Origin of the sequence: Bradyrhizobium sp. BRP56, assembly GCF_020194035.1 — a bacterium.
Lineage (GTDB): Bacteria > Pseudomonadota > Alphaproteobacteria > Rhizobiales > Xanthobacteraceae > Bradyrhizobium > Bradyrhizobium australafricanum.
Genome location: NZ_JADYVV010000002.1, coordinates 111,360 through 166,003 on the forward strand (window position 1 = coordinate 111,360; position 54,644 = coordinate 166,003).

General features: G+C 64.4%; 58 protein-coding genes and 1 tRNA gene (2 of these 59 cut by a window edge). 33 read left to right on the forward strand and 26 right to left on the reverse strand.

From position 1 onward, the window contains the following. Positions 1–340 carry the end of a DMT family transporter gene (locus I6F38_RS02225; RefSeq protein ID WP_225159048.1) on the forward strand. The gene continues 539 nt to the left of window position 1, outside the view, so the window shows 340 of its 879 coding nt (coding positions 540–879); its start codon lies off the left edge, out of view; the stop codon is at positions 338–340. On the opposite strand, the gene I6F38_RS02230 is transcribed toward I6F38_RS02225, so the two are convergent. Next, on the reverse strand, positions 341–532 hold the full coding sequence (locus I6F38_RS02230; RefSeq protein ID WP_225158909.1) for a hypothetical protein: 192 nt from the start codon (positions 530–532) through the stop codon (positions 341–343). A 174-nt stretch (positions 533–706) separates the two neighbouring features. Here I6F38_RS02230 and I6F38_RS02235 point away from each other — a divergent pair, with 174 nt between their 5' ends. After that, complete coding sequence (locus I6F38_RS02235; protein ID WP_225158910.1) at positions 707–1,963, forward strand: adenylate/guanylate cyclase domain-containing protein; 1,257 nt, start codon at positions 707–709, stop codon at positions 1,961–1,963. Positions 1,964–2,101: 138 nt separating this feature from the next. On the opposite strand, the gene I6F38_RS02240 is transcribed toward I6F38_RS02235, so the two are convergent. From I6F38_RS02240 to I6F38_RS02255, 4 genes are all read right to left on the reverse strand, one after another. After that, positions 2,102–3,343 (reverse strand): MFS transporter, encoded by a 1,242-nt coding sequence (locus tag I6F38_RS02240; protein WP_225158911.1) that lies wholly within the window; start codon positions 3,341–3,343, stop codon positions 2,102–2,104. A 142-nt stretch (positions 3,344–3,485) separates the two neighbouring features. After that, positions 3,486–5,240 (reverse strand): flotillin domain-containing protein, encoded by a 1,755-nt coding sequence (locus I6F38_RS02245; protein WP_168855951.1) that lies wholly within the window; start codon positions 5,238–5,240, stop codon positions 3,486–3,488. 27 nt (positions 5,241–5,267) lie between these two features. After that, the gene (locus I6F38_RS02250) at positions 5,268–5,906 is read right to left on the reverse strand and encodes an OB-fold-containig protein (RefSeq protein ID WP_225158912.1); all 639 of its coding nucleotides are present in this window, start codon (positions 5,904–5,906) and stop codon (positions 5,268–5,270) included. Continuing rightward, the gene (locus I6F38_RS02255; RefSeq protein ID WP_225158913.1) at positions 5,903–7,033 is read right to left on the reverse strand and encodes a PspA/IM30 family protein; all 1,131 of its coding nucleotides are present in this window, start codon (positions 7,031–7,033) and stop codon (positions 5,903–5,905) included. The genes I6F38_RS02250 and I6F38_RS02255 overlap by 4 nt, the downstream gene beginning before the upstream one ends. A gap of 121 nt (positions 7,034–7,154) precedes the next feature. Here I6F38_RS02255 and I6F38_RS02260 point away from each other — a divergent pair, with 121 nt between their 5' ends. After that, entirely contained in the window at positions 7,155–8,528 is a 1,374-nt protein-coding gene (locus tag I6F38_RS02260) for an Nramp family divalent metal transporter (protein ID WP_225158914.1), read from the forward strand. 269 nt (positions 8,529–8,797) lie between these two features. On the opposite strand, the gene I6F38_RS02265 is transcribed toward I6F38_RS02260, so the two are convergent. From I6F38_RS02265 to hemB, 3 genes are all read right to left on the reverse strand, one after another. Continuing rightward, positions 8,798–9,574: an arginyltransferase gene (locus I6F38_RS02265; RefSeq protein WP_026192842.1), complete on the reverse strand. Its 777-nt coding sequence runs from the start codon at positions 9,572–9,574 to the stop codon at positions 8,798–8,800. An 86-nt stretch (positions 9,575–9,660) separates the two neighbouring features. Then, positions 9,661–10,215: an RDD family protein gene (locus tag I6F38_RS02270; protein WP_225158915.1), complete on the reverse strand. Its 555-nt coding sequence runs from the start codon at positions 10,213–10,215 to the stop codon at positions 9,661–9,663. Between the two features lie 186 nt (positions 10,216–10,401). Then, positions 10,402–11,466 (reverse strand): porphobilinogen synthase, encoded by a 1,065-nt coding sequence (hemB, locus tag I6F38_RS02275; protein ID WP_225158916.1) that lies wholly within the window; start codon positions 11,464–11,466, stop codon positions 10,402–10,404. Between the two features lie 213 nt (positions 11,467–11,679). Here hemB and I6F38_RS02280 point away from each other — a divergent pair, with 213 nt between their 5' ends. The 4 genes from I6F38_RS02280 (at position 11,680) to I6F38_RS02295 (ending at position 14,016) form a co-directional block, all read left to right on the forward strand. Beyond that, positions 11,680–12,141 (forward strand): DUF6163 family protein, encoded by a 462-nt coding sequence (locus I6F38_RS02280; protein ID WP_016845013.1) that lies wholly within the window; start codon positions 11,680–11,682, stop codon positions 12,139–12,141. Between the two features lie 664 nt (positions 12,142–12,805). Further along, positions 12,806–13,324: a MarR family winged helix-turn-helix transcriptional regulator gene (locus tag I6F38_RS02285; protein WP_018271925.1), complete on the forward strand. Its 519-nt coding sequence runs from the start codon at positions 12,806–12,808 to the stop codon at positions 13,322–13,324. A 219-nt stretch (positions 13,325–13,543) separates the two neighbouring features. Next, on the forward strand, positions 13,544–13,774 hold the full coding sequence (locus tag I6F38_RS02290; protein ID WP_016845011.1) for a hypothetical protein: 231 nt from the start codon (positions 13,544–13,546) through the stop codon (positions 13,772–13,774). Positions 13,775–13,794: 20 nt separating this feature from the next. Further along, complete coding sequence (locus I6F38_RS02295) at positions 13,795–14,016, forward strand: hypothetical protein (RefSeq protein WP_050384934.1); 222 nt, start codon at positions 13,795–13,797, stop codon at positions 14,014–14,016. Between the two features lie 244 nt (positions 14,017–14,260). Here I6F38_RS02295 and I6F38_RS02300 read toward each other — a convergent pair whose 3' ends face one another. Beyond that, entirely contained in the window at positions 14,261–14,641 is a 381-nt protein-coding gene (locus I6F38_RS02300; protein WP_225158917.1) for a hypothetical protein, read from the reverse strand. A gap of 185 nt (positions 14,642–14,826) precedes the next feature. Here I6F38_RS02300 and I6F38_RS02305 point away from each other — a divergent pair, with 185 nt between their 5' ends. Beyond that, positions 14,827–15,084 (forward strand): DUF3551 domain-containing protein, encoded by a 258-nt coding sequence (locus I6F38_RS02305; protein WP_092078420.1) that lies wholly within the window; start codon positions 14,827–14,829, stop codon positions 15,082–15,084. A 311-nt stretch (positions 15,085–15,395) separates the two neighbouring features. On the opposite strand, the gene I6F38_RS02310 is transcribed toward I6F38_RS02305, so the two are convergent. The 7 genes from I6F38_RS02310 to I6F38_RS02345 form a co-directional block, all read right to left on the reverse strand. Next, positions 15,396–15,569, reverse strand: coding sequence for a hypothetical protein (locus I6F38_RS02310; protein WP_225158918.1), 174 nt, complete (start codon positions 15,567–15,569; stop codon positions 15,396–15,398). 767 nt (positions 15,570–16,336) lie between these two features. Continuing rightward, entirely contained in the window at positions 16,337–16,519 is a 183-nt protein-coding gene (locus I6F38_RS02320) for a hypothetical protein (protein ID WP_057020734.1), read from the reverse strand. Further along, positions 16,516–16,821, reverse strand: coding sequence for a hypothetical protein (locus tag I6F38_RS02325; RefSeq protein ID WP_225158920.1), 306 nt, complete (start codon positions 16,819–16,821; stop codon positions 16,516–16,518). The genes I6F38_RS02320 and I6F38_RS02325 overlap by 4 nt, the downstream gene beginning before the upstream one ends. A 9-nt stretch (positions 16,822–16,830) precedes the next feature. Then, on the reverse strand, positions 16,831–17,154 hold the full coding sequence (locus I6F38_RS02330) for a hypothetical protein (RefSeq protein WP_092078022.1): 324 nt from the start codon (positions 17,152–17,154) through the stop codon (positions 16,831–16,833). An 88-nt stretch (positions 17,155–17,242) separates the two neighbouring features. Beyond that, on the reverse strand, positions 17,243–17,698 hold the full coding sequence (locus tag I6F38_RS02335) for an Hsp20 family protein (protein WP_057020733.1): 456 nt from the start codon (positions 17,696–17,698) through the stop codon (positions 17,243–17,245). A gap of 532 nt (positions 17,699–18,230) precedes the next feature. Beyond that, positions 18,231–18,620: a PRC-barrel domain-containing protein gene (locus tag I6F38_RS02340; protein WP_028340955.1), complete on the reverse strand. Its 390-nt coding sequence runs from the start codon at positions 18,618–18,620 to the stop codon at positions 18,231–18,233. 108 nt (positions 18,621–18,728) lie between these two features. Further along, entirely contained in the window at positions 18,729–18,962 is a 234-nt protein-coding gene (locus I6F38_RS02345) for a hypothetical protein (RefSeq protein ID WP_092078020.1), read from the reverse strand. Between the two features lie 329 nt (positions 18,963–19,291). On the opposite strand from I6F38_RS02345, the gene I6F38_RS02350 reads away from it, so the two are divergent. The 3 genes from I6F38_RS02350 to I6F38_RS02360 are packed head-to-tail and all read left to right on the forward strand — an operon-like array spanning position 19,292 to position 22,256. Then, positions 19,292–20,260, forward strand: a complete 969-nt coding sequence (locus tag I6F38_RS02350; protein WP_225158921.1) for a tripartite tricarboxylate transporter substrate binding protein — start codon at positions 19,292–19,294, stop codon at positions 20,258–20,260. Further along, positions 20,257–20,757: a tripartite tricarboxylate transporter TctB family protein gene (locus I6F38_RS02355; protein ID WP_225158922.1), complete on the forward strand. Its 501-nt coding sequence runs from the start codon at positions 20,257–20,259 to the stop codon at positions 20,755–20,757. The genes I6F38_RS02350 and I6F38_RS02355 overlap by 4 nt, the downstream gene beginning before the upstream one ends. Then, a complete protein-coding gene (locus tag I6F38_RS02360; protein WP_225158923.1) occupies positions 20,757–22,256 on the forward strand; it encodes a tripartite tricarboxylate transporter permease in 1,500 nt (499 codons plus the stop codon). Before I6F38_RS02355 ends, I6F38_RS02360 begins: the two co-directional genes overlap by 1 nt. A gap of 191 nt (positions 22,257–22,447) precedes the next feature. Here I6F38_RS02360 and I6F38_RS02365 read toward each other — a convergent pair whose 3' ends face one another. Further along, positions 22,448–24,724 (reverse strand): TonB-dependent siderophore receptor, encoded by a 2,277-nt coding sequence (locus I6F38_RS02365; RefSeq protein WP_225158924.1) that lies wholly within the window; start codon positions 24,722–24,724, stop codon positions 22,448–22,450. Between the two features lie 607 nt (positions 24,725–25,331). On the opposite strand from I6F38_RS02365, the gene glyA reads away from it, so the two are divergent. From glyA to I6F38_RS02410, 9 genes are all read left to right on the forward strand, one after another. Continuing rightward, positions 25,332–26,633, forward strand: coding sequence for a serine hydroxymethyltransferase (glyA, locus tag I6F38_RS02370; RefSeq protein WP_157341026.1), 1,302 nt, complete (start codon positions 25,332–25,334; stop codon positions 26,631–26,633). A gap of 26 nt (positions 26,634–26,659) precedes the next feature. Then, positions 26,660–27,142, forward strand: coding sequence for a transcriptional regulator NrdR (nrdR, locus tag I6F38_RS02375; RefSeq protein ID WP_016844999.1), 483 nt, complete (start codon positions 26,660–26,662; stop codon positions 27,140–27,142). Continuing rightward, positions 27,139–28,299, forward strand: a complete 1,161-nt coding sequence (gene ribD / locus I6F38_RS02380) for a bifunctional diaminohydroxyphosphoribosylaminopyrimidine deaminase/5-amino-6-(5-phosphoribosylamino)uracil reductase RibD (RefSeq protein WP_225158925.1) — start codon at positions 27,139–27,141, stop codon at positions 28,297–28,299. Before nrdR ends, ribD begins: the two co-directional genes overlap by 4 nt. Before the next feature lie 110 nt (positions 28,300–28,409). Further along, a complete protein-coding gene (locus tag I6F38_RS02385) occupies positions 28,410–29,018 on the forward strand; it encodes a riboflavin synthase (protein WP_225159049.1) in 609 nt (202 codons plus the stop codon). A 234-nt stretch (positions 29,019–29,252) separates the two neighbouring features. After that, positions 29,253–29,744, forward strand: a complete 492-nt coding sequence (gene ribH, locus I6F38_RS02390; RefSeq protein ID WP_076834363.1) for a 6,7-dimethyl-8-ribityllumazine synthase — start codon at positions 29,253–29,255, stop codon at positions 29,742–29,744. 2 nt (positions 29,745–29,746) lie between these two features. Continuing rightward, on the forward strand, positions 29,747–30,241 hold the full coding sequence (nusB, locus tag I6F38_RS02395; protein ID WP_038385411.1) for a transcription antitermination factor NusB: 495 nt from the start codon (positions 29,747–29,749) through the stop codon (positions 30,239–30,241). A gap of 150 nt (positions 30,242–30,391) precedes the next feature. Then, positions 30,392–31,393: a thiamine-phosphate kinase gene (gene thiL / locus I6F38_RS02400; RefSeq protein WP_225158926.1), complete on the forward strand. Its 1,002-nt coding sequence runs from the start codon at positions 30,392–30,394 to the stop codon at positions 31,391–31,393. Positions 31,394–31,678: 285 nt separating this feature from the next. After that, entirely contained in the window at positions 31,679–33,799 is a 2,121-nt protein-coding gene (locus tag I6F38_RS02405; RefSeq protein ID WP_225158927.1) for a sodium-translocating pyrophosphatase, read from the forward strand. Between the two features lie 88 nt (positions 33,800–33,887). After that, on the forward strand, positions 33,888–34,043 hold the full coding sequence (locus I6F38_RS02410; RefSeq protein ID WP_167350400.1) for a hypothetical protein: 156 nt from the start codon (positions 33,888–33,890) through the stop codon (positions 34,041–34,043). A 361-nt stretch (positions 34,044–34,404) separates the two neighbouring features. On the opposite strand, the gene I6F38_RS02415 is transcribed toward I6F38_RS02410, so the two are convergent. Continuing rightward, a complete protein-coding gene (locus tag I6F38_RS02415) occupies positions 34,405–35,412 on the reverse strand; it encodes a tripartite tricarboxylate transporter substrate binding protein (protein WP_225158928.1) in 1,008 nt (335 codons plus the stop codon). Positions 35,413–35,556: 144 nt separating this feature from the next. Further along, a complete protein-coding gene (gene bamE / locus I6F38_RS02420; protein WP_225158929.1) occupies positions 35,557–36,033 on the reverse strand; it encodes an outer membrane protein assembly factor BamE in 477 nt (158 codons plus the stop codon). Positions 36,034–36,170: 137 nt separating this feature from the next. On the opposite strand from bamE, the gene I6F38_RS02425 reads away from it, so the two are divergent. The 7 genes from I6F38_RS02425 (at position 36,171) to I6F38_RS02455 (ending at position 41,000) form a co-directional block, all read left to right on the forward strand. Beyond that, on the forward strand, positions 36,171–36,722 hold the full coding sequence (locus I6F38_RS02425) for a ubiquinol-cytochrome C chaperone family protein (protein ID WP_225158930.1): 552 nt from the start codon (positions 36,171–36,173) through the stop codon (positions 36,720–36,722). After that, positions 36,719–37,312: a DUF177 domain-containing protein gene (locus I6F38_RS02430; RefSeq protein WP_225158931.1), complete on the forward strand. Its 594-nt coding sequence runs from the start codon at positions 36,719–36,721 to the stop codon at positions 37,310–37,312. The genes I6F38_RS02425 and I6F38_RS02430 overlap by 4 nt, the downstream gene beginning before the upstream one ends. A gap of 310 nt (positions 37,313–37,622) precedes the next feature. After that, a complete protein-coding gene (gene plsX, locus I6F38_RS02435) occupies positions 37,623–38,678 on the forward strand; it encodes a phosphate acyltransferase PlsX (RefSeq protein WP_225158932.1) in 1,056 nt (351 codons plus the stop codon). Further along, a complete protein-coding gene (locus I6F38_RS02440; protein ID WP_092077980.1) occupies positions 38,675–39,652 on the forward strand; it encodes a beta-ketoacyl-ACP synthase III in 978 nt (325 codons plus the stop codon). The genes plsX and I6F38_RS02440 overlap by 4 nt, the downstream gene beginning before the upstream one ends. A 130-nt stretch (positions 39,653–39,782) precedes the next feature. Continuing rightward, positions 39,783–40,118: an integration host factor subunit alpha gene (locus tag I6F38_RS02445; RefSeq protein WP_035631661.1), complete on the forward strand. Its 336-nt coding sequence runs from the start codon at positions 39,783–39,785 to the stop codon at positions 40,116–40,118. A 127-nt stretch (positions 40,119–40,245) separates the two neighbouring features. Further along, positions 40,246–40,839, forward strand: coding sequence for a MerR family transcriptional regulator (locus tag I6F38_RS02450; RefSeq protein WP_018271909.1), 594 nt, complete (start codon positions 40,246–40,248; stop codon positions 40,837–40,839). An 83-nt stretch (positions 40,840–40,922) separates the two neighbouring features. After that, a tRNA-Pro gene (locus I6F38_RS02455) sits at positions 40,923–41,000 on the forward strand. A gap of 842 nt (positions 41,001–41,842) precedes the next feature. On the opposite strand, the gene I6F38_RS02460 is transcribed toward I6F38_RS02455, so the two are convergent. After that, positions 41,843–42,355 carry a MarR family transcriptional regulator gene (locus tag I6F38_RS02460; RefSeq protein ID WP_076834347.1) on the reverse strand — a complete coding sequence of 171 codons (513 nt, stop codon included), beginning with the start codon at positions 42,353–42,355 and terminating at the stop codon, positions 41,843–41,845. A 454-nt stretch (positions 42,356–42,809) separates the two neighbouring features. Here I6F38_RS02460 and I6F38_RS02465 point away from each other — a divergent pair, with 454 nt between their 5' ends. Both I6F38_RS02465 and I6F38_RS02470 read left to right on the forward strand, forming a co-directional pair. After that, the gene (locus I6F38_RS02465; protein WP_225158933.1) at positions 42,810–44,342 is read left to right on the forward strand and encodes a porin; all 1,533 of its coding nucleotides are present in this window, start codon (positions 42,810–42,812) and stop codon (positions 44,340–44,342) included. A gap of 437 nt (positions 44,343–44,779) precedes the next feature. Beyond that, on the forward strand, positions 44,780–44,959 hold the full coding sequence (locus I6F38_RS02470) for a hypothetical protein (RefSeq protein ID WP_050999539.1): 180 nt from the start codon (positions 44,780–44,782) through the stop codon (positions 44,957–44,959). Positions 44,960–45,140: 181 nt separating this feature from the next. Here the strand turns inward: I6F38_RS02470 and I6F38_RS02475 are convergent, their stop codons facing one another. Next, the gene (locus I6F38_RS02475) at positions 45,141–45,278 is read right to left on the reverse strand and encodes a hypothetical protein (RefSeq protein ID WP_225158934.1); all 138 of its coding nucleotides are present in this window, start codon (positions 45,276–45,278) and stop codon (positions 45,141–45,143) included. A 229-nt stretch (positions 45,279–45,507) separates the two neighbouring features. Here I6F38_RS02475 and I6F38_RS02480 point away from each other — a divergent pair, with 229 nt between their 5' ends. After that, positions 45,508–46,470, forward strand: coding sequence for an SDR family NAD(P)-dependent oxidoreductase (locus tag I6F38_RS02480; RefSeq protein ID WP_225158935.1), 963 nt, complete (start codon positions 45,508–45,510; stop codon positions 46,468–46,470). Positions 46,471–46,512: 42 nt separating this feature from the next. Here the strand turns inward: I6F38_RS02480 and I6F38_RS02485 are convergent, their stop codons facing one another. The 4 genes from I6F38_RS02485 to I6F38_RS02500 all read right to left on the reverse strand — a co-directional run bounded on the left by I6F38_RS02485 (position 46,513) and on the right by I6F38_RS02500 (position 50,316). Further along, entirely contained in the window at positions 46,513–46,980 is a 468-nt protein-coding gene (locus tag I6F38_RS02485) for a GcrA family cell cycle regulator (protein ID WP_225159050.1), read from the reverse strand. A gap of 107 nt (positions 46,981–47,087) precedes the next feature. Further along, complete coding sequence (locus I6F38_RS02490) at positions 47,088–47,288, reverse strand: hypothetical protein (protein WP_016844973.1); 201 nt, start codon at positions 47,286–47,288, stop codon at positions 47,088–47,090. Between the two features lie 172 nt (positions 47,289–47,460). Then, positions 47,461–49,287 (reverse strand): AMP-binding protein, encoded by a 1,827-nt coding sequence (locus I6F38_RS02495; protein ID WP_225158936.1) that lies wholly within the window; start codon positions 49,285–49,287, stop codon positions 47,461–47,463. Between the two features lie 87 nt (positions 49,288–49,374). Further along, positions 49,375–50,316, reverse strand: coding sequence for an acetamidase/formamidase family protein (locus I6F38_RS02500; RefSeq protein WP_225158937.1), 942 nt, complete (start codon positions 50,314–50,316; stop codon positions 49,375–49,377). 66 nt (positions 50,317–50,382) lie between these two features. Between I6F38_RS02500 and I6F38_RS02505 the strand changes: the two genes are divergently transcribed. The 3 genes from I6F38_RS02505 to I6F38_RS02515 all read left to right on the forward strand — a co-directional run bounded on the left by I6F38_RS02505 (position 50,383) and on the right by I6F38_RS02515 (position 53,288). After that, entirely contained in the window at positions 50,383–51,177 is a 795-nt protein-coding gene (locus I6F38_RS02505) for a YdcF family protein (RefSeq protein WP_225158938.1), read from the forward strand. 86 nt (positions 51,178–51,263) lie between these two features. Continuing rightward, a complete protein-coding gene (locus I6F38_RS02510; protein WP_092077950.1) occupies positions 51,264–52,046 on the forward strand; it encodes a DUF169 domain-containing protein in 783 nt (260 codons plus the stop codon). Positions 52,047–52,112: 66 nt separating this feature from the next. After that, positions 52,113–53,288 (forward strand): saccharopine dehydrogenase NADP-binding domain-containing protein, encoded by a 1,176-nt coding sequence (locus I6F38_RS02515; protein WP_225158939.1) that lies wholly within the window; start codon positions 52,113–52,115, stop codon positions 53,286–53,288. Between the two features lie 179 nt (positions 53,289–53,467). Here the strand turns inward: I6F38_RS02515 and I6F38_RS02520 are convergent, their stop codons facing one another. Then, positions 53,468–54,644: the 3' portion of an FAD-dependent monooxygenase gene (locus I6F38_RS02520; RefSeq protein ID WP_225158940.1), read on the reverse strand. It continues 23 nt past the right edge of the window; the window shows 1,177 of its 1,200 coding nt (coding positions 24–1,200); its start codon lies off the right edge, out of view; its stop codon occupies positions 53,468–53,470.

The window sequence follows — 54,644 nt, forward strand, 5'->3', positions numbered from 1 at the left end:
TTTCCTTGCCGTCGGCATGGGCGCCGGCGCGGCGGCGCTGGTGGTGGTGGGCTCCTTCACCGGCAGCCTGGCGACGCTGCGCGAGTTCGGCCCGTCGCAATGGATCGCGGGGTTTTATCTCGGCATAGCCGGCGGTGCGCTGGCCTTCATCCTGTGGGTGCTGGCGCTCGAGCGGGCCTCGCCGACCCGCGTTGCCAACACCATGACGGTCAATCCGATCGCCGCCGGGCTGCTTGCGAAGCAATTGGTCGGCGAGCCGATCACGGCCAATCTGGTCGTCGGCCTGATCGCGGTCTTCGCAGGGATCTGGATCGCAACGTCGGAAACCAAATCGGTCTGATCAGCCGCGCGGGGCGGCAGGCGCGGTCGCTGGCGGGGCAGGCGAGTGCTTCGGCTTCAGCGTGCCGGCATAGAACGACAGGACGAACACCAGGATAAGGCCGACAAGATAGACCCCATAGGATTGCGGCGGGGTGATCGCCCATTGCATGAGGCGTCGGATCGGGTTTGGCGGGCCAGCGTCGTTGTCCATGCGCTGTTGTGCGCGAGCGGCCGGACAAAAGGAAGCGGAATCGGCGCTCTTCGGCGGCCGTGTTCCGCGCGAAATGGTGAGGCGGGCGGCCTTGCAATGCCGCATTGGCGTTCGCATCTGTCACGCGACGACCAACCCTTCCTCCCGCACCAATTGCCCGGCATAATCCAGCTTATGGAACTGACGCCCCGTTTGCGCCTCATGAATTGGTTGGTCCGCCAGGGTCTGACGGGCCTGCCGGAAAACGACCTGCTGCGCGGTTTCTGCGAGCGCTGCCGGGCCGCCGGCATGCCGCTGTCGCGGGCGATCGTCTTCATCGATACGCTGCATCCGATCTTCGAGGGACGCGGTTTCCGCTGGAACGACGGCGAGAGCAACGAGGCCGACATCTTCGAATACGGCTCGACCAGCACCGGCGAGGCCAGCCAGACCTGGCGGCGGTCGGCCTTCTATCACATGCTCGAAAACGGCCATGACGAGATAGTGATCGATCTCGCCGACACCTCGCACGATTTCTCGATGATCGGCGAGCTGGCCGAAAAGGGCCACAAGCATTTCGCCGCCTTCGTGCATCGCTTCGGCGAGGCCGGCACGATCGGCGAGATGGACTGCTTCTACTCCTACTACACCACCCGCCGTTCGGACGGGTTCGACGAGAACCACATGGCGGCGCTGCGCGACCTGGTGCCGGTGCTCGGGCTCGCGATCAAGTCGGCCGCCCAGGTCGAGATCGCTCGCACGCTCGGACGGGTCTATCTCGGCCGTGACACCGCGGAGCAGGTGCTGCGCGGACGCATGCAGCGCGGCATCACCGAGAAGATCAAGGCCGTGCTGTGGTACTCCGACGTGCGCGGCTCCACCGCGATCAGCGAACGCATCGGCCCGGACGAGATCATTCCGTTCCTCAACGACTATGCGCAGGCCTCGATCGACGCGATCCATGACGCCGGCGGCGAGGTGCTGAAGCTGATCGGCGACGGCGTGCTGGCGATGTTCACCGGCGAGAACGTGGCAGGCGCCAAGCGGGCCGCGCTGCGGGCCGAGCACAGATTCCGGCATAACATCCGCGTGCTGAACGATCGCCGTGAGAACGAGGGCCGGCCGACCACCACGGCCTATGTCGGGCTCCATGTCGGCCAGGTCTTCTACGGCAATATCGGCAGCGAGGACCGGCTGGATTTCACGGTGGTCGGACCGGCCGTCAACGAGGTCAGCCGGATCGCATCGATGTGCGCCTCGGTCGATCGGGAATTGCTGACCTCGACCGATTTCCGCACCGGGCTCGACGCCGCCGGCCGCAACTATCTGGTCTCCACCGGCCGCTTCGTGCTGCGCGGCATCGGCCATGCACAGGATCTCTATACGCTGGATCCGGCTGTCGCCGCCGACGAGGTGGTCGGCGGCAAATACGAGCGGTATCTAGCGAGCTAGACCTTCCCGTCATTGCGAGGAGCTCGCGACAAAATTGCAGAGCAATTTTGCGCTGAAGCGACGAAGCAATCCATCCCTCCGCAAGTGGAGACATGGATTGCTTCGCTTCGCTCGCAATGACGTGGGTGGAGAGTCCGTTCAGCACCGCGCGGGTTCGCCGACCATGTCGGGCTGGCGCGTCAGCGCCACCGCGGGCGACATCAGGATCACTAGCGCCTGGGCGGCGAAGATCGCGGCCGCGAGATAGAGGCAGGCTTCGGCGCCGTAGAGGCCGCCGACGATGGCGCCGAGCGCGGAGCCGAGCGGGCGCGCGCCGTAACTCATGATGTTGATCGCCGAGACGCGCCCGAGCAGCGAGGGCGGCGTCACCGACTGCCGCAGCGTGGTGGTCGAGATCACCCACAGGATCGGGCCGACGCCGAGCAGGAAGAAGCTGAGGCCGGCGAGCAGCGGCGTCGCAAACCAGGTCGTCAGCGCCATCACGGCCGCGGCGACGAAGCCGGTAACCGGGCCGAGCCCGATCACGGTGCCGAACGCCAGCCGCTTCATCACGCGGGTCGCGAACAGCGCGCCGACCACCATGCCGACGCCGTACATCGCAAGCGTGGTGCCGACGCCGGTGGCGCTGAGCCCGAGATGGCGCACCGCATAGGGCACGAACACGGCGAGCAGCAGGAACGACGCGGTGTTGAAGATGAACTGGGTGATGAACACCGGCCGCAGCAAGGCGTGGTGCATCACGAAGGCGGCGCCTTCCTTGATGTCCTGCAACGGATGGCGGCGCGGGGCAGGCTGCCGCGCCGGCTCGTAGATGCCGGCGAGCAGCACGACCGCGATGGCCGACAATGCCGCGGCGAAGCCGAATGCGGGCGCGGCACCGACCCAGCCGACCAGCACGCCGCCGAGCGCGGGGCCGCTGGCGAACGCGACGGTACGCGCGAGCTCGATGCGGGCGTTCGCCGCCGGCAATTGCTGTGACGTCACCAGCGAAGGGACCAGCGCCGGCGCAGCGACGCTATAGGCGACCGTGCCGCAGACCGCGATGAAGCCGAGCAGCGCGAGCAGCGGCAGCGTCATCAGGCCAAGCCACAATAGCAGCAGGATCGCGGCAAGCGCGGCCGCGCGCAGCGCTTCGGAGCCCGCCATCACCCAGCGCCGGGACACGCGGTCGGCGAGCAGGCCGGCGGGGATCGCAAACAGGATGAAGGGCAGCGTCAGCGCGGTCTGCAACAGGCCGGTCTGGCCTTCGCCGACGCCGAGCAGCAGCACGGCGACGATCGGCGCAGCCGCAAGCGCAATCTGTTCGGCCGATTGCGCGGCAAGGTTGGACCAGGCCAGGCGGTTGAAGGTGGCCGGCAGGCGAGGCGTATCGGCGGACATGACGGAATCCTTGATCATTCGACTGCCCATAGTGTGTGGTTGGAAGAGGCCCGATCCCACCCGTTTCCCGATAACGCCAAAAGCAGAAGCCCGCCGAAGGGGATCGGCGGGCTCTTCCAGAGTCAGACTTGGCTGAAAGCCGTCACTGCGGTTTGGGAGCAGGCGCCAGTTGGCCCGTAATGGTGCCGACCAGCGCGGTTGGCGCGCTTTCGATGCCCACCGTCGGTGTTTCGGCGACCTCGGCCTTGCGCTGCGCCAGCGCGCTGGTCAGGCTGGTGAGTGCGTCGGAGCCGGCGGGGAAGCCGGCCTCCGAGAGGATCTTGTCGATCATCGGCTTGAATGCGGAGACCGACAGCAGCTGCGCGGCGAGGCCGTCGCCGAGCCCGAGGCCGCCATTGCCGTTGGCGTGGCCGTTGGCGCCGCCACGGCCGAGCATGCTGCCGGTGTCGAAGATCCGGATGTCGGAAATCTTCTCGATCGGCTTCACCGCCTCGGCGAGCGCGCTCGGGATCACGTTGATCCGCGCGAGGTTGAGATCGTAGGCGATCATGTCGGCGCTCAGTCTGTTGCGCGCCTCCGCCTTCATCGTCGCGACCTCGGCTTCGGCCTGGCCGAGCGCCTTGACGCCGGCAGCGCGGGTGGTGGCAGCCGCCGCATCGGCCTTGGCGAGCACGTTGGTGGCTTCCGCCTTGTTGGCGGCGGCCTGGCGTTCCGCCTCGGCCATCACCGTGATCGGCATCGCGTCGGTCTCGGCCGCCTTGCGCGCCGCGATCACGTTGATGATCTTGTCGCGCTCGGCGATCTCGGTGGCGCGGGCGGTGGTGACCTTTTCCTCGGCGGCGATCGCGACCGCACGCGCGGTCTCGGCGATGGTCTGGGCCTCCGACTGCTCCTTGCTCTTGGCCGCGACCGCGATCGCGCTTTCCTGCGCGACGATCTGAAGGTCGCGCTCCATCTCGGTGTTGCGGCGCTTGACCGCGAGATCGGCCTCGATCTTGCGCGTGTCGCGGGCCTGGTTGGCCTCGGTCTGCTTGTTGGCGACCGCGAGCTCCTGCTGGATGCGGTATTCGGCCTCGTTCTGCAGCGCGGTCTGTTCGACCTGCGCCGTCTGCGCGCGCATCGCGGCGGTCTTGTTGGCGATGTCGCGCTGCTGGGCGAGCTCGGCCTCGCGCTTGGTGCTTTCGATCGTCAGCGTGGTCTGCCGCGCCACCAGATCCTGCTGGGCGATGTTGACCTCGGTGGTGCGGACGATCTGGTTGCGCTCCTGCTCACGCTCCTTGGTGATCTTGGTCAGCGTGGTGAGACCATGCGCATCGAAGAAATTGCTCGGGTTGAAGTGCTTGATGTCGCTCTGGTCGAGCTTCGTCAGCGACACCGATTCAAGCTCGAGACCGTTGTTCTGGATGTCGGCGCCGACCGCGTCCTGCACCGCCTTGACGAAGGTGGCGCGCTGCTCCTGCAATTCCTCGAGGTTCATGGTCGCGGCGACCGAGCGCAGGCCGTCGACGAACTTGGCCTCGACCAGCTCGCGCAGCTCGGCCGCGTCATTGGTGCGGTTGCCGAGCGTCTGCGCCGCGAGCGCGATCGACGACGCGTCGGGTTTGACGCGCAGATAGAACTCGGCGCCGATGTCGACGCGCATGCGGTCCTTGGTGATCAGCGAGTCCGGGCCGCCGCGCGCGACCTCGAGCCGTAGCGTTTTCAGGTTCACCGCCGCGGTGGAGTGGAAGATCGGCAGCACGAGCGAGCCGCCGTCGAGCACCACCTTCTGGCCGCCGAGGCCGGTGCGGACATAGGCCTCATCGCGCGTCGAGCGCTTGTAGAGCTTTGCGAACAGGAGACCGATAACGAGGATGACGATGACGCCAATAACGACGGGTACAGCAAGTTCCCACATGTGTTATGCCCTGTTGGAAGATCGTTGTTATTCGACGAGGTCGGCTGGAGCGGCAATCGCGATGAAGCCCTTGGCGTCGTGATCGACCAGCAGCACGCTGGCGCCGACCGGCAATGCCTCGGACTCCGCGCTGGCACGCGCCGACACGGTGTGCCAGTTGCCGAAGACATCCTTGAGACGGACCCGGCCGGGCAGGCCCTGATCGAGCGGGCCGACCGACACGGTTGCGACCTTGCCGACAAAGTCGCTGTCGTTGACCGCATAGCTCTCGTCGCGCGGAATGATGCGGGCGAGGCCGCGGCTGGTATTTCTGATCACGGGGATGCTGCCTGCGGCAGCAACCACCGCGGCAAGCGAGACCGGGATGGCGGTGCCTGTGGCGTGCGCCAGTCCCTGAAGCAGGAAGCCTCCGATCGAGAAGATGCCGAGGATCAGGATGATCAGGATCAGGAGGGGAAGCCGTCCGGCGTTGATCCAGAGAAACAGGCCACTGAGAGCATTGTGGCTCTCGGCCTCGACCGCGAAATCCTCGCCGATGAGTTCGCTGATCGAAAGTCCGACCATGGTGCTGAGCAGTTCGATACCGCCAAGTGCCACCATGATCGCAGCCGCGACCGCGAAGGGCCGCACGTCGGGGGCGAGCAGAATGTCGCCAACTGCACTCATTTTTCTGACTTGATCCTTTCAAGCCGCGCCGCGATTTCCTTTTCGCGATGCAGGCGATCGAGTTCGTCAAGCTCCTTGTCGCCGAGCACGCTGGAGGCGGGAACGCCGGTGACCCGGGCGATCGCCGCCATGGCGCGCTCAGCACTCAATGTATTGGTCGTCGATGGACCCCGGCTGGTTTCGTCCTGGGCCTCGCGGATCAGGCTTTGTTCGAGATCGGCCAAGCGCGTCTCCGCCTCGCGGCGCGCGCCGAGCATGGCCTGCAGCGCCTTGGTCTGCTCGTCGATTTCGAGCTCGATGAAATCCATCGCGCGTTCCAGCGCGATCACCTGCGACTCCAGATCAATTTGCCGTGCGACGCCGGCACGCGCGAGATCCTCGCGATTTTCCGCAAGTGCGAGACGAATCTTCTCGTTCAGATTGGTCGTTTCGGTATCCAGTTCTTCGCGCCGCTTCTTCAGGCGGAATTCTTCGGCGCGTGACTTGCCGAGGGCGTAGCGCGCCTCGTCGGCGCCGGCGTCGATCTCGCGGATCGCCTGTTTGACCAGCGCGACCTTGTTGTTGTTCTCGACATTGTCGATGGTCTGGCTCGCGATGGCGGCAAGAAGCCGGCCCATGCGCGCAAGGATACCTTCGTGAAGCATGGTCTTCTCCTCCGGTTGTGCTGATGTCGATTTGACGGCGATGTGGATTTCGTAGCCGCGTCCATCCGAGATCAAATGCGCCGGGAAGGGGCTTTCCCAGCCCGAGACATATCCCGGCACATCGAACGGCACCAAGACGCGTCCGCTGACAGTGCTAATGGTCAGTGAAGTTGGGCCCTTGATCGCAAACAACTTGTCGTCGAGCGGTATCCGGCGGACGGCGGCGCCTGCAATGTAATTGGCGCGGTCGCGCAGGCCGAGCGTCACCAGCCGTGCGGGCAGGCCGGTCTCCTTGCGGATCTTCTCGTAGGCCTGGGCGTGCAGCGAGACGAGGTTGGCGCCGACGGGGGCGACCTCGGCGAGGATCGCCATCATCCGGTCATAGGCCGCAAAGGTCGCCTCGATTGCCTCGATGCCTGAAGGGTCAGGGGCGAGGGCGTAGCGCAGCGTTGCGGTCGGCGTCTCGACGGGCAGTTTGATCATGCATCTAACGTAAAGCACTTCCTCAGTACTTTACAAGCAGGGCGGCTGGTATCATTTTCGTGAGCCTAGATGCAGTTGCAAATGAGTTGCAATAACGGGAGAGATCAGCCATCTTCGTCGGATGGATGCTCGGACCCCTGAACTGTCTTCCGTTTCCGTTCCCAATGCCGTGCCAGGCGGCTGGCGGGGCGATGCCGGACATGTGCGCAGCCTGCCGGAGGTGAACGCGACCGTCGCGGTGCCGTCAGGCGGCCTTTGGTGGCGGCGGCTGCTGGCCTTCGCCGGGCCGGGCTATCTGGTTTCGGTCGGCTATATGGACCCCGGCAACTGGGCCACCGACCTCGCGGGCGGATCGAAGTTTGGCTACACGCTGCTGTCGGTCATCCTGCTCTCCAACCTGATGGCGATCCTGCTGCAGGCGCTCGCCGCACGGCTCGGCATCGCCACCGACCGCGATCTCGCCCAGGCCTGCCGCGCGACCTATTCGAGCCCGGTGAACCTGCTGCTGTGGCTCGCCTGCGAGGCCGCGATCATCGCCTGCGACCTCGCCGAGGTGATCGGCACCGCGATCGCGCTCAAGCTGCTGTTCGGCATTCCGCTGATCGGCGGCGCGCTGCTGGCGGCGCTCGATGCGTTCCTGCTGCTGCTCCTGATGAACCGCGGCTTCCGCTTCCTCGAGGCCTTCGTGATCGCGCTCTTGATCGTCATCGCGGTCTGCTTCGTCGTCCAGATCGCGGCCGCCGCGCCGCCGGTTGCCGCCGTGATCCGCGGCTTTGTGCCGTCGCGCGAGATCGTCACCAATCCGGAGATGCTGTACATCGCGATCGGCATCATCGGCGCGACCGTGATGCCGCATAACCTCTATCTGCACTCCTCGATCGTGCAGACCCGCGCCTATCCGCGCACCGAGGAGGGGCGGCGCGACGCGATCAAATGGGCGACCACCGATTCCACCATTGCGCTGATGCTGGCGCTGTTCGTCAATGCCGCGATCCTGGTGCTGGCGGCCGCGACTTTCCACAAGAGCGGCCATTCCGACGTCGCCGAGATCGACCAGGCGTTCGAGCTGCTGTCGCCGCTGCTCGGCCTCGGCATCGCCTCGACGCTGTTTGCCGTGGCGCTGCTCGCCTCCGGCCTCAACTCGACGGTAACGGCGACGCTGGCGGGCCAGATCGTGATGCAGGGCTTTCTCGATCTGCGGCTCCCCGACTGGCTGCAGCGGCTGGTGACCCGCGGCATCGCGATCGTCCCGGTCATCGTGGTCGCCGCGCTCTATGGCGAGAGCGGCACGGCGCAGCTGCTGGTGTTCAGCCAGGTCGTGCTGTCGATGCAGCTGCCGTTCGCGGTGATCCCGCTGGTGCGCTTCGTGTCCGACAAGCGCAAGATGGGCGCGTTCGCGATTTCGCGCCCCGTCGCGGTGGCCGCGTGGATCGTCGCAGGGTTGATCGTGATCCTGAACGTGAAGCTGCTGATCGATACGTTCTTCGGCAGCTAGCATGATCCGGAAAAGTGCGAAGAGGTTTTCCGAAAAGATCATGCTTAAACAAGAATCTAAAGCGCGATGATGATTCAACCTCATCTCATCGCGCTTTAGCAGAATCGACCGTCGCTCAAGGTCGGTGCGCTCGGGATCGTGGGTCTCGTAGGCGCCGCGGCCTCTCCACGTCATTGCGAGCGAAGCGAAGCAATCCATCGCGCCACATGCGGAGATATGGATTGCTTCGTCGCTATGCTCCTCGCAATGACGCGGATGGGTTCGGGGCCTTAGTCCTGCGGCTCGGCGAGCACCTCGCCTGACGCGTCGACGCGCAGCCAGCCCGACGGCGCGAGCCGCTGCTGCGGCAGGAAGCGGCCCTTGTAGTCCATCTTCTTGGAGCCCTCGATCCAGTACCCGAGATAGACGTAGGGCAGGCCCTGCCGGCGGGCGCGGGCGATGTGATCGAGGATCATGAAGGTACCGAGCGAGCGGGCCTCCAGCCCGGGCTCGAAGAACGAATAAACCATCGACAGCCCGTCGCTGAGCACGTCGGTCAGCGCCACTGCCATCAGCTCGTCGCCGCGGCCGGTGATGGCGCTGTCGGCGTTGCGCTTGCGATACTCGATGATCCGGGTCTCGACATGGCTGTCCTCGACCATCATCGCGTAGTCCAGCACGGTCATGTCGGCCATGCCGCCGTTGCGGTGGCGGCGGTCGAGATAGGCCCGGAACACCGAATATTGCTCCGAGGTCGGCACCGCGGTGCGCTGCTCGCCGATGATGTCGGCGTTGCGGGCCAGCACCTTGCGGAAGTTGCGGGAGGGGCGGAATTCGTTGGCGATCACCCGGACCGAGACGCAGGCCCGGCACTGGTCGCAGGCCGGGCGGTAGGCGATCGACTGGCTGCGGCGGAAGCCGCCATGGGTCAGCAAGTCGTTGAGATCGCCCGCTTTGTCGCCGACCAGGTGCGTGAAAACCTTCCGCTCATGTCGGCCCGGCAAATACGGGCAGGGCGATGGCGCCGTCAAATAGAACTGGGGAGTATCACGCGAATGCTGGGTCACGTCAGATCGTCGGGCTCCACAAATAATACAGGCAGCCGAGTTAACATCGCCCCCCTGAGGCTAACGGTCAATTGGTTTAGGCGGGCCTAATAGGAGGTCCGCGCGGCCGGGGCGACCGGGGTCCGGACCGAGCTGTTGATAATGACGGTTCCGAGGATGATGTCGTGCAGCAGCCGGCGGCGGCCGTTGAGCAGCCCGATCAGGAGCACCAGCGGCGACAGGAACGAGATCGTCACCCAGAACAGCACCGCATGGGTGGCGCCGAGCACGAAATAGCCGCGCGCGCCGTACCAGGTCCGCAGTTCCAGATCCATCATGCGCATGCCGATGGTGGCCGAGTGCTGCCCCCCGATCGAGGCGCCGTAATAGACGATCGCCCAGACGATCGAGGCAGGCGAGACCAGCCAGAACAATGCCCAGCCGAGACCGAGCGTGACGAGGCCGAACACGATGAAAATCACCGCCAGGATCACTGGCACCGACAGCACGAACAGGTCGATCAGGAATGCAAACACGCGTCGCGTCAGCACGCCGCGGAACAGGTCCGGCTGCATCATTGGGTCGAACGCATGCGGAGGAACGCCGCCGTCGTTGCGCCAGGCCTCATTGCGCCAGGTGCCGCCGTCATTGCCGTAGGACATGACCAACCTCCGATGAAAGTCCCGCGCAGGAGATGGGAACAGGAGGCGCGTTCGCCAAGCCTGCGCGAACATTAACTAGCCGAAATAATCCGGCGATTCGGGGGCTGGATCGAGCGGTTCTATCTTCGCGCCGTCATTGCGAGCGGCGCGAAGCAATCCACTTGTCGCAATAACGGGCGACGGCTGTCAGCTCTCCGCCTTGATCTTCTCGGCGGCCTTCGGCGCGAAATAGGTGAGGATGCCGTCGGCGCCGGCGCGCTTGAAGCCGACCAGGCTCTCCATCATCGCGCGCTCGCCGTCGATCCAGCCATTGGCGGCGGCGCCCGCGATCATCGCGTACTCGCCGGACACCTGGTACACGAAGGTCGGCATCGCGAAATGGTCCTTCACGCGGCGGACGATGTCGAGATAGGGCATGCCGGGCTTCACCATCACCATGTCGGCGCCCTCGGCGATGTCGAGCTCGACCTCGCGCAGCGCCTCGTCGGAATTGGCGCTGTCCATCTGGTAGGTGCGCTTGTCGCCGGTCAGCGTCTTGGCCGAGCCGATCGCGTCGCGGAACGGGCCGTAGAAGGCGGACGCGTATTTCGCCGCATAGGACATGATCTGCACGTCGCCGAAGCCGTTGTCGTCGAGCGCCTCGCGGATCGCACCGATCCGGCCGTCCATCATGTCCGACGGCGCGATCACGTCGCAGCCGGCCTCGGCCTGGGTCAGCGCCTGCTTCACCAGCACCGCGACGGTCTCGTCATTGAGGATCCTGCCGCCCTCGATCAGCCCGTCATGGCCATGGCTGGTGAAGGGATCGAGCGCGACGTCGCACAGCACGCCGATGTCGGGAAACTCCTGCTTGATCGCGCGCACCGCCTGGCAGACCAGATTGTCGGGATTGAGCGCCTCCGAGCCCTGCTCGTCGCGCAGCGACGGCTCGGTGAACGGGAACAGCGCGATGCAGGGGATGTTGAGCTTTGCCGCGCGCTCGGCGTCGCGGACGATCTGGTCGACGGTGAGCCGGTCGACGCCGGGCATCGAGGCCACCGGCGTGCGGGTGTTGTTGCCATCAACCACGAACATCGGCCAGATCAGGTCGTTGGTGGTCAGCACGTTCTCGCGCACCAGGCGGCGGGCCCATTCCGACTTGCGGTTGCGCCGCATCCGGATCGTGAGGTCGAGCGAGGGGGAGGCGAGGGCGTCAGTCTGGCGCCGGGGCGCATCGCGCAGTTCGATCGGGCGCCCGAATTTGATCGCCATGTCTTCTTCTCCTCGACGGACGGCTGGTCTGGACCTGATAAGGTCTGGACCTGATATAAGTCCGGTTCTAGCACCTGTCAGGGCCGCCGTCATTGTGCCGCTATTGCATCCGTGGCGCCCTTGATTTGCCGCAACGGCAATTGATTTTGCGTCCCCGGCGGGCCAAGACTGCGCCCATGAACCCCATTTTGCAGCCGCTCTGCGGCGATTCGGATGTCTGACACCTCTGCACGCGATCAGGCGCGGGACAATGCCATCTCGGTGAGCGCGATCTCGTCCGACCGGATCGAGCCGGACGACAATGCGTGGACGCGGCGCCTCGTCATCTTCCTGCGCATCATGGCCGTCGTCTCGGTCGCCAAGGGCCTCTATCACTGGGCCCAGGTGACCGGCTTCGTCGGCGGCGAGGAGGAGGCCTTCGAGAACCAGTCGATGGCCTGGCAGACCGCCACGATCTATTTCGCCGTCATCGAGCTCGTCGCCGCCGTCGGGCTCTGGCTCGCGACGCCCTGGGGCGCCGTGGTGTGGCTGACCACTGTGGTGTCGATGGCGGTCATCGAGCTGATGTTTCCCGGCATCTATGGCGGCAGCCTCACCGTGGTCGGGCTCGAGGCGCTGATGCTCGCCGCGTATCTCGCGCTGGCCTGGATGTCGGCGCGCGAACGCCCGCCATAGGCCGGCGTGCAGCGATGGCCGGATGCACTGTTGCCCCGTGGCGACAGCGCCACGAATAGCCGGCCGCGGCCGGCAATATTTGGCAGCCGTGCGCGCAACGAGAAGACAGCATTGCTGGTTCTGATAGGTGGGTGCCGACAGATCGCATCCGTTTGAGACACTCCCTTGCGGGACCGTCTCTACGGGACCTGCCGTCGGGGCCCATTTCACCGGACCTCGGCGCGTGTGCCGGCCGGCTTTGCGCGGGCCGACGGCGGAACCGGTCTGGCTCTCCGCAACAGATCTGCACCGCTTGCGCGCATCGCGTGCACGTCCCGCCGCCGCACTCCGATAAAATTTTCAAAGAATTTTCCGGTAACCGATCGGTCACCGTAAAGGGTTCCCTCATACCCGTTACGCCACCGTTTCGAATTCAGACGATGCTGTTTCCGAATGTGACAGGGCAGGCAGACGAAGCGTGAACAAGGGTCCGCCACCGTCAATGAAAAGTTGCGAAAAGCCTTTGATCCATGGGCTTAATCCACGATTCACTGTCTTAAATTCATGATCTCTTTATTCTCTTATTTAAGCGGATATTCAAACGGCCCCCTTACGTTGGACCTATCAGGCGGGACACAAGTTTCGTCGAATAAAGTCGATAAAAACGACAAACAGGGGAAGTGTCATGATGAAAGCCGTTGCGACAACGGCGGCGGATGCCGCCGATCGCGCTACCGGTCAAGCTCCGGTGCAGCCGCTCTATCTCGAAGCCCTGACTTTGGTGGAGCGGCTGCATCGCCGGCTCCTCGACGTCATCAAGGACGAATTCGATCGTCGTGGCCGCGCCGACATCAACTCGGTGCAGGCGCTGCTCCTGTACAACATCGGCGACAAGGAGTTGACCGCCGGCGAGCTGCGCACCCGCGGCTACTATCTCGGCTCCAACGTCTCCTACAATCTGAAGAAGCTCGTCGAGCTCGGCTTCCTCGATCATCAGCGCTCGCGCGTCGATCGCCGCTCGGTCCGTATCCGTCTGACCCCGCAGGGCCAGGAAGTCCGCAAGATCGTCGACGCGCTCTATCAGAAGCACGTCAAGACGGTGGAGCAGGTCGGCGGCATCTCGAACGAGGAGTTCGCGAGCCTCAACAAGTCGCTGCATCGCCTCGAGCGCTTCTGGACCGACCAGATCCTGTATCGCCTCTGAGCCTTCCCGTTTTCGCCTGATGGCCAAGCCGGCCGCGCGAGAAGACCGGCAGCCTTCCTTCAGTCCAGCCTTGCTCCAGTCCAACCTTGCTCCAGTCAACGCATCGGTCATGCCCGGCCGATGCGTTTTTCATGCTGCACCTGCGAAAATAAATGGGCCCCGGCGAGGAACCAAGGCGTTCCCTGCGGCTTATCCGTTAGCCAACGGAGAGGCAGGGATATGTTGCTCGAACGCGGGATTGAGGTGCTGAATGTCGAGGTCGTCGGTGACGCCTACGCGATCGCCTCGAACTATCTGCGCAAATCCGGCGCCATCCCCGACAATTTCGCCACCAATGAGCGCCTGCTCGGCATCATCGTGAAGCTGTTCCAGCGTGGTGAGATGAATCGCCTCCGCCTCGCCAACAAGGCGATCGCGAAGTTCGAGGCCGAGACGCTGGTGGTCGCCTGAGCGTCAACCCGGAGACTTCAATGGAAGCCGCTATCGATCGGATCATGCAGACGTATGATCTGCTGCTCAACCGCACGCCCGCTGCGAGCGAGGAAGCGCGGGCGAAGGTCACAGAGTACGTGCAGACGCTGTTCGACGCCGGCGAGCGCGATCCGCATCGGTTGACGGTGTGCGGGCTGACCTATCTGCGCCAGCTCGACGGTAGTACCGACCACGTGAAGGCCGGCTATACCGGGCTGTAGCGGCGCGCCTGGCTTCGCGGTCTGATTCCGCGTCGTCGGCAAGGCTTCCTCGGCGGCGATTTGCTTTGCTCGCAACGACGCGATGACGGTGCGGGTTCCTCACGCACGATCGTCGTCCTGAAGCAGGACCTATAACCACCGCATTTGGCGATGAGCGGGATCGCGGCCCCAGCGTCGCGCAACAATTGAGATTTGGGGTAATGGGTCCTGGCTTTCGCCAGGACGACACTGAGTTTGTCGCACCTCAAAACTGAAATGGAGCAACCGAAACCGCCAACTTTCCGTCGCTCGATTTCTGCACGGTGAATTCGACTTCCTTGGAAGCCTTGATGTCCCCCACAGAAACCGAGATGCCGCCGCTGCATTGCAATGTTCGCTTGTCCTCACTTGCCGACGTCGTGACGATCTTTTCACCGAGGAGGTATTGTGGCTTTGCGTTTTCGGCAGTGGGCTTCGCCGTCGATTCCCTGGCGGCGAAATTGACAAGCGGATTGCGGTGATCGTTGGAGATGGTCTGGAGCACGGCCTTCCGGGTTTCGATTGAATCGCACTCGAGTTGATCGCCGCAACCACCCAGAACAACCAGAACCGGGAACCCTAAAAACCAAAGCAGTCGCGACGGCATGCCGATTGACTTGTGTGGGATGGATGGTTTCCGACAACCGACCCAACGGAGCATGGTTCCTGCGCTCGCGCTCGGCGCGGCCGCTCCGGCTGCGGCTTGCGATCTTGCTAACCGGCCGGCCACTATCGAAGGGAACGCTGATCTTGCTGCTCCGTTGGTCCTCGATTGCTTGCGAGGAGCCGATCATGCGCACAACCGTCCTATTCGCTGTCCTGGCGTTCGTCCTGGCGTTCGGCGTTGCAGGACTGGCAAGTGTGAGCCCAGCCAGCGCCCGGGATTATCGCTGGTGCGTGCAGGGGCGCGGCGTCGGCTATCCCGGCGATTGCATGTACCAAACCCGCGCCCAGTGTCTCGCGTCAGCTTCCGGAAGGAACGTGACCTGCGGGATCAATCCTCGTGCCGCATATGGTCAGCAGCGGCGGGGATATCGCGACCGCTATTGATTGTCGCGCCGATGGCGCGCGCGAGGCGGTTGGGGAAGGGCGCACCCTAAGGGTGATGCGGTTAGCCGGGGCCGCTTTTTGAGCCTGCCGTTTTGAAACCTCTCCTGCCCTATGGATAGGTGTGGCCTTTCTGAGCAACGCGCACAGCCAGTGGCGTGCGGGGAAGATCCCCAAACTCGGACGAGTCGTAGTCTCGGCCTTCAGGTGTCACGATGTGGATGTCGTAACACTGCGACCGTGAAAGCTCTTTTGCCTTGCGTAGAGCTGCTTCGGCCGTGCCACGACGGTGCACGATCTCTCCAATCTTGCACTTAGCTTTTACGGTGAAGCTCATCTTTCTTCTTTTTCTTGTTTCGTTTGACGACCTCGGCCTGAGCCCGGAACGCTTGGGCGAGGCTCTTCATTTGCTCGGCCGCGAATTCGTCAGCCGTCCGCACCGCCGCCTGCTCGGCGGTCTTGGCCTGCTTCTTCAGGTCCTTGGCCATGCCCATGCCCTGTAACGTCCATGCCGTTTCGCCAGTTCCATCCGTCTGATCTCATGGACGCGAAGCTGGCAGGAACTTTTTAGGCTTCCCGGGCTTTTTGATTTTGCTTTTGGGGCAGCCAAACGTCAGCGTTGGAGAGAGGAGCCATGAAGCGACGACGCCGGGTTAGGCAGATTTTGCCCCTTGAAAAACGCCTTGCCCAAGAAGCCGAACGGCTACGTCAACGGGCCAAGAACCTTCCTCCCTGTCGAGAGCGAGAGACCCTGTTGAGGCAGGCGCGGCATGACGAAACCACCGCCAATTTGGCGGCGTGGCTACTGTCTCAAGGTCCGCGGGCACCCATCTAGGAGGACGCTCAATGCATACAAACCACCACCATATCGACGGTGTGGAGATTGCCTTTGTCAGCGCTGCGACCGTGTCGCTTGTGGCTCTCATCGCCTCCATGGCCTGGCTTTTGCTAGGGTGAAATTCCGAACCAGGGCTCCGATCCGAGACCTTCGATCGGGATCGTTAGGCGGAACCCATGGAATGAAAGATCTTCTCCAGCGTGACCAATGAGCCAAAGATTGCGCCGGTCACAGCGAGGAAGACAGCGAAAGAGTAGATCAGATACATAAGGCAACGTCTCCCGGATGCGTACCAAGCCTCCGGATAACGGACGCGTCCTTTGATGGTTCGAAGGCACGCGGGTGGCTTTGCGGCCTTCGCGCGAGGCGAGCGGCGGGCATCACGAGCGGATTTGCTCTCCCGCCGCCCTGAATCGCTCACGCCGCGCGTGACGACCGATCGGAATCGTCGAGCAACCGGCCTAGTATCCGGCGTTCTTCCTCGATCCTCCGTCGATAGCGTTCGCGCTCTTGTTCCGAGGTCGCGCTATCCAGCAGGAATTGATAGTGACCGATGACTTTTTCGCTGCCTCTTATGAGCAGTTGTTGCAGCCCATTCATGGCTTGATCTCCTCGCAAGCTGCGCGATCGAACGAGGAGGGAAGGGATGGAATGTCGGCCGCGAGGCCTTGCATTGCCGTGGTTTCTTCGGACAGCCGTCTTTCGATGAATTCGCGCTCGAGGTCGGAGAGCTGGGTCTGCAGCAATCGCCGATACCGATGAATATTGTTGCGATGAGCGCGCAACTGTTCAAGCCGGTGGTCGAACAGTTCTGAGCTCCGGCGCCTTGCCTGTCCAAATCTTGACCGCCAGCGTCCCTCGAGGCGGTCGATGACCTGCTTCGGTAGCCTGATGTCTGTCATCTCGCGCTCCTATGCAGCCAGGCAGCGGTCGACGGAGCGCAGGCGGGCAGGCCGGCCGCCTGGCGGATGGTGCGGATCGCTGTCGAGCGCGCGAAGCGCTTCGAGGATGTCGCTGACAGGAACGGGCGCTTTGAGCCCCTTGGGTGCGCGCAAAGCGGGATTGGACGCTACAGCGCTGGCGTCCGAGGCCCAGGATGCCAGGAGAGCGCGTTTCTCGGCCAGGCTCAGGCGAGAATCCCGCACCACATCGTGCGGGACCTCATATTGGTGGTGATCGCCAATCGGCAGATGAAAGCCAATAACGTTATGAGCAGGCGCGGTCGTCGGCCGCATGGATACCTCCGTTCGAAAGACGAGTTGCTGAGAAGAGTGAGAAGACGAAGCCGCGACCTGTTCGTCGGACGCGGCTTCGCCGGTTCAATCAGGCGGCGACGTTTTCGAGCTGTCGGGGCGCCGTGTTCGATGCCGCGTTGATCGCGATGCGTCGCGGCTTCATCGCCTCCGGCACTTCGCGCGCCAGCTCGATCCTGAGAAGCCCGTTGTCGAACGCCGCGCTCTTGACCTCGACGTAGTCGGCCAGGCTGAACTGGCGCTTGAATCTGCGCGTCGAGATGCCCTGATAGATGTATTCGCGCTCGGCCTTCTCGACCTTGACGCCTTCGACAGTCAGAACGTTCTGCTCTGCCGTGACGGAAATCTCATCCGGCGCAAAACCGGCGATCGCGAGCACGATCTGATAGCTGTCTTCGGACAGCCGTTCGATGTTGTAGGGCGGGTAGTGATCTTCGCCGGCCCGGTGGGCTGCTTCGGCAAGATCAAAGAGCCGGTCGAATCCGATGGTCGACCGGAACAGGGGAGAGAAGTCGTATGTGCGCATAGCCAAATCCTCCATAGAGCAAGATGGATATGAACGGCACCGGACACGACCGGTGCCCGTCTCGCCTGGCCCCGAGGGGCGACCAGGCCCCAGCCTCCGCGTTGGGGGCTGGCGCGAAAGAAATTAAAAACCGGAGATATCGTGTCAAGAACCCGGCCGAAAAATTTTTGCGATTGCCGCGTCAGAACTGCCACCTGCGGCCGCGCCGTTTGAATGCCTGCGATCAGCCCGCCTCGAGGGAGGCGTGTTGCAGACAGGACATCGCCGTGGAAAATCGGATCGCCGATTTACATAAGCTAATGCTGGAACCGCGCGGTTCTTGATGGATGGGGGAGCCTGCCTCCAATAGCTCAGCCCCGGATCAGGCAAACGGCCCCAGCACCGGCCTCCAGGCCCCCAAAGGTGCTGGGGCCATTTCGTGGTTTGGCGCGTTACCTGATGCGTATCGGGCGAGCTTCGACCGCGCCACCATCAAGTGAGTGATCTGCCGCAGCGTCCCGTCTGCCCTCAGTGAGCAGACGGGACGTCGGTGTTACTTGTTCTCCGGCTTCCACGTCGTGCTGGCGCGATCGTATTTGAAACCGGGCGCGGCCTTCAGGCTGTCCTTGGTCTCGTCGAGCGTAAGCCACCACTTGTCGTCCTTCTTTTGAGACTTGACGGCTGTGAACGGCACGATCACGTCCTTCTCGCCGGCGCCGAGGAAGCCGCCGACACCGACGACGAGACCGGTCACCTTGCCGGACTTGTCGACAAGCACGTCGTCGATCGTCCCGATCTTGGATTCCTTCGGGTCGTAGACATTCTGCTTGTAGTAGTTGGTGATGGTCGAACTGTCCGCCGGCGCGGCGGGCATGGTGGTTGCTGCATGCGCGGCGGTAGCGAACGCCGCAGCCATGATGCAGCCGATAGCCAACTTCTTCATAAGAGGTCTCCTTGCTTCAGTGCATATGGCCGATCAGGTAGATGCCGCCGCCGATGACGATGATCGCCGGCACAGCCCAGAGAATGATGACTGGCATGCGATCGCCTTCTAGTTCGAGGTGCAGACCTTGACGCTCTTCATGCCGGTCTCGGCCTCGGAGCGCGTCTTGTAGACAGTGCCCGACGGGCTGACGACGGTGGTCGTCGTGTCGACCGGCTTCTTGTCGACGATCGTGCACTTCTTCGTCTTCACGTCCTGCACGACGTAGAATTCATCCGCTGCAAATGCCGGCGTGACGAAAGCGGCAAGCAAAGATGCCGCGACAATGGTCTTAAACTTCATGTTCTCTCCTCCAATAGCCGTACCAATCGGCGGAGGTGGAACGGGAGAAAATGGCGAAGGTTCCTAGGACAGGCTTGCGTTGGCGAGGCGCTCCGAATCAAAGCAAGCGAAAAATGATCGGAGATGGTGCGGCGATTTGCAGCACTGGCGAGCCGCGCCCTCCGGCTTGCCGAAGGCTGTGGCGAATGGTCGCTAGGGATACGCAGACGCGAGATCGGCGAGCGATTCCTGACCCGAAGGGACCGCGCTGTCCGAATGGCGATGCGGTCACGTGACCGGATGCAGCCGGCGATCGGCAGGCTGTTTCCGAAAATTCAGGAGGAAGCCTCATGATCCCGTCCCACATGCGCCTGGTCGGCGCGGTCGTCGCGCTGTTGCTTGGGGCGAGCGGTCCGGCGCCCGCGCAGCAGCTCGAGCTCAAGCTGATGGCGCCGGCGGCGCCCGGCGGCGGCTGGGATCAGACCGCGCGCTCGATGCAGCAGGCGCTGGTCGCCTCCGGTGTCGCACGCAGCGTCCAAGTCACCAACGTTCCCGGCGCCGGCGGCAGCGTCGGCATTGCGCAGTTCGTCAACGGCGCCAAGGGCGACGGCAACCAGATGATGGTGAACGGCTTCGTCATGGTGGGCGCACTCGCCATGAACAAGTCGCCGGTGACGCTGGATCAGGTGACGCCGATTGCGCGCCTCACCGAGGAGACCCAGGTCATCGTGGTGCCGGCGAACTCGCCGATCAAGACGACGCAGGATCTCGCCACCGCGGTGAAGGCCGATATCGCCAAGGTGACCTTTGCCGGCGGCTCGGCCGGTGGCGTCGACCACGTGATGGCGGCGCTGTTCGCGGGCACGGTCGGCGCCGATGCCAAGAAGATCAACTACATTCCGTTCTCGGGCGGCGGCGAGTCGCTCGCAGCCATTCTCGGCGGCAAGGTCACGGCCGGCATTTCCGGCCTCAGCGAATATGAAGGCCAGATCAAGGCCGGCAAGTTGCGCGCGCTCGGCGTCACGTCGGCGAACCGATTGCCGGGCGTCGATATCCCGACCTTCAAGGAGCAGGGCATCGATCTCGTGCTGGCCAATTGGCGCTCGGTGGTCGCACCGCCCGGCATCACGCCGGAGCAGCGCAAGGTGCTGAGCGATGCGGTCGAGAAGATGGTGAAGTCCGATTCCTGGAAGGAGATCCTGAAGCAGAAGGGCTGGGACGACGCCTATCTCGGTGGCGACGCCTTCGCGGATTTCCTGAAGAAGGAGATCACGCGCGTGACCGAGGTGCTGAAGTCCGTCGGCCTCGTGAAGTCATGACGCCGGACGCGGCGTCTGAAAACCTCCCGCCCGCGCCGGCGCGGCGGGTCGATCGCGCCGGCGTGGTCATCGCGGCCGCGCTTGCCGGGCTTGCCGCGGTGCTGGTGTGGGACGCCAGCAAGCTGCCGTCCACCACGATGTACGGCATGGGGCCGGAGGCGATGCCGGTCGTCATCGCAATCGGCCTTGTCATCCTCGCGGTCGGCAATCTGATCGACGCGCTGCGCGGCAACCTGCCGCCGCGCGAGAGCATGGATCCGAAACCGGTGTGGCTGATCATCGGCGGCCTGGCGCTCCTGATCGCCGTCATCGGCCTTGGCGGCGGCTTCATCCTCGCGACCTCGGCGCTGTTCGTCACCACGTCGGCGGCGTTCGGCCGCCGCGCCGTCCTCGCCGACACCGCCATCGCGCTGGTGATCACGACGCTGATTTATCTCGCGTTCGACAAGCTGTTGACGCTGAGCCTTCCCGCCGGCCCGCTGGAGCGACTGCTGTGATGGACACCTTCGCCGCGCTGGCGCACGGCATGGCGGTCGCCATGCAGCCGATGAACCTGCTCTACGCCCTGATCGGCGTGTTCCTGGGCACCGCGGTCGGCGTGTTGCCGGGCATCGGACCGGCGCTGACGGTCGCGCTGCTGCTGCCGGTGACCTACAAGCTCGATCCCGGCGGCTCGCTGATCATGTTCGCCGGCATCTATTATGGCGGCATGTATGGCGGATCGACCACCGCGATCCTGATCAATACGCCGGGCGAGAGCGCGTCGATGGCGACCGCGCTCGAGGGCAACAAGATGGCCAAGGCCGGCCGCGGCGGCCCGGCGCTGGCGACCTCGGCGATCGGCTCGTTCGTGGCCGGCACCATCGCCACCATCGGCCTCGCATTCCTCGCGCCATGGCTGGTCGATTTCGCCGTGCGCTTCGGGCCGGAGGATTACTTCGCGCTGATGTGCGTCGCCTTCGTCACGGTGTCGGCGACCTTCGGCGACTCGCCGGTCCGCGGCCTCACCAGCCTGTTCATCGGCCTCACGCTCGGGCTGGTCGGCATCGACAAGCTGACCGGTCAGGCGCGGCTTGCCTTCGGCATCCCCGAACTGCTCGACGGCGTCGAGGTGACGACGCTCGCGGTCGGCCTGTTCGCGGTCGGGGAGGCGCTCTATGTCGCCTCGCGCCGTCATCACGCCGAGGAGAAGCTCGAGCCGGTGCGCGGCTCGTTGTGGATGACGCGGGAGGACTGGCGGCGGTCGTGGAGGCCGTGGCTGCGCGGCACGCTGTTCGGTTTTCCGATCGGGGCGCTGCCGGCCGGCGGGGCGGAGATCCCGACATTCCTGTCCTATTCCACCGAGCGGCGCCTCACCAAACATCCCGAGGAGTTCGGCAAGGGCGCGATCGAAGGCGTCGCAGGGCCGGAAGCGGCGAACAACGCGTCCGCCGCCGGCACGCTGGTGCCACTTTTGACGCTCGGGCTGCCGACCTCGGCAACGGCTGCAATGATGCTGGCGGGCTTCCAGCAATACGGCCTCAACCCGGGGCCGCTGTTGTTCGCGGAGCGGCCCGACCTGGTGTGGGGCCTGATCGCGAGCCTGTTCATCGCCAACGGCATGCTGCTGGTGCTCAATCTGCCGCTAGTCGGCCTTTGGGTGCGGCTGCTGGCGATCCCGCAGCCCTGGCTCTATGCCGGCATCCTGGTGTTCGCCACCATGGGCACGATCGCGGCGAAGCCGTCGGTCGTCGAGCTGTCGATGCTGGCGGCGTTCGGCGTCATGGGCTTTCTGATGCGCCGGTTCGACTTCCCGATCGCGCCCGTCGTGATCGGGCTGATCCTCGGGCCGATCGCCGAAAGCCAGTTGCGCCGCGCGCTGGCGATCAGCCTCGGCGATCCCATGGTGCTGCTGCAAAGCCCGATGTCGGCGACGCTGCTTGGCATCGCGCTGATCGCGCTGCTGGCGCCGTTCGTGCTCAAGGGGCTGGGGCGATTCAAGGCGAACGAGGATTAGGGCGCGACCAGACCGTAAAAGGCCCGCTCCGGGGCTCGCATTTCGGAGCGGGCCAGTCTGGGCACGGCAAATATCGCCGCGACGCGAAACCTAGCGCGACAAGCTGACACCACCCTGACGACAGCGAAAAAAGAGAGGCGGCCGAATGCCGCCTCTCGGTCACATGATTTTCCGTGAACTGATAGTTCAGCTCACCATTTGTAGGCGAGGCTCGCCGTGATGCGGCGGCGATCGCCGTAGTAGCAGGAGCTGATGGTCGCGCAGCTCGCGACATAAATCTTGTCAGTGACGTTCACGACGTTGAGCGCCGCGCGCCAGTTGTTGTCCCATTCGTAATGCAAGGCGAGGTCGCCAAGCACGACCCCCGGGACGCGTGCGGTGTTCGCGGTGTCGGCAAAGGACGAGCCGACATAGCGCACGCCGCCGCCGAAGCCGAAGCCCGTGAGCGGGCCGTCGCGGAAGGTGTAGTCGGTCCACACCGATGCGAGCTGCTGCGGCGCGTTGGTCGGCACGGTGCCGATCAGCGCGGGATTGAGGTCCTTGCTGACGAACAGCTCGTAATTGGTGTAGCTCGCCACCAACTTGAAATCGCGCGTGATGTTCGCGACCGCCTCGAGCTCGACGCCGCGCGAGGTGACTTCGCCGTTCTGGGTCTGGAACAGCGGGTTGCTGGGATCGGTGGTCAGCGCGTTCTTGCGCTTGAGGTCGAAATACGCGACGCCGAACCGTGCGTTGAGCCCGACCGGCTCGTATTTGACGCCGACCTCGGTCTGCTCGGAGGTTTCCGGCAGCAGCAATTGGCCGGACGCGGTGGTGCCGATGACCGGATTGTAGCCCGTCATGTAGGAGACGTAGGGCGCAACGCCGCTGTCGAAATTGTAGATCGCGCCGACACGGCCGGAGAACTTGCTGTCGTCGCGGCCCTGGGACGCGCCGATCCGGTTGTTGTTGGTGAGATCGACCCAGTCCTGGCGTCCGGACAGCACAACCGTCAGGCGGTCGAGCTTGACCTGATCCTGCAGATAGAGGCCGGCCATGCCCTGGGCGAGATAGCCGTTCTGATAGAGCGGGCCGCTGTACGGCAGGTTGGTGCCGTAGACCGGATTGAGCACGTTGAGATTGGTGCCCATGCCAAAACCCTGGCGGTCGTCGATGCCGTAATATTTCAGATCGACGCCGACCAATGCGGTGTGCTGCAGCGCGCCGGTGGTGAAGCGGTATTCGAGCTGATTGTCGAGGTTGAGCTGGGTGGCGATGCCGCGGGTGTAGAAATTGCCGCGGGTGATGTCGGCGGCGGCCGGCGTCGTCGCGTAGCCGAGCCCATAGAGGCCGGCATAATAGACATCGACATGCGCCATGCGCGCGTTCTGGCGGAAATCGACGCTGTCGGTCACGCTCTTCTGGAACTGGTAGCCGACCATCTGCTGGTCGCGGCGAAACTGGTCGGCGCTGGGATCGCCGACGAACAGGCTGGTCGGAATCCGGCCGAACGGCGCGTTGGTGACGGTGCCGACATAGGGCAGGAAGTTCAGCGCGCGGGTGTTGCTGTGCGAGGCCATGCCGAACACGGTGAGGCTGGTGTCGGCATCGGGCCGCCAGGTCACCGACGGGGCAAAGAAGAAGTTGTTGTCGTAGACATAGTCGGTCTGAGTGCCGCCGCCCTGGGCCTGGCCGACCAGGCGGTACTGCACCTGGCCATTGCCGGGCTGCGCCGTCGCGCCGCCGATGTCGAACTGGGTATAGGCGTTGCCGAAATTGTTGACGCCGGTCTCGATGTAGCGAATGGGCTCGGCCTGCGGCAGCTTGCTCACCGCGTTGACGAGGCCGCCCGGCGCCGAGCCGCCATACAGGATGCCGGACGGACCGCGCAGCACCTCGACACGTTCGAGATTGAAGGGCTGCAGCTTCCAGCTCGCATAGGAGGTGTAGAACAGCTGCAGGCCGTCGAGGAACAGCGACTCGTTCTGCGCGGGGAAGCCGCGGATCATGAACCAGTCGTTGCGGAAATCGGCGCCATAGGTGCCGCCGATGACGCCCGGCGTGTAGCGCAGCACCTCGTCGAACTTGCTGACGATCTTCTGGTCGCGGATCTGCTCGGCGCTGATGACCGACACCGATTGCGGCGTCTGGATGATCGGCGTGCTGGTCTTGGTGCCGCTGGCGCTCAGCCGCGCCAGATAGCCGGTGACCGGGCCGTTGGCACGTTCGTGCCCGCCGCCGGCGCCCGCGGGCTGCTGAGCGGTCTGTGGCTGCGCGCCCACCGGGGCGGCCGTCGTGCGGCGCGAGGCGCTGCGTGCGCGCGTGGTCCGTTGCGAGGGCTGCTGCGACCGCACCGCCTGCCGCTGCGGCGCCTCGACTGTCACGGACGGCAATTGCGTCTGGGCGAAGACATCGTCCGCACCAACAACCGAAAACACCACGACAGCCGAAGCAGCAAACCGCTGCGGCCGAGTCCACCTGCACGACATTTATTCCACGCTCCGTAAAAAAATCTTGAGCGAGTCGTTATCACGGTGATTTTCGCGAGCAGCCTGCACGGGGTTAGAAGCTGTCGAAGTTGCACGCTAAGCTCGGCTGTGTGACCGGGAGACAACGGCGTATGACGCGCAATTGCACGCATCGCGTGAGAGCCTTGAATCGATCCAGTGTTGAACGATTCAAAAATCGAACGATTCAAAAATTGTCTCGTCATCTCGTGAGTCGATGCATCGCGATCGCGCGCGACATGATCAAGCCAGTCCGATGTCGCGCGGTTGCGCGAGCAACGCGTTGAAACCTCGAGGCGATGGTTGTCTTGTCCGCGGCCCCGAGCGGTCGGGAAGGGGTTGTCACGTTCCATTTGGCGGCTGCCACAGCCGTGCTGGCCGCGCGGCGGGAACCGGGCGGCGGGGGCGGCCGTCCGGCCGGCTGGCAATCCCCGCCGTCCCCACCATATCTGGCATAATTGACCGCCAGGGACCGCAACCGCTTGGCCATTTTGGGGCGATGTGATAACGCTCTGAAACCAGCTTCGACCGCCACTCGTGACCGTCCGCACCCTGCCTAAAGGCTTGCGGCGGTGGAGATATTTCGCCGATGACCTCATCCAGCAAGACCGCTTCCGCGCCCGATTCCTTCTTCACCGCGACCCTCGCCCAGGCCGATCCCGAGATCGCCGCCGCGATCAAGGGCGAGCTCGGCCGGCAGCGTCATGAGATCGAGCTGATCGCCTCCGAAAACATCGTCAGCCGCGCCGTGCTGGAGGCGCAGGGCTCGGTGATGACCAACAAATACGCGGAGGGTTATCCGGGCGCGCGCTACTACGGCGGTTGCGAGTGGGTCGACGTTGCCGAGACGCTGGCGATCGAGCGCGCCAAGAAGCTGTTCGGCGCCGGCTTCGCCAACGTCCAGCCGAACTCCGGCAGCCAGATGAACCAGGCGGCGTTTCTGGCGCTGCTGCAACCCGGCGACACCTTCATGGGCCTCGACCTCGCGGCCGGCGGCCACCTCACCCATGGTTCGCCGGTCAACATGTCCGGCAAGTGGTTCAAGGCCGCGCACTACACCGTGCGCCGCGAGGACCAGATCATCGACATGGACGAGGTCCAGAAGCAGGCCGAGCAGGTCAAGCCGAAGCTGATCATCGCCGGCGGCTCGGCCTATTCGCGCGCCTGGGACTTCAAGCGCTTCCGCGAGATCGCGGATTCCGTCGGCGCGTATCTGCTGGTCGACATGGCGCATTTCGCGGGCCTCGTGGCCGGCGGCGTGCATGCCTCGCCGGTGCCGCACGCCCACGTCACCACCACGACGACGCACAAGTCGCTGCGCGGCCCGCGCGGCGGCCTGATCCTCACCAATGACGAGACGCTGGCCAAGAAGCTGAACTCGGCGATCTTCCCGGGCCTGCAGGGCGGTCCGCTGATGCACGTCATCGCCGCCAAGGCGGTGGCGTTCGCCGAAGCGCTGCGGCCGGATTTCAAGGTCTACGCCAAGAACGTGGTCGAGAACGCCAAGGCGCTGGCGGAGACGTTGCGCGGCCATGGCCTCGACATCGTCTCCGGCGGCACCGACAACCATCTGATGCTGGTCGACCTCAGGCCGAAGGGCCTGAAGGGCAACATCTCCGAGAAGGCGCTGGTGCGCGCCGCCATCACCTGCAACAAGAACGGCATCCCGTTCGATCCCGAAAAGCCGTTCGTCACCTCCGGCCTGCGGCTCGGCACGCCGGCGGCGACCACGCGCGGCTTCGGCGTCGCCGAGTTCAAGCAGGTCGGCGGCATGATCGCCGAAGTGCTGAACGCGCTGGCGCAGTCGCCGGACGGCAAGGCGCCGCTGGTCGAGGCCGCGATCAAGGAGCGCGTCAAGGCGCTGACCGATCGCTTCCCGATCTATCAGTAAAAGGTCGCTGCAAGAGGTCCCGTCGGATGCGCTGCCCGAGCTGCAATTCTCTCGACACGCAGGTCAAGGACTCGCGTCCGACCGAGGACTCCGCGGTCATTCGCAGGCGTCGCGTCTGCATGGCCTGCAACTTCCGTTTCACGACCTTCGAGCGGGTGCAGCTGCGCGAGCTGACCGTCATCAAGCGCAACGGCCGCCGCGTGCCGTTCGACCGCGACAAGCTGGTACGCTCGCTGCAGATCTCCTTGCGCAAGCGCCCGGTGGAATCCGAGCGGGTGGAGAAGATGGTGTCCACCATCGTGCGCGAGCTCGAAAGCGGCGGCGAGGCCGAGGTCTCCTCGGAGGCGATCGGCGAGATCGTGATGGAGCATCTGCGCCAGCTCGACGACGTCGCTTATGTGCGCTTCGCCTCGGTCTACCGCAATTTCCGCGAGGCCAAGGACTTCGAGGCCGTGCTCGACGAATTGACCGGCGAAGAGGACCCGCGGCTCGCGACGCTACGCAAATGATCTTCCGCATTCTGGAAGACCAGTTCGCGCAGAAGGCCAAAGAGGCCAAGGAGGCGGCAAAGGCGGCCGATCTGCGCCTCATGCAGCTGGCGCTGGCGCTTGGCCGGCGCGGGCTCGGGCGCACCTGGCCCAATCCGGCGGTCGGCGCCGTCATCGTCAAGGACGGCGTGATCGTCGGCCGCGGCTGGACGCAAGCAGGCGGCCGGCCGCATGCCGAGGTCGAGGCACTCAGGCGCGCCGGCGATGCCGCGCGCGGCGCCACGCTCTACGTGACGCTCGAACCCTGCTCGCATTTCGGCCGCTCGCCGCCCTGTGCGGATGCCGTGGTTGCGGCCGGGCTCGCCCGCGTCGTCTCGGCGATCGAGGATCCCAATCCGGAAGTCGCGGGGCAGGGGCACGCCAAGCTGCGCGCCGCCGGCATCGCGGTCGATGTCGGGCTGTGCGCGGAAGAGGCCGCGCGCGACCATGCCGGGCACTTCCGCCGTATCAGGGACAAGCGCCCGCATGTGATCCTCAAGCTCGCGGTGTCCGCCGACGACAAGATCGCTGCCAGCGGCCATAGGCCGGTTACGATCACCGGAGAGGCCGCGTGGACCCGCGTGCATCTGCTGCGCGCGCAGAGCGATGCGATCCTGGTCGGCATCGGCACGGTCAAGGCCGACGATCCGCTTTTGACCTGCCGGCTGCCCGGCATGGCGGCGCGCTCGCCGGTGCGCCTGGTGCTGGACCGCGCGCTGCGGATCTCTGGCGACAGCCGCCTGGTGCATTCGGCGCGCGAGACGCCGCTCTGGGTGCTGACCTCTGACATGGCGGAGGCGCCTGCCGCGGTGAAGCTAGGTGCCGCCGGCGCGCAGGTGATCCGCGTCGCCGCCGGCGCGTCCCAAGGGCTCGATCTGCCGTCCGTCCTGCATGCGCTGGCGGAGAAGGGGATCTCGCGCCTGCTGGTCGAGGGCGGATCGCGCGTGGCAAATTCTTTCGTGGCAGCCGGCCTTGTCGACGAGATCTGGCTGTTGCGCGGGCCTGATGCGATCGGTGCCGACGGCGTTCCCGCGCTGGACGCAATGCCGCTCGACGCAATCACGCAGTCGCCCGCCTTCCGGCTTCGTGCTAGCGAAGCCTTGGCCAAAGATGTTTTGACTATCTACGATCGATCCTAGGTCGTCATGCCCGGGCTTGACCCGGGCATCCACGTCTTGGTCGCCAGCAGTGAAGTAAGTCGTGGATGGCCGGGTCAAGCCCGGCCATGACGAAGAGTAAGAGGTTTGTTGTGTTCACGGGAATTGTCACCGATATCGGTGAGATCACCAGCCTGAAGCAGGTGGCGCAGGGGCAGCTGCACCGGATGCGGATTGCCTGCGACTACGACCAGACCACGATCACCGACGGCGCCTCGATCGCCTGCAATGGCGTCTGCCTCACCGTCGTCGCCTCCGGCACCGCCGATGGCAAGACCTGGTTCGATGTCGATGCGGCGGCCGAGACGCTCGGCATGACCACCGCCAAGCATTGGGGGCAGGGCGGCCGGCTCAATCTCGAGCGCGCGCTCAAGATCGGCGACGAACTCGGCGGTCACATCGTGGCCGGGCATGCCGACGGCATCGCCACCATCGTCAAGCGCGACGATCTGCCCGACATGGCGCGCTTCGAGCTGCGAACCAGCCGCGAACTGGCGCGTTTCATCGCGGCGAAGGGATCGGTCACGCTGGACGGAGTGTCGCTGACCGTGAATACGGTCGACGACGTCAGCTTTTCGGTGCTGATCATCCCGCACACGCTTTCCGTGACGACCCTGAGCGGCTGGAAGGCCGGCAGCGAGGTCAATATCGAGGTCGATCTGATGGCCCGCTACGCGGCGCGGCTGTCGGAGATGAAATGACGGCATAGCCGTCAAGCGGCAGTCATTCCGGGGCGATGCGAAGCATCGAACCCGGAATCTCGAGATTCCCCGGTGCACTATTGTGCACCTGCGGTCTGGTCCTTCGGACCATCCCGGAATGACAGTGCCTGAGGCATTCGTGCTTGGCTTCAGTCGTCGGGGCGACTACAAACTCGCGAAACGTTGACATCCAACGTTGTCGGTGAATGTCAACAATATGAAATGGATACGTAGATGGCTGACGCGCGGCGCGCACCCCTGAAGGACCAGACCGACATTACCGGCGCACGCGTGCTGATCGTCGAGGCGCGGTTCTATGACGACATCCAGGATGCGCTGCTGGAAGGCGCGCTGGCCGAGATCAAGGCCGCGGGGGCGACGCACGACGTGATCACGGTGCCGGGCGCGCTGGAGATTCCGGCGGCGATTGCGATCGCGATCGATGCGGCTGAAGCGAACGGCAAGCCGTATGACGCGGCGATCGCGCTCGGCTGCGTGGTGCGCGGCGACACCATCCATTTCGAGATCGTCTCGCAGGAGTCCTCGCGCGGATTGATGGATTTGGCCATCAGCCGGAAATTCCCGCTCGGCAACGGCATCCTCACCGTCAACACCGAGGCGCAGGCCTGGGCGCGGGCGCGCGCCAGCGAACTCAACAAGGGCGGCGACGCGGCGCGTGCGGCGCTGGCGATGCTGCGGATCAAACGCCGCCTGGCAAAGGCTTGACCATGGCTGACAACAAGAAGCCCGCGAAAGCCCCCGACAGAAAAGCCAACCGCCGCGGCGCGGCACGGCTCGCGGCGGTGCAGGCGCTCTATCAGATGGACATTGGCGGCGCCGGCATCAACGACATCTTCGCCGAGTTCGAGAGCCACTGGCTCGGCAACGAGGTCGAGGGCGAGAAATATTTGCCGGCGGAAGCCGCGTTCTTCCGCGACGTGGTCTCCGGCGTGGTGCGCGACCAGGCCAAGCTCGATCCTTTGATCGACGAGGCGCTGTCGAAGGGCTGGCCGCTGAAGCGGATCGACGCCATCCTGCGCGCGGTGCTGCGGGCAGGCTCCTACGAGTTGGAGCATCGCAAGGACGTGCCGGGCCGCGTGGTGGTCTCCGAATATGTCGACGTCGCGCACGCCTTCGTCGAGAAGGACGAAACCGGCATGGTCAACGCCGTGCTCGACCAGATCGCGCGCCAGTTCCGCGGCGACGAGTTTGTGCGGAGCTAGGTGCCGCGATGCCGCCCACCTCCGTAGCCGTCACCCTGAGGTGCCGTAGCGAAGCGGAGGCCTCGAAGGGCGACGGCGTGGCGCTACGGTCGCATCGGGGCCGTGCATCCTTCGAGGCTCGCTTCGCTCGCACCTCAGGATGACGGGTTGATGACCCAAGCAAGCAAACATACCTCCGGCGAAGACTCCCTGATCGCGCGCTATTTCAAGCCGCTCGCGACCGATCCGGGGGCGTTCGGGCTCGACGACGACGCCGCCGCGCTGAGGGCGGACGGCGAAGACATCGTGGTTACCACGGACGCCATCGTCGAGGGCGTGCATTTCCTCCGCGATGATCCGCCCGACACGCTGGCGCGCAAGGCGCTGCGGGTGAACCTCTCCGACATCGCCGCCAAGGGCGCGGTGCCGGCCGGCTTCGTGCTGACGTTGGCGCTGCGCGGCGCCGAGGAGGCCTGGCTGAAGCCGTTTGCCCGGGCGCTCGGCGAGGACGCCGCGCATTTCGGCTGCCCGCTGCTCGGTGGCGACACGGTCTCGACGCCGGGGCCGTTGATGATCTCGATCACTGCGTTCGGCCGGGTGCCGCAGGGTACGATGGTGCATCGCGCAGGGGCGCAGGCGGGCGACCGTGTGTTCGTCACCGGCACGATCGGAGACGCCGCGCTCGGCCTCGATGTGCTCCGGGGTGGCCCGGTCGCCGCGGCTCTGGCGGACGATGTCGTCGGGCGGGATTTTCTTGCCGCCCGTTACCGTGTTCCGCAGCCGCGCAACGCCTTGGCCACGGCCGTCCGCACCCACGCCAGCGCCGCGATGGATGTGTCCGACGGGCTTGCCGGCGATCTGACCAAGCTTTGCGCAGCCAGTGGTGTGGCGGGCGTGATCAACGTGCCGAGCATCCCGTTGTCGTCCGCGGCCGCAGGGCTGCTCGCGCGCAAGGCGATCGGTATCGAGACCTTGGTGGCCGGCGGTGATGATTACGAGCTCTTGTGCGCGGTCCCGAGCGATCATGTCGACGCGTTTCTGCGCGACGCACGGCAGGCAAAGGTCGCGGTGACCGCAATCGGCGGCCTGATCGCAGGCTTGTCGCCACCAAGCTTCCTTGACGGGCAGGGGCGGGAACTGAAGCTGAAGCGGCTGTCTTACAGCCATTTCTAGAGCGTTTTCGAGCGAAGCGGGCACCGGTTCGCATTAAGAAAACGCGTTGGAACGGAAGCAGCGCTAGACTTCCCGCGCCTGATCGCGCCGATTTTCCTTCTAAATAGCTGCCGATATCGGCGTTTTCGGCCACAGGTGGCGTTGCACAGCGGTAACGATTTTGGCAAGGTCGCGCCCGATTTGAGGCAATCCGTTTTTGGGGAGGATTGTCCTCGCAAAATAAGCGCCTGCCGCCCCCTAGCGGCACAAGAAGGCGCGGGGGTTACATCAAGGATCTGAGGCAACATGACAGCTTTATGGTTGATTGTGCTCTGCGGGGCGCTTTCCATCGTCTACGCGATCTGGGCGACGCAGTCGGTCTTGAACGCGGATGCGGGCAATGCCCGCATGCAGGAAATCGCGGCCGCGGTGCGCGAGGGCGCACAGGCCTATCTGCGGCGGCAGTACACTACGATCGGCATGGTCGGTATCGTGATCTTCGTGGTGCTGGCCTACTTCCTGGGCCTGCTCGTGGCGATCGGCTTTGCGATCGGCGCCATCTTGTCGGGGGCTGCTGGCTTCATCGGCATGAACGTCTCGGTGCGCGCCAACGTCCGCACCGCGCAGGCGGCAACCACCTCGCTCGCCGGCGGCCTCGAGCTCGCCTTCAAGGCGGGCGCGATCACCGGCATGCTGGTTGCCGGTCTCGCACTGCTCGGCGTCACCATCTACTTCATGGTGCTAGTCAAGTTCATGGGTCTGGAAGCGAGCAGCCGCACCGTGGTCGACGCCATGGTGGCGCTCGGCTTCGGCGCCTCACTGATCTCGATCTTCGCCCGTCTCGGCGGCGGCATCTTCACCAAGGGTGCGGACGTCGGCGGCGACCTCGTCGGCAAGGTCGAGGCCGGCATTCCCGAGGACGATCCGCGTAACCCGGCCACCATCGCCGACAACGTCGGCGACAATGTCGGCGACTGCGCCGGCATGGCGGCGGACCTGTTCGAGACCTATGCGGTGACCGCGGTCGCCACCATGGTGCTCGCGGCGATCTTCTTCGCCAAGACGCCGATCCTGGTGAACATGATGACGCTGCCGCTCGCGATCGGCGGCATCTGCATCATCACCTCGATCATCGGCACCTTCTTCGTCAAGCTCGGTGCCAGCCAGTCCATCATGGGCGCCCTCTACAAGGGCCTGATCGCCACCGGCATCCTGTCGCTGGTCGGCGTCGCGCTCGTGATCAATTGGCTGGTCGGCTTCGGCAAGCTCGACGGCGTCGACTACACCGGCATGGCGCTGTTCTGGTGCGGCGTGGTCGGTCTCGTCGTCACCGGCCTGATCATCTGGATCACCGAATATTACACCGGCACCGACTATCGCCCGGTGAAGTCGATCGCCTCGGCCTCGGTAACCGGTCACGGCACCAACGTGATCCAGGGCCTCGCGGTCTCGATGGAAGCGACCGCGCTGCCCGCGATCGTGATCATCGCCGGCATCCTCGTCACCTACAGCCTTGCCGGCCTGTTCGGCATCGCGATCGCGACCGCCACCATGCTGGCGCTGGCCGGCATGATCGTCGCGCTCGACGCCTTCGGCCCGGTCACGGACAACGCCGGCGGCATCGCCGAGATGGCGGGGCTGCCGAAGGAGGTGCGCAAGTCGACCGACGCGCTCGACGCGGTCGGCAACACCACCAAGGCGGTGACCAAAGGCTACGCGATCGGCTCCGCCGGTCTCGGTGCGCTGGTGCTGTTTGCGGCCTATAATCAGGACCTCAAATTCTTCATCAGCGACTCCAACGCCCATGCCTACTTCAAGGGCGTCAACCCGGACTTCTCCCTGAACAATCCTTACGTCGTGGTCGGCCTGCTGTTCGGCGGCCTGCTGCCGTATCTGTTTGGTGCGATGGGTATGACCGCGGTCGGTCGCGCCGCCGGTGCGATCGTCGAGGAAGTGCGCCGTCAGTTCCGCGAGAAGCCCGGCATCATGCAGGGCACCGACAAGCCGGACTACGGCAAGGCGGTCGACCTGCTGACCCGGGCGGCGATCAAGGAGATGATCATCCCGTCGCTGCTGCCGGTGCTGTCGCCGATCGTGGTCTACTTCCTGATCTACGCGATCGCGGGCGGCGGCGCAGCCGGCAAGTCGGCGGCATTCTCCGCGGTCGGTGCCATGCTGCTCGGCGTCATCGTCACCGGTCTGTTTGTCGCGATCTCGATGACCTCGGGCGGCGGCGCATGGGACAACGCCAAGAAGTACATCGAGGACGGCCACTACGGCGGCAAGGGCTCTGACGCCCACAAGTCCGCAGTGACCGGCGATACCGTCGGCGATCCCTACAAGGACACGGCGGGCCCGGCGGTGAACCCGATGATCAAGATCACCAACATCGTGGCGCTGCTGCTGCTGGCGATCCTGGCGCACTGAGCGGCGGACACGACTGAAACGAAGCCCCGCGGTGAAAGCCGCGGGGTTTTATTTTTGAACCAGACGCGAACAACACGGAGATCAATCGATGTCGCTCTCATCCGCACGGAACTACGCGCTCCGCGCCTCCAAATCGCAGGATCAGAAGGAGGCCATCGAGCTGCTCTCGAAGGCGATCATGGAACTGGCGATGTCGATTGAAGCGACCGACGCCAAGGTCAAGAAGATCAACAAGTCGTCGTAGCCGCACCGTGCTGCGGACTGGGACAGAATCGTAGGGTGGATTAGCGAAGCGTAATTCACCGACAGGTCTAACCGCGGCGGCGGATTACGCCCTCCGCCTTCGCTCGTTGAGCTGCGGCGGACGCGGTTGGCTAATCCGCCCTACAGCTCAGCAGTCGTCATCCCCGCGCAAAGGCTTCGCCTTTGTCGCTGGAGGTGCGAGCCTTGCGGCGCAATTGCGCCGCTGGGCGAGCCTCGAAGGATGGAGGCGGTGCATGCGGCCATCCTTCGAGACGCCGCGCAAGCGCGGCTCCTCCAGCGACAAAGGCGAAGCCTTTGCGCGGGGATGACGCCGAGTACGCGGCGCGAGCCTTGTTCGGAGGCTATTTCACCTCCATCTGCAAGCCTTCCTTCTCGATGATCGCCGCGAACTTCTTCGTCTCGGCATCGACGAAATCGGAGAATTGCTGGGGCGTGCCGTAGTCGGCGCGCGCACCCATGCCGGCGATGTTCTTCTTGACGTCGTCGCGCTCCAGCATCGCCTTGACCTGGCGGTTCAGCTCGTCGAGCACCGGGGTAGGCGCGGTCTTCGGCAGGAACACGCCGAACCAGGACGAGACGTCGAACTTTGCCAGTTCCGGCGCGCCCTCCCGCATCGTCGGCAGGTTCGGTGCAGAATCGCTGCGCTCCGGCGTGGTGACACAGAGGCCATTCAGCTTGCCGTCCTGCACCTGCGGCAGCGACGGATAGAGATTGTCGAACAGGATCTGGATGTCGCCGGCGAGCCCGGCCTGCAATGCGGGACCGGCGCCGCGGAACGGCACGTGCGTCATCTTCAGCCCGGTGAGCTGCAGGAACCAGGCGCCGGTAAGGTGAGGGCTCTGCCCGGTGCCGGACGAGCCGTAGGTGAGTTTGTCCGGATTCTTCTTCAGGAAGGCGATCAATTCGGGGATCGACTTGAGGCCGGTCGACGGATGCGCCGACACGATGTTCGGAATCCGGATCATGTTGGAGACCGGCTGCAACTGGTCGGCCTTGTAGGTCAGGTTGCGGAAGATGCTGTAGGCGATCGCGTTCGGGCCGGGATTGCCGATCAGGATGGTGTGGCCGTCGCCCTTGGCGCGCGTGACCTCGGATGTGCCGATGGTGCCGCCGGCGCCGGAGCGATTCTCCACTACCACCGACTGGCCCCAGAGCGGCTGCAAATGCGCGGCGAGCAGCCGCCCCATCACGTCGGTCGAGCCGCCGGCCGCCGCCGGCACGATGATGCGGACCGTCTCGGTCGGCCGCCAGTCACCGGCGCCGAGGCTCGCGCGCGGCAGGATCGCCGCGGCCGTCAATGCGGCCGTGCCCGACAATACCGTACGACGGGAAAATCTCTTGGCTCTCATGCGTTTACCCCCTGCTCAGGCTCTTGTTTGCGAGCAAACTAGGGGACCGCTTGCCCCTCGGGCAAGCGACAACTTGGCGCAGCGGCTTATGCTCTGGACTCCAGTTTGACGCGTTTTCTCACGCGAACCGGAGTCCACTTCGCTCTAGTTGAAGCTCAGCAGCTTGAAGAGCGGTGTCAGGTAGGACATTTCCTGGCCCGACGTCGGCGTGGACCGGCTGACGAAGTCGAAGATCTTGCCGTCCTTCAGGCCGTAATTGGCCAGTCGGCGCACCTGCCGGTTCTTGTCGAAATAGACCGCGATCACGCGCTGGTCGATCACCCGCTGATTCATGAAGGCGACCGGGCGGGAAGTCCGTTGCGAGATGTAATAAAACACCTCGCCGTCCAGCGTTGCGACCGTCGAGGGCGTGCCGAGCACGATGAGCACCTGGTCCTGGCTCGCGCCGATCGGGATCTGCTCGAGCGCTCCCTCGGGCAGGATGTAGCCCTTCTGGAATTGTTCGCCGGCGCAGCCGCCGAGTGCGGCGCAGACGAGGCCAATCGCCGCGACGGCGCGCAGACGCGAAAAGAACCCGCGCGCGGAAGCGGCGCGAGACTGTCGTGAAAGAGTTTGGTTCATCGGCGGAACTGATCCGTCCCCTTGCATCGGCCGAGGCATTGACGTACCGGGCAGCTCAATGGATTGCAATCATGCCGAGCTCCAATGGGCGACCTCTCAACAGGCGACCCTTTGGGGACCGGCAGCCGGAACCCGTCATGCTTTGGCCGTTCAATCACTTCAGAAGACCCCGGGTGCCCGCGCGCAGCACCATTGAGACCATCTATGGCATGATCGTGACGCAGGCGCGAGAACCGTTGTTTTACCGTGACTTGGGCGTTCCGGACACGGTTAACGGCCGTTTTGACCTGCTTCTGATGCATCTGTGGCTGGTGCTGCGGCGACTGAAATCCGTCGAGGGCGGCGTCGCGCTGTCCCAGGCCCTGTTTGATCATTTCTGCATCGATATGGACGACAATCTGCGCGAAATGGGCGTCGGCGACCTCACGGTGCCGAAGCGCATGCAGGCGTTCGGTGAAGCCTTCTACGGCCGTACCGCAGCCTATGATTTGGCGCTGACCGACAGCGAGGCGGCCTTGGCCGAGTCGTTCTGCAAGAACATCCTCAACGGTCAGAACATCGACAAGGCCCGCGAGCTCGCCGCCTATGCCAGGGAGGCGATCGAAGAGCTGGCGCGCGCCGATCTCGCGGCGTTGGCCAAGGGCGCGTGGCGCTTACCGGTACCACAGGCTGCGGGGACGGCGGCATGAGCGGCGGCACCACGGGGCAGCCCGATGCACGGCGCGACCGCGACCCCTGGCGGGTTCTCGTCAATGTCGCGCAGATTCCGGAGACCGGCCTGCATCGCGAGATCGCAGCCGACGAGGCGGCGCGCAAGGCGATGGCCGAAGTTGCCGAGTTGAGGGAGGTCGTCTCCGCGCGTGCAGAGTTCGACCTGCAGCCCAAGCGCGACGGCAGCTACCACGTCACCGGCAGAGTTAAGGCCAGGGTCGGGCAGACCTGCGTAGTGACGCTCGATCCGATCGAGAACGAGATCGATGAGCCGATCGATGTGGTGTTCGCGCCGCCCGAGCAGATCCCGCAAATGGCCGACCTGGTCGACGACGCCGACGACAGCGATGAGGAAACGCCGGACCCGCCGGAGCCGATCGTCGGCGGCTTCATCGACATCGGCCGGCTTGCCACCGATGCGCTGTTTCTCGGCATAGACCCGTATCCGCGCAAGGTGGATGCGGTCTTTGAACAGAAGGCTGAAGCCCCTGACCCGGAAAATCATCCTTTCGCGGCGCTGAAGGCGCTGAAGGAAAAGCCGGACGGCAAGAAGCCGAAGGGAAGTTGAGGGCGCCTGGCGCCACATTTGCGGGGATGGCTTGCCTGCAAGCTTGCGCGAGCACTGTTCCTAGTTACTTCAAATACGTGTCGCAATACATTGAAATACAATGTATTTCTGGTATGTTCTGATGTGTTGCGTGACGGTTCGGCAGCTGCCTCATTTGCGGTCAAGAGGTTGTGTCGGACCGAGGACACGCTATTGTCGCGGCCCGGCCGGGACGCGAGTTGGTGTTTCGCCGCGCGCCGTTAACGGCGGTGACTTCAAGCTCGCGGTCCTCGTCTGAAGGGCTGCGGGAAAGCAGGCTTCCGGGACGTTCATGCCTCAAAAGGTTCGAATAGCGCTTGACGCCATGGGGGGCGATGTCGGCGCTGCCGTCGTCATTCCCGGCGCTGCTATCTCGCTGAGCCGTCATCCCGACAGCGAATTCCTGCTGATCGGGGACCGGGCCCAGATCGAGCCGGAGCTCGCCAAGCATCCGGCGCTGAAGGCGGTATCGAAAGTGATCCATACCGACGTCGCCGTGAAGAACGATGAGAAGCCGAGCCAGGCGTTGCGGCGGACCCGGCGGGCGTCATCGATGTGGCTCGCGATCGACGCCGTGAAGCATGGCGAGGCCGATGTCGCGGTCTCCGCCGGCAACAGCGGCGCGCTGATGGCGATGGGCAGCATCAATCTGCGGACGCTGCCGGGCGTCGACCGCCCGGCGCTCGCCGGAGTTTGGCCGACTCTGCGCGGTGACTCCGTGGTGCTCGACCTTGGTGCCACGATCGGCGGCGACGCCCATCATCTCGCGACACTGGCGGTGATGGGGAGCGCGATGGCCAGCGTGCTGTTCAACATCGAACGGCCCACCGTCGGCCTCCTCAACATCGGAGAGGAGGAGGTCAAGGGCCATGAGGAAATCCGCGAGGCCGCCGAAATGCTGCGCGCCCTATCTGACATCAACTATATCGGCTTCGTCGAAGGGGACGGCATCGGCAAGGGGCGTGCCGACGTAATCGTGTCCGAAGGATTCAGCGGCAATATCGCGCTCAAGACCGCCGAAGGCACTGCCCGCCAGATGTTCGACCTGTTGCGCGAGGCGATCGGTTCGAGCTGGATCTCGCGCATCGGCTATCTGCTGGCCCGCGGTGCATTCCGGAAGCTGCGCGACAAGCTCGATCCCAACAAGTCGAATGGCGGCCTGCTGCTCGGCCTGAAGGGCGTGGTGGTCAAGAGCCATGGCGGCGTCAACACGGAAGGCTTTGCTTACGCGGTCGATGTTGGCTATGAGATGGCCCACTACGATCTCCTCACCAAGATCAATCAGATGCTTAATCGCGACGGCAGTGCGCTGGTGCAGGCGCAGACCGCGCAGGAGGCTGTCTCGTGACCGCGATACGTTCGGTAGTGCTCGGCTGCGGCTCTTATTTGCCGGAGCGGGTTTTGACCAATGCCGAACTGGCCAGCCGGATCGACACGTCGGACGAATGGATCGTGCAGCGCACCGGCATCAGCGAGCGCCACATCGCGGCCGACGACGAATTCACCTCGCATCTGGCGATCAAGGCGGCGCAGGCCGCGCTCGCCCACGCGCAAGTCGATGCGCAGTCGATCGACCTGATCGTGCTCGCGACCTCGACGCCGGACAACACCTTTCCCGCCACCGCGGTCGCCGTCCAGCACGCGCTCGGCATCAACCATGGCGTCGCCTTCGACCTGCAGGCGGTCTGCTCCGGCTTCGTTTTCGCGCTGGCCACCGCCGATAATTTCCTGCGCGCCGGCACCCACAAGCGGGCGCTGGTGATCGGTGCCGAAACCTTCTCACGCATCCTCGACTGGAACGACCGCGGCACCTGCGTGCTGTTCGGCGACGGCGCCGGCGCGGTCGTGCTGGAGGCGCAGCAGCAGTCCGGCACCACCAGCGACCGCGGCGTGTTGACGACGCATCTGCGCTCCGACGGCCGCCACAAGGCGAAGCTGTTCGTCGATGGCGGGCCCGGCTCGACCAGGACGGTCGGATACCTCCGGATGGAGGGCCGCGAGGTGTTCAAGCACGCCGTCGGCATGATCACCGACGTGATCGTCGACGCCTTCAACGCCACCGGCTTTACCGCCGAGGACATCACCTGGTTCATCCCGCACCAGGCCAACAAGCGAATCATCGATGCGTCGGCGCATAAGCTTCATATTGCGCCGCAGAAAGTGGTCCTGACGGTCGACAAGCACGGCAACACGTCGGCGGCCTCGATCCCGCTCGCGCTGTCGGTTGCCGTGAAGGACGGGCGCGTCAAGAAGGGCGATCTGGTGCTGTTCGAGGCGATGGGCGGCGGCTTTACCTGGGGCTCGGCGCTCGTGCGCTGGTAGCGCATCGCCAAACAGTATCGACAGGTTGCCGGTATCTTTCCTACGCCTGGATGCTGGTCGCTGTTGACCATTGCGCGCTAAGCTTTTAATTTCAGTCAAGAAATTGTTCGCCGAGAGTGCGGGGCAGGCGATGACCACGGGAACCGGAAAAACAGTTACGCGCGTCGATTTGTGTGAGGCGGTCTACCAAAAGGTGGGTCTGTCGCGCACGGAATCGTCGGCATTTGTCGAGTTGGTGCTGAAGGAGATCACCGATTGCCTGGAAAAAGGCGAGACGGTGAAGCTGTCCTCGTTCGGCTCCTTCATGGTGCGCAAGAAGGGCCAGCGTATCGGCCGTAATCCGAAGACCGGCACCGAGGTGCCGATTTCGCCGCGGCGGGTGATGGTGTTCAAGCCGTCGGCGATCCTGAAGCAGCGGATCAATGGCCATGTCGTCACCAATGGCGACGGCAGCAAGGCCGACTAGAGCGTTTTCAAGCGAAGTGGATACCCGGTTCGCGTGAAGAAAGCGCGGCAAACCTAGAATCCGGAGCCCCGTTCCGATTCAATCGGAACGGAAACGCTCCAGGCATTGAGCTCAAAGGAGCGGGCATTTGGACAAGGCGCCGGATGCGTTCCGTACCATCAGCGAGGTCGCTGATGAACTCGATATTCCCCAGCATGTGCTGAGATTCTGGGAAACGCGCTTCGCGCAGATCAAGCCGATGAAGCGCAGCGGCGGACGCCGCTATTATCGCCCCGACGACGTCGACCTGCTCAAGGGCATCCGCCGGCTGCTGTACGGCGAGGGCTACACCATCCGCGGTGTGCAGCGGATCCTGAAGGAGCACGGCATCAAATCGGTGCAGGGCATCGCCGACCAGACCGCGGCGGTCTCGTTCGGCGCGGTCGAGGAAGCCGTCGGCAACAGCATGGCCGAGCCCGACGACCTCGAGAGCAGCGACGGGCTCGATTTCGACGGCGAGGAGGGTGATGGCGACGAGAAGGGGATCGACTACCGATTCGTCGATCCGGACGAGGATCCGATCCTGTCGACCTACAAGGCGCACGCCCAGCCGGGCAAGGCGCCCGCCGCGCCGCCGGTTCGTCCCTCCGTTCCGTCAGTCGATCGGGAGCGGCTCGAACGCGTGCTGCAGGAGCTGGTCGCCTGCCGACAGATGATCGACGCGGCGATGAAGGACGGCTGAGGGGGAACCGGTGCCCGGATTGCAGTCGTCAGAAGCCTGCTTTGCCTTGCGCGAACGCAGGATCGCAGCTAATGGAACGGCATCGGAGCGTGGCGCAGCCCGGTTAGCGCACTAGTCTGGGAGACTAGGGGTCGGAGGTTCAAATCCTCTCGCTCCGACCATTTTCTCAAAATTCGTTCGGTGATGGTTTGAAGCGGACGCGCATCGCGCGCCGCCGGCTTGCGATTGGTTGCCGATGCTGCTCGCCAGTCGCGGAAAGCTGTGCGCGGAAGCCAGCACGCTGTCGTTAATATCGAGCAAACGCTCGTTGAAGAGGCAGCACCTAGCCGATCGCATCGGCGGCCGTCGTGTCGATGAACAAGCGTTCATGGAACGTCACTGATTTCAGGCGGTTAGTTGCGGGGCGCATTTTGGAGGACAAAATGAAGCACGCAATCATCGTCCTGTCCGCGGCATGCCTGATGGCTTCCACTCCGGTTGCTTTTGCACAGGGCGTTTCGAGCAAATCACCTGGACACGAGATGCAAAAGAAGGGCTCCAAGAAGGGCAGTCCCGGCGCTTCGGGCTATGCACCCGGGCGCGAGATGCAGGCACGAGGATCGAAAGCCGGGAGCCCAGGGGCCTCTGGCTACGCCCCTGGTCAGACGACGGGGTCGGGCAGCGGGATGACCGGAGGCAGCTCGACCAGGTCCAGATAGTTACACTGCAAGATTGGCTTCTCGGGGCCCCGGCCGTCAGCGCCGGGGGCTCCTTTTCCATGGCCCGTTCACGGATCGACCGCGGCTTGGCCCGTTTCATGCTTTCCATTGAGGGCAAAATGGGGGGCCAACGTGATTGCTGAACACTTCCTGGTCTGGGCTGCACTGCTGAGCGTTCTCGCCTTCCTGGCGTTCCAGTCGCCGGGGCGCGGACACCGATAAGTCTCCGCATCGTACGCTTCGCAAGGTGAGCGGCGCGACCGTGCCGGTTGCCAGTCGTCCCGTCCGCTGCAGAGCCGGTCGCCTCAGGCCTCGGCCTCCATCGCAACAATCAGGCAGGCCTTTTCCAGGCGGTTGGTGAGCATCGAAAGCTTGGCCGTGAACTCGGCCAGCTCAGCCTCGCTGAACTCCTCGAACACGGTTTTCTTGAACGCCTTGTGCTGTTCGGCGAGGCCCGCGAGGTGTTTTTTGGTCTTGTCGGTCAGCGACAGCCGGACCACGCGCGCATCGGCCGGGGAGGGCGCGCGCCGCAGCAGCTCCTTCTGCTCGAGCAGCTTGGATTGCGTGGTCACGAACGACGGATCGACGTGCAGCAGTTTCGACACCACGTTGATCGGCACGCCGTCATCCTTGTCGAGATCCGAGATCGCGATGAGAATCATCCATTGCGGACCGCTGACGCCAAGCGACTTGCCCCAGAACTGACGGACGCGCTCCAGATGCGAGTTGATGGCCGAAATCTCGAGCGTGAACCGCTTGATGATGTCGAGATGTTCGATGGCGCGCTGGCGCGTCGAATCCTTCCTTGTCACTGACACAGCTTCCTCTTCCCTCGGGCGCCGACTCAGCTTTGTGCTGATTTATTTCTTGTTTTCTGCGCTGCAGTAGGTTTTTTCCCGCAAGCCGCCAACGAACGCAAGTGAACGTAAAGTAATTATGATGGTCGTGTGACGGTTGGACTATTTGGGGTGTGACAAGTTTTCTCAGGTAAGCAAAGGGCTTACAGGCAGCGTTGCCGACGAGACACAGTGTGGCCGCATTCGCATTCCTGACTTTATAAACTATTTTGATTGGCGAACTCGCCAATGCATATTGAACCCGGCGGTAGGGGAATCTCGATCGTCCCGTTGCGGTGATCGTTCAAGTCCGTCGCACACCACAGATTGATCTGAGGGTGCGGGGTTTGGGGAAAACGGTCTTGGACAATGCGGGAGGATCACGGGGCGCTCGCGGCCTCGGACTCTCCGCATATGAGCAACTTGGAGGTTTAATATGAATTTGAAGAGCCTTATCCTGGGCTCGACGGCTGCGCTGGTCGCGGTCGGCGGGGCACAGGCGGCCGATCTTCCCGTCAAGGCCAAAGCGGTCGAGTACGTGAAGGTTTGCTCGCTTTACGGTCCGGGCTTCTACTACATCCCCGGCACCGACACCTGCATCAAGCTGGGCGGCTATGTGCGTGCTGACGTCGTGGTGAACGGCAACAGCGTGTACGGCGCGAACTACAACGGCGCCAGCGGTGCCAACAACCGTTTCACGAACGGCTACACCTGGCGTTCGCGTGAAGACTTCAACATCGATACGCGCACCGCGACCGAATACGGCGTGGTCCGCACCTATTTCGATGCGGTGTTCACCTGGACCTCCGACACCTATGCCGGTCAGGGCAACGGCTCGACCGTGTACTCGGCGATCGGCTCGTCTTCCGCGCCGAACAACGCCGGTTCGGGCAACGTGGCTGCCGGTACGGTCGGCGTCTACTACGCCTTCATCCAGTTCGCCGGCTTCACGATGGGTAAGGCGGTTTCGCAGTTCGCTGCCCCCTGGAACGGTTATCCGGGCAACAACTACGACGCACTCGTCGGTGGCGTGAACACCACCAACGGCATCAACCAGTTCACCTACACCGCGCAGTTCGGCAACGGCGTGTCGCTGGCTCTGTCGGCGCAGGACCAGGTTGCCTACATGCAGGCTGGCGTGAACAACCTCAGCGTCGGTGGTGCTTACGGCTCCAGCGACTACGCCGGCACGATCGCTCCGGACTTCGTCGCTTCGCTCAAGGTCGACCAGGCTTGGGGTATCTTCCAGGCGTCGGTCGCCGCGCATGACAACCACGCTGCCTACTACGGCGGCACCGAGTTGACCGGTCATCCCGACGACAAGTGGGGTTGGGCTGGTGCGTTGGCCCTGTCGATCAAGAACATCCCGACCGGACCCGGCGACACCATCAACATCCAGGGCGTCTACACCGACGGTGCGACCCGTTACAACATCCAGGAACTGGCCAGCCAGGCCGGCGCGATCGCCATCTTCGGCGGTTCGAGCCTGCCGGGCGTCTATGGCAGCGTTGGCTTCGGTACGGCACCCGACACGGTGTTCGGCCCCGGCGGTCAGCAGCAGTCCATCAAGACCTGGGGTATGCGCGGTGCGTACACCCACAACTGGGATCCCTACTGGAACACCAGCTTGTACGGTGCGTTCGCCGCTGTTTCGTACAACGATGCGGCTAAGTCGCTCATCTGCGGCGTTGGTGGCGTCGGTGGTTCGTTCCGTGCCGCATTCGCTGGCGGCGCTGGCGTGACTGCCTGCAACCCCGACTACAACATCGCGCAGATCGGCGTGATCACCCGTTGGACCCCGGTCAAGAACCTGACCTTCTCGGCCGACGTGACCTACTCGCACCTCGATCAGAAGTATGCCGGCATCATCACCACGTCGTCGACTGCTATCGGCAAGCCGACCGCGACCTACGAGCTGAAGGATCAGGACACTGTCCAGATGCTCTTCCGCGCTCAGCGCAACTGGTAATTCCGGTTGATCTGATCACGATCCAACAGAACCCCGGCAGGCAACTGCCGGGGTTTTTCTTTGCGAAAGATTCTAAGGAGAGCTGCGCTGCGTCAATTCGGTCCACGCGAACGACGAAGACGAGCCATGCGATTCATTCGCCGCAGACTTATTTACTTACCTGATCTACTAAACTATATACGCCACGGCCAACACATTGAATGATGGCTCTTAGCTAGCTGCTAAGCCTCCCAAACCTCCGGCAATGCCCTGCCGGAGGTTTTTGATTCAAGGGCCGAGCCGGCGTTGACGATGGTGGCGCGCGCCCCCCGCGCAAGCTGCGGTTGGCGATCGGGTTGCCGTCGCCTTCGATTCGACGTCGTCAGGATTTGACGGAATCGATCCGCAGTGCATTCTCGCCATTCATGGGACGCTTCAAGAATAGCCGCCTGGCGCGCATGAGCAGCGGCCACTATTGCCTGATCCGGGATCTCGGGCTGGTAAAGGGCGGCAAGGGATTGCGGCACCATGAGGTGATCATCGATTTCTCGTGGCGCGGCCTGCTCAAGCTGGCCCTGAGCGCGGGTGCAGGCGTCCTGCGGCGGCGCGCGTCCGTGCGCATCGAGACAGCCGAATAGCGTGGGCCGCGTCATGACGCGGCTTGGCCTGTGGCCAGGATGCGCGCGATCATCGCGCAAGACTCACGCGCTTCGCGAACGAGCATTCGAATTCGGGCGATGTGATTCCAACATTGCAGAGCTTCGCCGATGACGTCGCACGCTGCGTCACGCCGCGCGCTGCGCTGTGCGCCGATTGCGATCAACGTGGTCCATCTGCGCAGGTGCCGTCGCGCTGCTTCGCTGGTGCTACCTCGGCGGCAGCGGCGGCGGTGGAAATTCCGGCCGCGATCGCCATCAGCGTTGTCGCGACCAATCTGTTCAGGATGTGCACGATCATGGTCTCCGATTGTCGATGTCGGATTGTTCGCAACGCGGAATGATTTCGTTACGCGGCCACCGTCTCAACCTGCTGCAGGCGGCTCACTTGCGCGTGAGAAGGCGCCGTTGCTGGGCGACAATTCGGTGATGTAAGGTGCCGCAGCCAAGCGGTTGGGGCTGCGATCCGCGCTCCGGCCGAAACAAAGAAGAACCAGGGCAAGAAAAATAAGGGAAGGAACGGATCTCACATGAAGGATTTTGCCGGAAAGATTGCCGTCATCACCGGTGGCGGAACGGGCATGGGGCGCGAGCTGGCACGGCAGCTCGTTGCCGAGGGCTGCAACGTCGCGATGTGCGACGTCTCGGCCGAGGCGATGGCCGAGACCAAGCGGCTCTGCGAGGTCGAGAAGCTGCCGCAGGGCCTGCGCATCACGACCCACATTGCCGACGTCTCGATCGAGGATCACTACAAGCGCTTCCGGGATGAGCTGATCGAGCAGCAGGCGACCGACAAGATCCACCTGCTGTTCAATAACGCCGGCATCGGTGGTGGCGGCAGCCTGTTCTCCAACACGCGCGAGCAGTGGGAGCGCACCTTCAACATCTGCTGGGGCGGCGTCTATCTCGGCGTCCGCACCTTCCTGCCGCTGTTGGTGAAGGCCGACGAGGCGCACATCGTCAACACCTCGAGCGTCAATGGCTTCTGGGCCTCGGTCGGCATGGGCGTATCGCACACCGCCTACAGCGCCGCGAAATTTGCCGTGAAGGGATTCACCGAGGCGATGATCAACGATCTCCGCCTCAACGCGCCGCATGTGAAGTGCTCGGTCGTGATGCCCGGCCACATCGGCACCTCGATCGTGTCGAACTCGCGCAAGGTCCAGAACGGCTCCGACCAGCTCAACGCTGACGAGCTCAAGCAGGCCCGCCAGCGCCTGCAAGGGCAGGGCATCGACGTCGCCAAGATGTCGGACGCCGACATCCAGCAGCTCGCGCTCGATCGTGCCCGCATCTTCCACGATGAGGCGCCGACTTCGGCCGCGGCCGCCGCCAGGATCATCCTCGCCGGCGTGAAGGCCGAACGCTGGCGCATCCTGGTCGGCGACGATGCGCATCTGCTCGACGAGCGCGTGCGCAAGACGCCGGAACAGGCCTACTCGCCGGAGTTCTACCAGAACATCGTAGCGGCGACCGGCTGGAAGGTCGGCTGAACGGCCGTCCCGCATCGCGTGCGGGACGGCTTCACTCAAGCGCTATCCGCGCATCGCGCGTTGGCGCGATCCCGCTTGATAGGCGAGGCGGTAATGTCCTGAGCAGTAGGGCATGCCGCCGAGCGGTGTGTTGCCGCAGAAGCAGAAATCATCGGCGCCCGGGGTGCTGATCGGCCAGCGGCAGCGCTGCTCGCTCAGTTCGAACAGCGAGCAGCTGTTGGCGCTGACGATCGGTGCGTCGTCGGCCTCTTGTTGGTAGACCGCCTGGAGCAACCGGAGCTGCTGTTTCGCGGTCGCCCGTTGCGCGGCGTGGGCGGCCGATTTCTTGCGCCGCGCTCGGCGTTCGTCCGGCGTCGTGCGCGTGAGGTTCAGCCGCGACAGCTTGCCGATCACCGCATTGCGGCTGACGCCGATATTGACGGCGATGTCGCGGCAGGAGAGGCCGGCTTCAAAGTAGATCTTGAGTTGGTCGACGCGCTCCGGCGTCCAGGTCTCTTGGATGGCAATCATCTGACGGTTCCACGTTCTGTGTTGAACCGCCGCGCCGGCACACGCGCCCTTAGTTCTTGAGCATGATCTTTTCGGAAAACCGGTTTCCACTTTTCCGGATCATGCTCTCAGGGCGTGCGGCCGTTGTCGCGGATTGCAAGCAACCCGTCCTTGATGGCGAGCCGAATGCCTTCCTCGATCAATGTCCGTGCGACGCCCGGGACGCTCGTGCCGTGGGTGCCCTGTCGCACCAGCTTCTCGAGGTATCCGATGGTCGAGAGCGCCAGCGTGACCGGGACGCGGTCGGTTTCGGCCTTTTCCGTAGCCATGGTGAAACGCTTAACCCCGAACGCCTGTACTGAAAAGTATCTATTTAGAGTCTATTTAGGAATGAGGCAGTTCGTCAAGCCGTGGGCGGCAAGAAGCAGCCAGCCGCCCCAAGCGCGCTGGAAGCGAGTTCCAGCGCGCGCACGCATCGAATTATTAAGATAGATGAACGTGTTAGGGCCGTAACTCGACCTTGACCGGGAACTTCTTGAGAAGCCGCTCAGCCTTCTCGGCCTTGTCCGGAGGCGCGCTCACGCTCAGGTACAGCCCGCGGGACGGATCGGTGATCGCGTCGACACTGACCTCGCCGGACAATCCTTCCAGCGCCAGCAGCTCGCGCGCGGCCTCGCCGGCGGCGATCTCGCGCAGCTTCGGCTTGAAGATCTTGCCGACCGGAGTCACCGGCATCTCCGGAATCACCGACACCACACGCGGGCGCGCCGGCGGCTCCAGGATGTTGTCCTGCACGAAGGCAGCGAGCGCGTTCGGATCGATATGGGTACCGGGCTGCGCCGAGACGAACAGCATCGGCACCTCGCCGGCGTAGGTGTCGGGACGTCCGACGGCCGCGGCAAGCGCCACGCCCGGAAACGCCAGCGCGGCGTCCTCGATCGCGCGCGGATCGATGTTGTGGCCGCCGCGAATGATGACATCCTTGGCGCGGCCCATGATGTAGACGAAGCCGTCAGCATCGATCCGGCAGATGTCGCCGGTGCGCAGCCAGCCGTCGCGGAACGCCTCCTCGGTCTGCTTCTTGTCGACATAGCCGGCGAACACCTGCGGGCCCCTGGTCAGCAGTTCGCCGACCGGCGAAGGCCACGGTCCCGTGTGGAGCTTGCCGCCGTCGAGGATCGCGAGTTCGACCAGCGGATTGCGGGTGCCGACGCTCTCGGCGCGCGGCTTCACACCGTGCACATCGTGAGTGATGGCACCGGCGAGCTCGGTCATGCCGTAGAGCTGCTGGATGCAGGGGCCGCCCCAGGTCGCAAGATAACGCCGCTCGATCTCCGGCGGGCAGATCGAGGCGCCGGTGGCGGTGACGCGCAGGGTCGAGATGTCGCTGTCCGCGACCGGGATATCGGCGAGGGCGCCGAGTATCGTCGGCACGTTGCCGGCGATGTTGATGCGGTACTTCTCGATGATCTGCCAGAAGTGCCGGACCAGCGCCGGATCGCGCGCGCCGGCGGGGCCGGGGATGACCATCGTCGTGCCGGCCGCCAGGGAATTGGCGGTGGTGCAGAACAGGCCGCCGACATGGAACAGCGGCATCGTGATCATCGCGCGCTCGCCGCGATGGAAATCGAGCGCCATCCGCGAGGATACGGTGGAGGCGACCATCGCGCGGTTGGTGAGCCGCGCCACCTTGGGATGGCCGGTAGTGCCGCCGGTCGGGAGCATCACGGCGACGCGGTCGGCCTCGCTCATGTCCTTGGACTTGCCGTAGTCGTCGCGCCAGGCGGGATCAGGCCGCAGCACCTCACCGTCGAAGGCGATGCTGCCGTCGAGCGGCACGATCACAATGTGCTTCAGGGACGGCACCTCGCGCTGCAGGCCCTCGACCCTCTCATAGAGCCCGCCTGGCATGCCCGGCGGCGGCGCCAGCAACAGCTTCGCGTTGATCGCATTGAGCTGGGCGACGATCGCTTCGCGCGTGAACAGCAAATTGAGCGGCTCGGCGACGCCGCAGGCGGCTGCGCCGAAGATCGCGACGACGGTCGCGGGGCACGCCGGGAGCAGGACAGCCACCGCGTCGTCCTTGCCGATGCCGTGCTTACGGAAATAGGTTTCAGCGGCCTTGATGCAGCCCATCAAGTGATCGTTCGAGATCACGACCGGGTTGGGATCGAGCGGCGAGCGCAGATAGATCGCGGCTTCAGCGTCCGGCGCGCCCTGCGGGCCGCGGGCAATGAGGTCGAGGATGCGCGGGCATGCCGCGAGCGTCTCCTGCATCTCCCTGTCGCGCGCAGCCTCGTCGGCCGGCGAAAGCCTGTCCTTCAGCATATCCGTCCCCGTCCATTCTTGTTCGTTGGGACGGGGATTGTATCGAGCCGTGCTCGCGGAACACAAGTGCGGCTTATCGACCGCCTGTCAGCCGTGGACCACGGATTTGGCGATCATGCAGTGGATGCCCTTGGAGCCGTTGACCGTCTGCGTCACGCGCAGGTCGGCGGCCAGGCTGCACAGCGTGTAGGCGTCCTCACGCGACAGGTTGCGCTTCTCGCCGAGCAGCACGATCATGTCGCGCAGCGCCCGCACCACGCACTGGTCGAGATCGGGATCCATCGCCATGGTCATGTAATGGTCCGCAGTCTCTGCGCGCGGATAGGCGAGCTTGATATCCTTGCGCAGTGTGAGGCGGAAGCGGCCCGTCAGCGCGGTCTCGATCGCGGTGACGCAGACCTCGCCGTCGCCCTGCACGCCATGGCCGTCGCCGCAGGAGAACAGCGCGCCCGGAACGAACACCGGCAGATAGAGCTTGGCGCCGGCGCCGAGCTCCTTGTTGTCGAGATTGCCGCCCATCGCGCGCGGGATCAGCGAGGAGATGCGGCCCCAGGCCGGTGGCGGCGACACGCCCATCACGCCGAAGAACGGCTTGAGCGGCAGATCGAGCCCCCAGGGCATGCGGCCGACCATGCGCCCGCGATCGAGCGGGATGTTGAGGACGCGTGTCTCGTGGAAATCGTCGGGCAGGGTGCCGGACAATGGCTTGATCAGATTGTAACCCCAGTCCTGTCGCGGCTGAACGTCGAGAATATCGACCTCGAGCACGTCGCCGGGTTCGGCGCCGGCAACGGCGATCGGGCCGGTCAGAATGTGTCCGGGTACCATCCGCTCGCACTTCGCATGGATGTCGTCGAGCTCCGGCGGAACAAAGAATTTGCCGCGGTCGGGCACCACGTCCGGGCCGCCGCTGACAGTCTCGATCGTGATCTCGTCGCCGCTCGCGACGGCCAGAACCGGTTTCAGCTTGGCTTCAAAGAAGCCCCAATGGCAGGTTTCAGGGCTCGACTTCAGATGATGATGGGTCATGTGGCGGCTTTTGATTGGTTTCCCAGCAGCGTATGACGCTGTAGCAGAACTTCGCAGGGGCTTCTCTTGTTTTTTGTGCTCTCCAAGACGCTCGGCATCATGCTGTTGCCGATCAACTTCCTGATCGGTATCGGCGTGATCGGCACCGTGCTGCTGTTGACGCGGTTTGCGCGCCTGGGCTGCAGGTTGATGGTGGCCGCGCTGCTGCTGCTTGCGATCTGCGGCTTCTCGCCGCTCGGCAATGTCCTGATCTCCACATTGGAGCAGCGCTTCCCGCCATGGGACGCCTCGCGCGGCGTGCCGGACGGCATCATCGTGCTCGGCGGCTCGATCGATGCCGATCTGTCGGTTGCGCATGGCACGCCGGTGGTGCGCAGCGCGGCCGATCGCGTCATCGCGGCGGCGGCGCTCGCGCGCAGATATCCGAACGCGCGCCTCGTGTTCACCGGCGGCAGCGCGAACCTGATCTCGAACGATGCGCGCGAAGCCGACTATGCCGCCGAGATGTTCGACGAGTTCGGCATTGCCAGGTCGCGATTGATCATCGAGCGCCGCTCCCGCAACACGGTGGAGAACGCCGAGTTCTCCAGGGCACTGGTCGATCCCAAGCCGGGCGAGCGCTGGCTGCTCGTCACCTCGGCCTACCACATGCCGCGCTCGGTCGGGCTGTTCCGCAAGGCGGGATTCAATGTCGAGGCCTATCCGGTTGATTGGCGCGTCGGCAATGTCTTCAGCTTCGGGACACTTGCGATCGAGGGCCTGTCACGCACCGATCTCGGCATGCGGGAGTGGATCGGGCTTCTGGCCTATCATCTGGCCGGCAAAACCGATGATTTGCTGCCGGGGCCGGCCGCGCGCTGAGGCGTAGGCACTTGTCGCCTCCAACGGCGAATCCTAACATCGACGCAACAGGCGGCGCCAAGCCGCCGATCACGGGAGTTTTCGCCATGCAACAGCAGACACCGCCGGAACAGTTCGACCTCGGCGCAATCGTCACCGATCTGAACAATCTGCTGCGGCTGAAGACCACGGTGATCGGCATCAAGATGTTCGCGCGCGCCGAGGAGATGGAGGCGATCCCGAAGATTCGCCGTCCGTCGGCGGTCCACACCACGGACCAGATCGTCAGCATGGCCTCGCGGCTCGGCTGGACCGTCGGCATCACCGGCGACGATCTGGTCGGCGCGCAATGCCGCGCCGTGATCGGGCTCGCGCCGCAGGATGAGAAATGGCTTGCCGGCGAGAACTATGTCGGCGTCTGGCACGGCACTGCCGAAGACGCGCGCAAGCGCCAGGAGGCGCTCGACGTGGTGCCGTACGGTCAGTATCAGGCGATGGCGGTCAGCCCGCTGACCAGCGGACGGCTCAACCCGCCCGACATCTGCCTGGTCTATGCGACGCCGGGACAGATGATCATCCTGATCAACGGGCTGCAGTACACCGGCTACAAGAAGTTCGAATGGGGCGTGGTCGGCGAGACCGCCTGCGCGGATTCGTGGGGGCGGGCGCTGAAGACCGGCGAGCCGAGCCTGTCGCTGCCATGCTTCGCCGAGCGCCGCTATGGCGGCGTGCCCGACGAGGAAATGCTGATGGCGCTGCCGCCGGCCTATCTGGTGAAGGCGATCGCCGGGATGAAGCAGCTCGCCAAGAACGGTTTGCGCTACCCGATCGCACCCTACGGCATCCAGGCCGACGTGCGCGCCGGCATGGGCGTCTCGTACAAGAAATAGCCGATTGCGTCGCCGCGCCCGCGATGACAAAAGGGCGCCCAATTCGCTGCGCAGGGAGCCTGATCCATGTCCTCGTCGAAACTCGACATCGTCGTCTACGGTGCGACCGGCTTCACCGGCCAGCTCGTCGCCGAATATCTCGCGGCGCATTATCGTAACGGCAGCCTGACATGGGCGATGGCCGGGCGCAGCAAGGACAAGCTCGCCTCGGTTCGCGACGCGATCGGCGCGCCCGCCGACACGCCGCTGATCGTCGCCGATGCCGGCGATGCCGCCTCGCTGAAGGCGATGCTGGCGCAAACCAAGTCTGTCATCTCGACGGTCGGACCGTATCAGCTCTATGGCAACGAGCTGATCGCGGCCTGCGTGGAAAGCGGCACCGACTATTTCGATCTCTGCGGCGAGCCGATCTGGATGCGGCAGATGATCGACAAATACGAAGCCGCCGCGAAGGCCAGCGGCGCGCGCATCGTGTTCTCCTGCGGTTTCGACTCGGTGCCGTTCGAACTGGGCGCGTTCTTCGTGCAGGAGGAAGCGAGGCGCGTGTTCGGCGCGCCGGCGCCGCGCATCAAGGGCCGCGTGCGCGACATGCGCGGCACGCTGTCCGGCGGCACCGCGGCGAGCGCCAAGGCGACCTTCGATGCGGTCGCCAAGGACCTCAGCCTGGTTGCGATCCTCAACAACCCGTTCGCGCTGACGCCGGGCTTCGAGGGTCCGAAGCAGCCGCGCGGCAGCAAGCCGGGCTACGACGAGGATCTGCACTCCTGGACCGCGCCGTTCATGATGGCGCTGATCAATACACGCAACGTCCACCGCTCCAACATGCTGATGGGCTTTCCCTACGGACGGGACTTCGTCTACGACGAGATGGTCCTGACCGGTCCGGGCGAGAAGGGCGAGGCCAACGCCAAGAAGGTGATGGCGTTGAATTCCGAGAAGACCGGCCCAAGCGCGCCGAAGCCGGGCGAGGGGCCGTCAAAGGAAGAGCGCGAGAACGGCCGCTACGATCTGCTTTATCTCGCGGTCGCGCCCGACGGCCGTATGGTCCGCGCCGGCATCAAGGGCGATCGCGATCCCGGCTACGGCTCGACCTCGAAGATGATCTCGGAATGCGCGATCTGCCTGTTGCGCGATACGCCCGACGTCGCCGCCGGCTTCTGGACGCCGGGAGCGGCGATGCAGCACAAGCTGATCAAGCGCCTGGTCGATCACGCCGGGCTGACGTTCGAGGTCGAGAAGTAACTTCGCTTACCTCGCCCCGCTTGCGGGGAGAGGTCGGATCGCATCGTCAGATGCGATCCGGGTGAGGGGGTACAGGTCCGTCCAATCGCATTGTTCGTGGAGAGAGCCCCGCACCCCAACCCTCTAAGAGCGAGCTTCGCTCGTCTCGACCCCGTGAAGGACGGGGAGAGGGAGAGGTGCTACGCCGCCGCGCGCGGATTATATGCGTACATGAAGTCCATGCCCTTGGACGATACCGGCAGCAGCAGCTTCAGCATGTGATCGCGGAGCCAGGCGCCGGTCGGGCTGAACTCGCGCTTGCTGTTGCCGTTGCGGCGGGCGATCGCCACGATCTTCTCGGCGCGCGGGCGCCGCTCGTGCTCGAAGGCCTGGAACGTCATGCCGAGCTCCTGGCCGTCGCGCATCAGGATGCCGAGCCGCAGCGCGTCTTCCAGCGCCAGCGATGCGCCCTGGCCGGCATGCGGGCTCGTCGCGTGCGCGGCGTCGCCGATCAACAGCGTGCGCTTGCGCGACCAGGTCGGCAGCGTCGCGACGTCGAGCGTGTCGGTGACCACGATATTCTCGGCGGCTTCGATGATCTCGGGGATCGGCGCGTGCCAGCCGGCGTGGAAATCGCGCAGATGCTGCTTGATCGCGTCCTGGCTCTGCAGCCGGTAGGCCGCAGCGGTCATGCTGTGCGACGGCTGCGTGCTCCACCACATCGCGCCCGTGTCCGGATCGGGGCTGCACATCCCATAGCCGAAGAAGCCGCTCTGCCCGAACGTGGTCGCCACCCTCTGGCCGATCGGCAGCTTCTCGATCACCGCGCGGGGCACGAATCCGCCGAAGCCGATCAGCCCGGTGTCGAACGGCGTCGGACCGTCAGGGATCACGTGGCGCCGCACCGCAGAGTGCACGCCGTCGGCACCGATCACGAAATCGCCCTCGGCGGTGGTGCCGTCGTTGAAATAGGCGATCACGGGCTGGTCGCCGCGGTCTTCGATCTTCACCAGTTTCTTCTCGAAGAACACCGAGACGTTGGAGGCCCAGGCCTTGTCGATCAGCGTCTCGTTCAACGTCGCGCGGCACATGTTCACCGCGGGCTGGCCGAAGCGCTGCTGCATGTTCTGGTTGAGCGAGCCGAGCTTCTTGCCGCCCTGCGAATAGAAGTCGAAGGACTCCGCGATCGAGCCGTTGCGGATCAACTCGTCGGCGAGGCCGAGCTCCGCCAGCACGTGCATGCCGTTCGGCGCGATCTGCAGCCCGCCGCCGATCCCGGTGGAGTAGGGCCAGGCTTCATAGAGCTCGGTCTCGATTCCGGCGCGGGTCAGGAACATCGCGGTGACAGGGCCTGCGATGCCGGCGCCGATGATCAGA

Bases quoted from the DNA above. Each gene is read 5' to 3' on its own strand.
- I6F38_RS02245 (WP_168855951.1), bottom strand. From the start codon at position 5,240: ATGTGGGAACTTGCTGTACCCGTCGTTATTGGCGTCATCGTCATCCTC.
- I6F38_RS02300 (WP_225158917.1), bottom strand. From the start codon at position 14,641: ATGCCGTCGCGACTGCTTTGGTTTTTAGGGTTCCCGGTTCTGGTTGTT.
- I6F38_RS02310 (WP_225158918.1), bottom strand. From the start codon at position 15,569: ATGGCCAAGGACCTGAAGAAGCAGGCCAAGACCGCCGAGCAGGCGGCG.
- I6F38_RS02410 (WP_167350400.1), top strand. From the start codon at position 33,888: ATGTCGCTCTCATCCGCACGGAACTACGCGCTCCGCGCCTCCAAATCG.
- I6F38_RS02240 (WP_225158911.1), bottom strand. From the start codon at position 3,343: ATGTCCGCCGATACGCCTCGCCTGCCGGCCACCTTCAACCGCCTGGCC.
- nusB (WP_038385411.1), top strand. From the start codon at position 29,747: ATGGCTGACAACAAGAAGCCCGCGAAAGCCCCCGACAGAAAAGCCAAC.
- ribD (WP_225158925.1), top strand. From the start codon at position 27,139: ATGATCTTCCGCATTCTGGAAGACCAGTTCGCGCAGAAGGCCAAAGAG.
- I6F38_RS02320 (WP_057020734.1), bottom strand. From the start codon at position 16,519: ATGAATGGGCTGCAACAACTGCTCATAAGAGGCAGCGAAAAAGTCATC.
- I6F38_RS02325 (WP_225158920.1), bottom strand. From the start codon at position 16,821: ATGACAGACATCAGGCTACCGAAGCAGGTCATCGACCGCCTCGAGGGA.
- I6F38_RS02465 (WP_225158933.1), top strand. From the start codon at position 42,810: ATGAATTTGAAGAGCCTTATCCTGGGCTCGACGGCTGCGCTGGTCGCG.
- I6F38_RS02285 (WP_018271925.1), top strand. From the start codon at position 12,806: ATGATGAAAGCCGTTGCGACAACGGCGGCGGATGCCGCCGATCGCGCT.
- I6F38_RS02295 (WP_050384934.1), top strand. From the start codon at position 13,795: ATGGAAGCCGCTATCGATCGGATCATGCAGACGTATGATCTGCTGCTC.
- I6F38_RS02510 (WP_092077950.1), top strand. From the start codon at position 51,264: ATGCAACAGCAGACACCGCCGGAACAGTTCGACCTCGGCGCAATCGTC.
- I6F38_RS02330 (WP_092078022.1), bottom strand. From the start codon at position 17,154: ATGCGGCCGACGACCGCGCCTGCTCATAACGTTATTGGCTTTCATCTG.
- hemB (WP_225158916.1), bottom strand. From the start codon at position 11,466: ATGGCGATCAAATTCGGGCGCCCGATCGAACTGCGCGATGCGCCCCGG.
- I6F38_RS02405 (WP_225158927.1), top strand. From the start codon at position 31,679: ATGACAGCTTTATGGTTGATTGTGCTCTGCGGGGCGCTTTCCATCGTC.
- bamE (WP_225158929.1), bottom strand. From the start codon at position 36,033: ATGAACCAAACTCTTTCACGACAGTCTCGCGCCGCTTCCGCGCGCGGG.
- plsX (WP_225158932.1), top strand. From the start codon at position 37,623: ATGCCTCAAAAGGTTCGAATAGCGCTTGACGCCATGGGGGGCGATGTC.
- thiL (WP_225158926.1), top strand. From the start codon at position 30,392: ATGACCCAAGCAAGCAAACATACCTCCGGCGAAGACTCCCTGATCGCG.
- I6F38_RS02515 (WP_225158939.1), top strand. From the start codon at position 52,113: ATGTCCTCGTCGAAACTCGACATCGTCGTCTACGGTGCGACCGGCTTC.
- I6F38_RS02485 (WP_225159050.1), bottom strand. From the start codon at position 46,980: ATGATTGCCATCCAAGAGACCTGGACGCCGGAGCGCGTCGACCAACTC.
- I6F38_RS02355 (WP_225158922.1), top strand. From the start codon at position 20,257: ATGACGCCGGACGCGGCGTCTGAAAACCTCCCGCCCGCGCCGGCGCGG.
- I6F38_RS02430 (WP_225158931.1), top strand. From the start codon at position 36,719: ATGAGCGGCGGCACCACGGGGCAGCCCGATGCACGGCGCGACCGCGAC.
- I6F38_RS02415 (WP_225158928.1), bottom strand. From the start codon at position 35,412: ATGAGAGCCAAGAGATTTTCCCGTCGTACGGTATTGTCGGGCACGGCC.
- I6F38_RS02480 (WP_225158935.1), top strand. From the start codon at position 45,508: ATGAAGGATTTTGCCGGAAAGATTGCCGTCATCACCGGTGGCGGAACG.
- I6F38_RS02270 (WP_225158915.1), bottom strand. From the start codon at position 10,215: ATGTCCTACGGCAATGACGGCGGCACCTGGCGCAATGAGGCCTGGCGC.
- I6F38_RS02250 (WP_225158912.1), bottom strand. From the start codon at position 5,906: ATGAGTGCAGTTGGCGACATTCTGCTCGCCCCCGACGTGCGGCCCTTC.
- nrdR (WP_016844999.1), top strand. From the start codon at position 26,660: ATGCGCTGCCCGAGCTGCAATTCTCTCGACACGCAGGTCAAGGACTCG.
- I6F38_RS02335 (WP_057020733.1), bottom strand. From the start codon at position 17,698: ATGCGCACATACGACTTCTCTCCCCTGTTCCGGTCGACCATCGGATTC.
- I6F38_RS02280 (WP_016845013.1), top strand. From the start codon at position 11,680: ATGTCTGACACCTCTGCACGCGATCAGGCGCGGGACAATGCCATCTCG.
- I6F38_RS02425 (WP_225158930.1), top strand. From the start codon at position 36,171: ATGCTTTGGCCGTTCAATCACTTCAGAAGACCCCGGGTGCCCGCGCGC.
- I6F38_RS02490 (WP_016844973.1), bottom strand. From the start codon at position 47,288: ATGGCTACGGAAAAGGCCGAAACCGACCGCGTCCCGGTCACGCTGGCG.
- I6F38_RS02345 (WP_092078020.1), bottom strand. From the start codon at position 18,962: ATGAAGTTTAAGACCATTGTCGCGGCATCTTTGCTTGCCGCTTTCGTC.
- I6F38_RS02350 (WP_225158921.1), top strand. From the start codon at position 19,292: ATGATCCCGTCCCACATGCGCCTGGTCGGCGCGGTCGTCGCGCTGTTG.
- I6F38_RS02360 (WP_225158923.1), top strand. From the start codon at position 20,757: ATGGACACCTTCGCCGCGCTGGCGCACGGCATGGCGGTCGCCATGCAG.
- I6F38_RS02500 (WP_225158937.1), bottom strand. From the start codon at position 50,316: ATGACCCATCATCATCTGAAGTCGAGCCCTGAAACCTGCCATTGGGGC.
- ribH (WP_076834363.1), top strand. From the start codon at position 29,253: ATGGCTGACGCGCGGCGCGCACCCCTGAAGGACCAGACCGACATTACC.
- glyA (WP_157341026.1), top strand. From the start codon at position 25,332: ATGACCTCATCCAGCAAGACCGCTTCCGCGCCCGATTCCTTCTTCACC.
- I6F38_RS02495 (WP_225158936.1), bottom strand. From the start codon at position 49,287: ATGCTGAAGGACAGGCTTTCGCCGGCCGACGAGGCTGCGCGCGACAGG.
- I6F38_RS02475 (WP_225158934.1), bottom strand. From the start codon at position 45,278: ATGATCGTGCACATCCTGAACAGATTGGTCGCGACAACGCTGATGGCG.
- I6F38_RS02445 (WP_035631661.1), top strand. From the start codon at position 39,783: ATGACCACGGGAACCGGAAAAACAGTTACGCGCGTCGATTTGTGTGAG.
- I6F38_RS02260 (WP_225158914.1), top strand. From the start codon at position 7,155: ATGGATGCTCGGACCCCTGAACTGTCTTCCGTTTCCGTTCCCAATGCC.
- I6F38_RS02290 (WP_016845011.1), top strand. From the start codon at position 13,544: ATGTTGCTCGAACGCGGGATTGAGGTGCTGAATGTCGAGGTCGTCGGT.
- I6F38_RS02230 (WP_225158909.1), bottom strand. From the start codon at position 532: ATGGACAACGACGCTGGCCCGCCAAACCCGATCCGACGCCTCATGCAA.
- I6F38_RS02305 (WP_092078420.1), top strand. From the start codon at position 14,827: ATGCGCACAACCGTCCTATTCGCTGTCCTGGCGTTCGTCCTGGCGTTC.
- I6F38_RS02365 (WP_225158924.1), bottom strand. From the start codon at position 24,724: ATGTCGTGCAGGTGGACTCGGCCGCAGCGGTTTGCTGCTTCGGCTGTC.
- I6F38_RS02255 (WP_225158913.1), bottom strand. From the start codon at position 7,033: ATGATCAAACTGCCCGTCGAGACGCCGACCGCAACGCTGCGCTACGCC.
- I6F38_RS02235 (WP_225158910.1), top strand. From the start codon at position 707: ATGGAACTGACGCCCCGTTTGCGCCTCATGAATTGGTTGGTCCGCCAG.
- I6F38_RS02470 (WP_050999539.1), top strand. From the start codon at position 44,780: ATGAGCAGCGGCCACTATTGCCTGATCCGGGATCTCGGGCTGGTAAAG.
- I6F38_RS02340 (WP_028340955.1), bottom strand. From the start codon at position 18,620: ATGAAGAAGTTGGCTATCGGCTGCATCATGGCTGCGGCGTTCGCTACC.